The sequence below is a fragment of the Shewanella sp. c952 genome, from assembly GCF_019654975.1.
Taxonomy (GTDB): Bacteria; Pseudomonadota; Gammaproteobacteria; order Enterobacterales; family Shewanellaceae; genus Shewanella.
This window is the reverse complement of record NZ_BPEW01000023.1, coordinates 1-57,671: the sequence shown is the minus strand read 5'-3', so window position 1 is coordinate 57,671 and position 57,671 is coordinate 1. Positions and strand designations below refer to the sequence as shown.

Sequence of the window (57,671 nt, the reverse complement as noted above, 5' to 3'; positions counted from 1 at the left end):
CATCCATTTGATTATGTAGCTTGCGGCAGTATCCACAATCAACATCAGTAAACACTGTGACAACATGTTTTTCATTCTTGGCTTTGTAAACCAACATGTTCTTCTCAAGTGGCTTCATCATGTCAATACGCGGACCTGACATCGCAGCTTCGGTTAGGTTCTTCATGCCTTTATCTAAATCATAAAGAGTACCATGCAACAGCTTAGTGCCATCTTTACTGATATATAGCACACCACGGTTAGTTAAGGCCTCATACAAACCTGGGATTTGCGACTCTTTCAGCGACATAACATCTACGCTTAATGTATCAGACAACTTCTGTTTTATCGCCGCAGTGTCATCACTTTGGGTGTTTGACCCGGCAAGGGCTGCAGGGGCTATGACCATTGCAATGATCAAAGAAAATGCTCGGGTGAACTTCATTGGATATCCTATTCTACGTTACTGTCTATTAAAGGGTATAAGGATTAGACCTAGTCTGGAGCTGAAAAGTTACAGTCTCATGCTAACTAAAGCAAACTTTTTGCTGTAACGAAATCATACAGACGTGAAATCTATCAAGTTATTGCTAGAACTCTGAACTAAAGATTTTCATCATCTCAACTAAATCGTCAGTATTAAGGCTTAACCGCGTGGATGATGCTCTGAATGCAGGCTAGCTAAGCGAGCCGTGGCAACATGGGTGTAGATCTGCGTAGTTGATAGATCGCTGTGACCTAGAAGCAGCTGTACCACTCGTAGATCGGCACCATGATTAAGCAAATGTGTAGCAAAAGCATGCCTTAAGGTATGGGGTGAAAGCTCAGTACTAATATTCGCTCGCAATGCATAGAGTTTGATTCGATGCCAAAATGTCTGCCGCGTCATCTGTTGTGCGCGTTTTGAAGGAAATAACACGTCACTTTGCTTACCTTTAAGTAACTCCACTCTGGCAAACTTGAGATAGTTTTCAACTTCACTAACCGCAAGCTCACCAAGAGGCACTAAACGCTCTTTGCCGCCCTTACCCACGATACGCACTAATCCTTGGCGTAAACTAAGTTGCTCCATGGTTAAACCAACAAGCTCTGACACCCGAAGACCTGTAGCATACAGCAGCTCAAGCATGGCTTTGTCACGGCACTCAATAGGATCATCAGTTTGTGGCTCAGACAATAGCCTATCGATATCATCCTCGCTTAATGAGTCAGGTAACTTTCGTGCCAATTTGGGTGATTCGAGTAAAGCCATCGGGTCAGTGTTAATCTGCTTATTTACCACCAAATAGCCAAAGAAGCGTCGCAGACTGCTCATCATCCGTGCACTGCTGGTTTTAGCAAAGCCTTTGTCAAAACGCACAGCAAGATAGTCTCTGACATCCAATTGACTGCTTTCAACCAGCTTCAAACCTTTTAACTGTTGGTGGCGATCAAAATGGCGCAGATCTGTACGGTAGGCACTCAAGGTATTATCGCTTAAGCCCTTGGTTGACCATAAATGGTCGAGAAACAGATCAATTTCACTGTCGGGGATATATTCAGCAGGCACCTAAAGTGGCTTCCTTAAATCAGATATAAAAACGGCGATGAATCATAAATTCATCGCCGTTATCATATGTTATCAAGCTCACAGATGCTATCTCACCTGAGCATAGCAGCTATTTGGCTTAGCTAACTGCCACTGTCGCTTGCTGTTTCTTCATCATTAAACAAGCAGCAATTGCAATCGCAGTAGGAAGTAACCAAGCCATACCTTCAGCGTGCAAAGGCATAAAATTAAATATGCTCACATCTACACCGGCTGCTTTGATGCCATCAATAATGCCGAAGAACAACGCCACGCTAAGCACGATTCGATGAGCGGCTTCAGGTTTTGCAAAGCGTTCAGTTAAGAACGTTACCGCAACCAAAGCAATCGCTACAGGGTAAACCGTCATCAATACTGGAATACTGATACTAATAAGCTGAGAAAGACCAACGTTTGCAATCGTTGCGCAAATAACACTTAATAGCACCACAAAACGGCGGTATGAGATCTTAGGTAATAGCTCATTAAAGAACTCACTACAGGCACTAATAAGGCCGACCGCTGTGGTTAAACAAGCGAGTGTTACAACAGTTGCTAATAACACCAAACCCGTCGTACCAAACTCATGGGTGACATAGTTAGTTAAAATTACACCACCATTCTCAGCACCTGTGGCCAAATCACCCGCTGTAGCACCTAAGTAAAATAGCGCGATATAAACAAATGCTAGACCCGCTGCAGCAATAAGCGCAGCTTTCACTAAATAGCCTGTCTGTGCTTTAGGCTCAGTAATACCTTTCTTGCGTAAAATGTCGATAATTAAAATACCGAAGATGAGCGAGGCTAAGGTATCCATAGTGTTGTAGCCTTCCAAAATCCCTTTGGTTAACGGATTGGTTTGGTAGTCGCCAACTGCCGCTTCAACAGGGCTACCTGGAAGGATCATTACCGTTGCCGCTAGACCGACAAGCAATAAAATAAGAATAGGCGTTAATACCTTACCTACGTTATCTAGTAGCTTTCCTGGGTACAGTGCAAATACCATGGATATGCCAAAAAAGACCAGCGTATAGATAAGTTGAGCCGTGGTGAAGGTAATACCAGCAAGCACAAAGGTCGCATCAGCATTTTCTAAAAATGGCTTAAAGCCTACTTCAAATGCTACCAATCCTGTTCTTGGCGCAGCAAAAGCTGGGCCAATGATAATGAAAATAGCCACTGCTAGAGTGGTTGCAGCGATAGGAGGCAACAGATCCATAATCTTGCCATTTGCTTTCGCAACAGCAATCAAAGTTATCAGCGGTAAGCCTACTGCGGTGACAAGAAAGCCAAGCATAGCTAATGTCATATTCTCGCCAGCAAGAAAACCTGCAAGAGGAGGGAAAATAAGGTTACCCGCCCCTAAGAAAAACGCGAAGGTCATGAAACCTAACCCTAACGTATCTGCAATACTCATTTGATTATTTTGCACTTTATGCCCCATCAATAATTTTTATAATTAACAATTTCATGTCATCAGGCCTCAATGGCACCACTTTAGAATGACAAAATCTAGTGTGTAATATTTGGTTTACACAACCCAGTGGTAAATACGACCTAAGCTTGGCGAGTTTATGAACAGCAGCGAATTAATGAACACTGAAATTGCTATAAAACTGGTTTACCGTCCCTAAAAATAGGCTCTGAACCTACTAGGAGGGCCATACTATTATCAGAGTCACAGCTATTTAACAAGAATCGACACCTAATAATCGCCACACTCGATACAAATGATAACAATCAAGTAACAGCTTGATTCCATAACTTACATTCAACGCATTTGTCATGTAAGCAAGAAACATTCAATTGCTGCTCTAGCAAGCTCTCAATCGCGAGTAAACACTTACCTTCAGCGTTTAAAAATTGCAGAGATGCAAGCAAATATGCCTGTTACTGACCGCACTGAATTAGCGTACAATAATTTCACTGACCCAAAGCCTGTAAAATTCATGCCTTTTAGCTTTAAACAATTTCATATCGATGATCGCCGCTGCGGTATGCCTGTCAGCACCGATGGCGTGCTACTTGGCGCCTGGGCTCCTTTATCTGCTAGCAAAAATATTCTCGACATCGGCGCAGGTAGTGGCTTACTGAGTTTAATGGCCGCCCAGCGCAGCATGGCAAATATCACCGCTATAGAACTTGATGAGAGTGCGGCGCTTGATTGCCAGAATAACTTCAGCCTAAGCTCTTGGGCTGATCGCTTGACGTTGTTAACCTGTTCAATTCAGCAATATTGCACATTAGCCACAAGGCACAGCTTTGATCACATCATCTGTAACCCACCCTATTTTGATAATGGCCCCCAATCTAGCAGTGCTTTAAGAGCGACTGCCCGCCATACCGATAGCTTAAGTTTTGACGAGCTATTGGCGGCTATCAGTTCGTTATTAAGCCCTACAGGTCAGGCGAGCCTTATATTGCCGCTTGCTGGCGCAAATCAGCTATTGCAGCAACTTGAGCAACACCAGCTCACCTGCCAACATACGGTATTGGTTGCCAGTGTTGAGGGTAAAAGCCCCAATCGACAATTACTACTCATCACACCTTGTCGTTCAAACTTTGCCAATCAAGCTACAAGCCACTCAGTCTCAAACTTGGTGATCCGTAAAGCCGATGGCCACTACAGCGATGACTTTATACAGTTGAGCAAAAGTTTTTATTTAAAGCTGTAGCGATCTGGCGATCTAATCGTTTCAAGTCTGGGTTGAAACCTTTATAATGTTCGGCTGTTATTTATTGAGATGCCACGCATGCAATTTGAAGATCTCCAGCTTGACCCTTGTTTGTTAGAGTCACTGAAAGCAATGGGCCACAACAAGCCCACTACGATACAACAACAAACAATACCTGTAGCGATGGAGCAAAGAGATATTCTTGCTCGCGCACCAACAGGAACAGGGAAAACTGCGAGCTTCTTATTACCAGCACTGCAGCATATTATTGACTTCCCACGTCGCTTCGGCGGCCAAGCTCGAGTATTAGTGCTAACACCAACGCGTGAGCTTGCCAGTCAAATCCACCGCTATGCATCTCACTTGGCGACAGATTTAGATCTCGATATCAGCATCATCACCGGCGGCGTACCCTACGCACCTCAAGAAGAAGCGTTAAAGAAAAACGTCGATATCTTAGTTGCCACACCAGGCCGTTTGATGGAATACCTAGATAAAGGTCTATTCAATGCGGAAGAGGTTGAAGTACTCGTCATCGATGAAGCTGACCGCATGCTGGACATGGGTTTTTCTGCCGTAGTTGAAACTATCGCAATCGAGTCTGTTGGCCGTAAGCAAACCATGTTGTTCTCAGCAACGCTTGAAGGCAGCGACGTTGGTCGCTTTTCTCACCAGCTGTTAAACAACCCAGTGAAGCTCGAAGCTGAAGCGCCACGCAGCGAAAAGGCTAAGATCCACCAGTGGGTCCATATCGCTGATGATAGAGAACATAAATTTGCCCTGCTATGCGCTATTTTGCAGCAAGAAGAAGTAGAGCGTGCGATCGTGTTTGTCAAAACACGTGAGGCAGTAGCAAGCCTAGACGGCCTGTTGCAAAAGCAAGGGATCACTTGCAGCTTTATGCGCGGTGATATGGAGCAAAAAGCTCGTTTCCAAGCACTCGGCCGATTCACTAAAGGTGAAGTCAATGTGCTGCTAGCAACCGATGTTGCCGCCCGTGGTATTGATGTTGACGATATCACTCATGTGATCAACTTCGACATGCCACGCTCTGCAGATACCTATGTTCATCGTATCGGACGTACCGGTCGTGCCGGCGCTAAAGGAACCGCAATATCTTTGGTCGAAGCCCATGATATTCGTGTAGTTGGTAAGATTGAACGCTACATTGAGCAGCCGCTTAAGCGTCGCTTTGTTAAAGATCTTCGCCCGAAGAACAAAGAGGCTAAGCCGCCAGGGAAGAAAAAAGTTAAAGACACTGGCAAAACATTCAGTAAGAAAAACAAGAAGAAAAAGAAGTAACATTTCATACTACGCAGTATAAGAATGACTTCTCATCTCTATTAAAAGGATCACCTCAGGTGATCCTTTTTTGTTTCCTGCAGCATTTTCCAGCGCGAATTCTTTTATGCGCTTATCCCGCTTCACTAGACACACTTTTAAAATCCTATCGCTAACGCCATAAATTGAAACATTTTATTTACAAAAAATCGTATCACCTCAACGCTTAGTCTGGTAATTTAGCCGTTAGGAAACGCATTACATGGAAAAGCGAAACTATAATGATAAAAAAAATAATTCGAAGGGCTTCCCCATTATTTATTCTTATTCTCTTTATTGTTGCTGCACAAGTACTTATTAGCACTAAAGAAGCACCTGAGCAAAAAGCAGATGAAGCACCGATCCCAATTGTTGACATCATGAAAGTTCAACAGCAAACGGTCTCTCTCAATCTCCCCTCATACGGCGTTGTTAGCCCTAAATATAAAACTCAGCTAGTGACTGAAGTACAAGGTCGCATGCTAAACATTTCAAATAAGTTTGTTGCTGGCGGCGTTGTCAAAAAAGGCGAAGAGCTGGCAGTCATTGAACCTTCGGATTACGAAGCTGACTTAATGCAAGCGCAAGCTTCACTCGCTCAAGCCAAAGCTGCTCTCGAAGAGGAACAAGCTAAAGGCGAAGTGGCCAAGAATGACTGGAAAGGGTATGACGGCGGTATTCCACCAGAGTTAGGCTTACGTTTACCCCAACTTAAGCAAGAGCAAGCCAACGTTAAATTCCAGCAAGCAGCCTTGGCACGAGCTGAACGTAATCTTGAACGAACCATAATACGCGCTCCCTTTGATGGCATTATAAAAGCCCGCAATGTTGATTTAGGTCAGTATGTGACTTTAGGTACAAACCTCGGTGAGCTTTACGACACTCGTGTCGCCGAGATCCGCCTACCACTGTCGAATAACGATTTAGCCTACTTGGAATCGGTAGATAACCCAGACACTGAAGTGACCTTGAGCGCCGACCTCGCAGGTAAAGTAGTTACTTGGACGGGCAAAATCATTCGCAGCGAAGGTGTGATCGATGCAGAAAACCGCATGGTCTACTTGGTTGCAGAGGTAAAAGATCCTTACCTTCGCAGCGCTAAGGTTGAAGGACAACTACCACTTAAATACGGCAGCTTTGTCACTGCTATCATCAAAGGCCGTACTGTCGACGGTATTGTTAAACTACCACGCCACTTAGTGCGCCATGGCAAAGTCACTTTGATCACAGATGCAAGCAGTGTTGAAGTACGAGAAGTTAATATTGTCCGTACAGATCTAGAAAACGTCTATATCAAAGACAGCTTAGCTAGCGGCGAGCGCATCTCCGTGACTAATCTCAGTAACCCTGAAGATGGCCAACTCGTGAAAATTTTAGGTGATGACAGCAGCTCAACAATCGAAAGTGCTGATGAAGCGACAACCGAAGAGCAGCTCGCAAACGCAGGTGACCAATAATGGCCACTGAAAAAGGTATTATCGCTTGGTTTGCTAAGAATAACGTCGCAGCAAACCTATTAATGTGGATCCTATTAATAGGCGGGCTATTTAGCACGGTTATTATTAATAAAGAGATCTTCCCAACTTTTGAACTTAACTACCTCAATATCTCCGTCGCATACCCTGGCGCAGCGCCCCAAGAGATTGAAGAGGGAATTAATATTAAGATTGAGGAAGCGATCCAAGATATTAATGGCATAAAGAAGGTTACCTCAATCGCGAGTGAAGGCGTTGGCTCTGTTAGTATTGAAGTTGAAGATAGCCATGATCCGCAAGATATCCTCGATGAAGTCAAACTGGCTATAGATGCTATCTCGACCTTCCCGGTGAATATCGAAAAGCCCAATATCGTCCGTATTAAGCCTGAAAATAACGTTATTTGGATCTCCGTCTATGGTGATCAAACTCTTGAAGATATGAAGGAGTTAGCAAAAACTATTCGCGACGAAGTGACTGCTCTACCTGCAGTGACCCGGGCCCAAGTGACTGGCGTGCGCGATTATGAAATAAGCATTGAGCTGTCTGAAGATAAGCTGCGTGAATACGGCCTTACCTTCTCTCAGGTCGCGACTGCTGTACAAAACTCCTCTATTGATTTACCTGGTGGCTCTATTCGTGCAAAAGATGGCGATATCCTGCTGCGCACTAAAGGTCAGGCCTACACCGGTGAAGACTTTTCACAAATAGTCGTTAGTACCCGCCCCGATGGTAGCCGTGTCATGTTGCCTGAAGTGGCTAACATCAATGATGGTTTTGAAGAGCGTTTAGAGTACACCCGTTTTAATGGTCAGCCTGCAGCGATTATCGAAATACTCAGTGTTGACGATCAAAACGCACTGGATATTTCTGCCCAAGTCAAAAGCTATATTGAGACCAAGCGAGCAGATCTGCCTACAGGCGCCAAACTCGATACTTGGGGCGACTTAACCCATTATCTCAAAGGCCGATTAAACATGATGTTATCCAACATGTTTTATGGTGCTTTACTGGTGTTCTTCATTTTGGCACTGTTCCTAGAAATCAAACTCGCTTTCTGGGTCATGGTAGGCCTACCCGTTTGTTTCTTAGGCGCGATGTTAGTCATGCCGATCGAGCCTTTCTCGCTGTCGATTAACCTGCTTACGCTATTTGCATTTATTCTGGTGCTAGGGATCGTGGTGGATGACGCCATTGTCATTGGCGAGAGTGCCTATAGTGAAATAGAGCGGCATGGTCACTCACTGGATAATGTGGTTAGAGGCGCCAAGAAAGTCGCCATGCCAGCAACCTTTGGGGTATTAACCACCATAGCCGCCTTTATGCCGATGTTGATGGTTTCCGGTCCACAAGGGATTATCTGGAAATCTATCGGCATGGTTGTCGTGCTCTGTTTGGCATTTTCACTGGTTGAATCAAAGCTTATTCTGCCTGCGCATCTTGCTCATATGAAGCCACCTAAACCTCGCGCTAAGCTGGGCTACTTTGGCAAGCTTAAAGCAGGCCTGAATGACAAAGTGCAGTACTTCATTCATAACAACTACCGTGCATTTTTAGAGCGTTGCATCAAGCAGCGATATAACACGGTCGCCGTGTTTACTGGGGTACTGATTCTGTCTATCGCATTGGTCGTCAGTGGTCAGGTTCGTTGGGTATTCTTCCCAGATATTCCATCTGATTTCATTCAGGTAAATATTGAGATGGATGAGGGCAGCTCAGAGGAAAATACCCTTAAAGTTGTGCAAGAGGTTGAAGAAGCGCTGTATCGCATGAATGATGATATGGAAGCTGAGCTAGGTTACCCAGTGGTGAAACATAGTTTCATCAACATGAGTTCACGCACCTCTTCGTTTATTTTTGCTGAACTCACCAAAGGTGAAGAGCGCGATGTCGATGGTGAGACTATCGCAACCGCATGGCGAGCAAAGCTACCTGAACTGCTAGCAGTTAAAAAACTCAATATTAATGCCAGTACCAATGACGCCGGTGGCGACATCTCCTTCAGGCTAACCTCAAGTAACCTTGCACAACTGTCTTTAGCTTCAGCGGAGCTAAAACAGAAGCTGAGAAGTTACGAAGGCGTTTATGATATTGCCGACAACTTCTCCTCTGGCAGCCAAGAGATCAAACTAAAGATCAAACCTGAAGCCGAAGCGCTAGGATTGACCCTGTCTGATCTTGCCCGTCAGGTGCGATATGGTTTTTACGGCTATGAAGCTCAGCGGATCTTACGTAATAAAGAGGAAGTGAAAGTAATGGTGCGCTACCCTCTTGAGCAGCGTCGCACCGTTGGCCACTTAGAGAATATGCTGATCCGCACTCCTACGGGTGTTGCAGTTCCTTTTGCAAATGTTGCCCAGCTTGAACTTGGTGATTCTTACTCATCAATTACTCGAGTCGATGGTCGACGTGCAATCACAATTACCGCCAATGCTAACACCAACAAAGTTGAGCCATCAAAAGTTGTGTCAGAAATCCAAGCTGATTTCTTGCCGATGCTGTCGCAGAAATACCCAAGCATATCGACTGCATTAGATGGTGGCAGCGCTGATGAGCAAAGTGCATTAGTTAGCTTGCTACAAGGCTTCTTCTTTGCGCTATTTACAATCTATGCTCTGATGGCTATCCCGCTAAAATCATATAGCCAGCCATTGATTATCATGTCAGTGATCCCATTCGGTATGATTGGCGCACTATTTGGCCACTTCATCTTAGGCCTTAACATGAGTATTTTGAGCTTATGTGGCATTGTGGCGCTTGCGGGTGTGGTGGTGAATGACTCGTTGATCTTGGTTGATTTTGTTAACCGTGCTCGTGCTGAGGGACATTCAATCATTAAAGCGGCTGTGGATTCTGGTTGTTATCGCTTTAGAGCGATTATCTTAACCTCACTCACCACTTTTGTTGGCTTAGTCCCTATCTTGTTAGAGAAGAGCTTACAAGCTCAAATTGTCATCCCGATGGCAGCCTCTCTAGCATTTGGTATTTTGTTCTCCACCGTGGTTACATTGATCTTGGTGCCACTGCTTTATATTATTCTTGATGATATAAAACGGGTATCAAGCCGTTTCTACCAATGGTGGTGGCAACCTAAAGCAGAAACGGAAGCAATTGTTGAAGTAGAGCAACCCTCAAACTAATGAGTCGCTCATTCTTTATATAAAGGAGGCCATTGGCCTCCTTTTTTATGGCTAAACAAAAATACTAATACCAATTCCATTAAAGAGTTGGTCATTCAGCGGGAATTTAAATCACTTTAGACAAGCAAGTGGGTTTTAGTTAATAGTTATTCTATATCGAAAGCCACATGCGCCGTATTAAGGGATTTAAAACCCGCACACAGTGAGCTTTTCAGGACATTCACTGCTGCGTTGCATTATCTTAAAAGGGAATAACCATTTCTTCCACAATGCGCCTTGAATTGAAAGTCCTGAGAAAGCTCTGAATTGATCACATCTTTAATGGAATTGGTATAATACTCGATCTGGCGAACAGAATTAGTACGCGCCATTCGCTATGCTAAACACCTCTCTTGCTAGTGACCATCAATATGACCCAATCAGCTGCCACACTTGTTTACGATATTCGCAATAGTCGCTACTTAAATATCACCGGTAGATGCACTCTGCGATGTCAGTTTTGCCCTAAGCACAACGGCAGTAAACAAGTTCACCAATATCAACTTGCTCTTGAAAATCAACCAAGCGCTGAGGAGGTGATCGCACTGCTGGGAGACACGTCAACTTTCGATGAATATGTATTTTGCGGCTATGGTGAACCAACCCTCAACTTAGCCACGCTTTTAAGTGTTGCTAGCGAAATTAAAGCCCGTGGTGGCAAAGTGAGAGTCAATACTGATGGGCTCGGTAATCTATTTCACCGCCGCAATATTTTACCTGAACTAGCAAAGTGCGTAGACAGCCTGTCTATTTCACTCAATGCTGATACTGATGCCGCTTATCAAGTACATTGCCAACCCAAACTAAAAGGTGCTTATGCTGCCCTACTTGAGTTTATTAAGTTGGCGCCACACTACATTGCAGATGTTCAGGTATCGGCGATAAATGGGCTTGCTGAGGTTGATATTGAAGCTTGCCGCAAAATAGTTGAAGTAGCAGGTGCTAAGTTCAAACAAAGAGAGCTAGGGATTGTCGGCTAACTTGCCTCAAAGCAACCTATAGCCTTGTTGTAAACAACGCTTAGCCGCTACAAATGCTAATGATGTAACAACACTGAATTGATTACATATATAGCCAAATTGGTATAATATAGCGGCTATAACAACCATCGAAATAGCTATTCATGTTGACGCGAAAATTACCGCTACTTATCAATGCACAAGGGATCCAATGGTCCCAACAACGAATTTTTGCTGCTGCTAGTCAGATCTGCATTCTATTGATTTCGGTTGTTGTTCTTACCAATATTGTCATTACTCTTGGCGAAAGACGCCTGCAAGAAGACTGGGCCACCCAGCGCTACAGTGAGCTACAAGCGGTTGGTACACTGATTGCGGATAAAGTCTCGTTTCAACAATTTAGAACACAAATGTTTGCCACCTCTGAGTTACTTAGCAGTTATCTGGATTTACCGACTGAGGCTAATCAAGTAAAACTGCAAAACAACTGGGATATTGTCGTTGATAATATTCCAGAGCTATTAGGGATTGCACTTTATGACCCCCAAGGTCAGCTAAAATTTGCCACAGACGAAGAGTTTGGTCACAACGCTCTACCGCCGTCGCTGTTAGGCAGTTCACGCAATATGGGGGGCCATGAAATCTATACCTCTCCGCTTGAGTTTAGCCCGATCAATGGCAAGTTAGAGCCCTATCTCTATCAGCTTGCATGGCTTGAAAACCCAGATCAAACAGTAAGAGGTTATTTGGTCGCCTATAACTCAATGTCGCGTATGTTAAAAAACATCAAGCCCGCTTACTCAAGCAAACAAGCACCGCTAATGATGCTTGATACCCAAGGGCTGCTTTACTCTGGCGCACTTGAATCCCCGACTACCGGTCGATTACCAGAAACCATGGGCGGCAGCCTCAAGCAATCATATCCAGCCCTTTGGCGCAAAATGGCCACTAGTAATTTTGGCCAGTTCCACGGTGACGATGCCACCTTTGTGTATCTTAAAGTCGAGCTAACGACTCAGTATGAAACCCGCAGGGAGTACTTCTTACTCTCTTATGTAAAGAACGATGATATTGCCGCCAAGTTTGAACAGTGGCGTAATATTTTGATGGGCGGCGCGATATTTCTGACTCTTCTCGCCTGCGTTGTTATCTATTTGACCCATGCATACCGTCTCGTACACCGTTCTCGAGACTTTAGTATTGATCTCGCCAATCGCCTATTTAATACCGATTCTGGCTACATTATTGCCAATGAACTCGGCCGAGTACTCAGCGCCAACACCATGGCTGCAAAACTGTTATCACTCGAAATAGATGAACTGTCCGACCGTAGCTTGCAACGTATCCTGCATATGGATGACGAGCAGTATCAAGAACTTGAGAATCTACTTGCTGTAGATAAAGAGTGGCGTGGAGAGCTTGATACAGAGGCTTCTGAATATACACAACTGTCTGTTAGCCTGCGCCTTGAGTACGATATAGATAATAAGCAGAACTATACCTTGGTGACGTTTGAAGATATTGGCGAGCTAAAACATAGTCAGGAAGAAGCAAGATTAAATCAACTGCTTAATGATAATCCGATGGCAACGGTACTGTCTGACGCCAAAGGGGTCATCATCAAATCTAACGCTGCATTCAATTCTTTAATGCAAGTAAAGGACAGCCGTAGCTTACAGATTACCGACTTATTGACCAAAGACTTCAAAAACCAATGGCCACAGATCTCACAGCAACTTATCCTCAAAAGGACTTGGCAGGGACAAATATTATCTGCCAATAACCGTGCCAGTGATGACTGTATGCTTGCCACCTTAAAGGGACATTTGGATGCCTCAGACGATATAGAATACATTGTCTGCACTTTTGAGCACGCCAAGTTAAAAGCCCATGGCACAGAGCCTGGTAGCTCAGTACCACATCGCAGCACTATCTTTAACGATCGTCGCGATCTTGAGCGGTACTTTAATAATATGAGCCAAGAGAAAAAAGATTTCTCAAGCCTGATGCTACTCGATATTGCAGCCGAAGGTATGCTAAGTCACATGAGTGATATAGGTCAGTTAGAGAGCCGTCAAAAAGAGGTTGAAAGTCAGCTATTGCGTGAGTTACCCAACCGATATCAAATGTCACGTTGGCAACTAGGTAAACTGATCATCATGTTACCCGATACAGACTCAGACCAAGCGCACTATTTTGCTATCGATACTTTGTCTAAACTCAAGAGTAATGGCTTAGGTGACGGGATCTGTATAGGAATCGCAGCTTATCAAGGCGGTCAAATACTAGAGCAGTTCCTGAGTAATGCAGAGGTTGCTTTAAAGCGAGCGAAGCAAACTGATGAGCAAAATATCTGCCAAGCTTTTACCAGGCAGATTTTCTAACTATCAAGAGCCTTAGTTAATTAGTTTTGACCTCTACGCTTTCTGTGGCGCTAGGGGTTAATAACTCATCTTCAAAAGGCGTTTCATCCATATTTCTCATGCCTGATGGCAGGTCACTTTCAGTGATCTCAATAATGGTTGAGCGATTCATGGTTATCTTATAACGGGCGTACTGGGGCTCGTCCTTGCCCTCTTTGAGTACCAAAATAAGATTAACTTGATAACGTCGCTCTACAGACTCATTGCTAATCTTACCTTCATTCTCTTTATAAATTTTGGCCTTACCACGCTCTAAGTTTCTGGCAAAAGGGACAAAGCTAAAGTTAACCTGTTCTTGAATTTGTGAATAGCCGGCTAAAAAACCCTTGGCCGAAACCCGAGAGTGGATCCCATAATGCAAAATCTCAGCGTCCACTTTATTCTGGCTATGGCGTTTCTTTAAGATCTGATTAACCTGAGGCGGCAACTCCTTTTTCTTCATAAAGTCGAGCCATACAAGCTGCTTACCTATTGATAGTTTACTGGTTGTATCTGTTAATAATCGACTCCAACGAGGCCGTCCACGTTGAATAAGCCGCCATAGTGCATTACGGATATCATCTTTAAAGATCTCTCGAAAACCATAGATAACCGCCAGGGTTAGTACTAACGCAATGGTTAAGCCACTAAACACACCTTGTGCTTTAATAATTAAAGTAGACACCACCAGCATGACCATCGCTGTTGCAATGCCTGTGGTCATCTTCTTAAGCCCTATACCTAATGGCTTAAGCTCCTCTTTAAGTACCACCCCTTGCTGGATCAATCGTCTTAACAAGTGCATCTTGTTGGCGATGCGATTGGCATCTTCTAACGTCTTGGAAGAGTTATACTTGTGTTCTTTACGATAATCCGCCTCTGCACGACACAGTGCAACTACACTCTCTGTAACCTCGGTATAATCACTACTTCGAGGTGCATGGGCCAAAAGCTTGAGTAATCGCTGCTCGCACAACCAAGAGAGGTAATTATCCGCATTTTCGAAATAAGATTTCCATTTCTCATCGCTGGGTTCATTACGTCTAAAACGCTTGAGCAGGTGAATAACCTGCGCAGCTAACTCTTCAAGTGAGGTATAAAATTGAACGAGATCTTCGACCTGAGCTAGTTCTTTACTGTCAGTTTCTATTGCAACAGAGAATTGATAAGCAAATAGATTTAAATAAAGTCGAAACTCTTCAACTGTGCGTTTCTTTTGGCTAACAAAACGGCTTTGCACTAATGGCAAATGCAACCCAGAGGAGTAATAAGAACGACGCCCAGTGATTGAGGAGTGGTAATACTCCTCCTCATTTAAACTTTGTGGATTGATCCCCATCTCTTTCGGCAAGAAAAAATACAGATCTAATCGACGGTTATCACCCACTTCCATCTGGTGTAGAAATTTGATTGATAGTGATTCTTCTTGCTTAACTCTAATTTTAGCCACATATATCCTTTAAATGCATTTCAAAACAAACACATCGACCTAATCATTATAGTCTAACTTAACGAGGAAAATTAGCTTTAACCCTGATCACAGACAGCTTGCATACTACTTATTTAAACTAACATAAAACAGGAATCGCTAGGGGCTGTTGATCTTTCGAGCTTAGTTTTTGTTCGAATTCAATTATTTTAGTACAAGGCTTGAGCGATGATGCTTAGCTGGCTAAGCGAAAAGCTCGTAACGCACTCTAGTCATAAAAGAATAAAAGAATTGAAACGAACCCAACAAAAACAACCGTGAAAGATCAACAGCCCCTAACCATGAACGAGTTTAATATCTGCTGGGAGCCTGTTTGCTAGTGGTTTGCTACTGAAATCGTTGTGATATGAGTAAGTATTTATATCCAAGGGAAGGCAGCTGGAGCTTAAGAGTTAAAGTATAGCCGCAATCTTTACCCTAAAAAGCTAACCCCATCAGCGGCAGTGCTAGCAGTGCTTCGGTCGACTACTGGATCTTACACGCCCATAACGCGTTGCGTTCGTTCAACTGGATGGTAACAAAGCCTGTAGTCTTGTCCATTTCTAGCACTTTAATGTAAAAAGCTTCCCCCTGACCTGCAGCGCCACTAGTAATAGACTTTTTCACTAATCGTACCGTTTCCTGCATATGTGGCTCATCCACCTCTTGCAGTAAATCACTTTTTAACGCGGCAGAATCTAGCTGAACTTCGTAGGTCAGTACAGGCGCCGAAACCTCGACTAACGTACCAACACCCGATACCGCCACTATATCTTTCTGCTGATTAAGGTAGGTCATCTTCAGTTCCACAGCGCTACCGATCCTTTCTATCTCAAACCTTAAACCTGCATGCTGTGAGCCAGTATGATCATGATCATAACTGTTGGAAGAACAGACCAGTTTTACATCTTCATTTGGTTCTACAAAGTAGTCTAATGCCATACACAAACCGAGTATAAAAATCAGTGTGATAAGAATTGGCGTTGAACGGAAACCAATAAAAAGCTCTCGCTGCAATGGATTATTCACAGAGACCGTACTCCTGCAACCACGAGTCGTTGATGAAATTCCAACTATCACCAACATTGAGTACTTTTAGGTTTTCAAAATTCATAACTTTATCGTTTTCAGCTTGCATCACAAAATGTAGCATATCCCCTGAAGGAGAGGCTGAGGTGTAGATCTTGTCCCACATTTGTGCTTCACACTGCTCGAGCTTAATTGCGACTTCTCTAAACTTACTTTGATAGCTATCAAGCTCTGCATCAGAGTTATAGATAGGCACTAACACCGAAGACTTACCATCAAGTAAGATCTGCTCCGGAAGTGAAAAACGAATATTCTCAGTGGTTTTAAAATGAGTCGCCAAAAAAATAACCAGCATCACTCCAAGTAACAGCAACAATGAAAACTGTTTAATTGAAAACGCTGCATAGGGGCTACTGTGCATCTGCAGTCTTCTGGATTTAACGTGCAGCAAATAGCCTTGATTAGTCACGACTTCAATCATAGAGGCGGTATTGGCGCCTAAAAATGCTTTGATATTAGTAATTGCTATGGTGATGTCTTGAGCAGTAACAACTTTAGGCAATAGTAAGGTGCACATTGATTCAGTCGATACCACCTGGCCTCTAAATGAGATCAGTTCATTGATCACTAGAAACTCAATATTGGACAATTTGAGTGCTTGTGCAGATTCGGTATTCACCAACTGCCTAAGCTCAACATCAAACCGGACTGGACCTATAAACACATTTACAACTCATACTATTTTATGGCTTGCCAGTGTACTGATTATCGCTAGTCGAGTCCGTGATAAAAACATGCAATCCTCGACTCTATCGCACTTTCGTGAGCCTTAGCACATTAATGGAATGATAAAAAATTGTAGGGGAGATACAAAATGAAATACATGTAGCACTGAGATTGCCTAACCAGTGCAATCACTAAAAGATGAAACACACATGCTACCGCACCAAACAACTATTAACATAAAGGCACCTTTAAAAGGTGCCTTTATTGAAAAATATCAAATGTTACTGGCGGTTCAAAAACTAGAACGCGTACAACAAAGTCATATTAGTTTCTGTATCAGTGCTCTTCTTGTCATCTAACGGTTCGCTGTTATAACGCACAATAACCGCAAATTTCATTGCTAAGGCACCAACAATATTCGCGGTGATAGCCGTTTCAGAGCGCCCTTCTAAGCTATCGCCATAGTCAGCGATAAACAGCTGGGTAAACTTAGATGATTCGCTGATATCGTAGCTAAAATTCATCGCACCGTGAGCAACAACGCTGTCTTCGTTATCATAGCCCAATAACGCCGACTGCTCGTCATCAAGTTTCTTATAAATGTAACCAGGACCGACTTCAGCACTTAAGTACATATCATTACTGTCGATAAATTTATAACCATAACCGGCAGAGACTACAGACTTGAAGTCAAAACCAGTAAATGGGTCTGCTTCATAGTTCGCAGTGATATACATATAGCTCTTTTCATCGAACTTATAATCACCTTGGATACCCGCATAGTAACGCTTAGCAGTTACGTCGCCAGTATCTTCTTTATAAAGTCCTTCAAATAGGTATTGGTTTTCCCAATTACCCAGTTCTTGCATTAGGTTTAAACGCCCTTTGATAGACGATGTATCTGTATTACCCGTCGTTAAAGTAGCACCTAGTTCAGCTTCACCAGCGAAAGTCTTATCACCCTCGACAAAGTCAGCACCCGCGTGGGCAGCAAAAGGAGCCGCCAATAGAACTGCAATAGCAGTCAACATTGTTTTCATTTTTGTATTACTCCGTTTACTTAAATCCCTAAAAATCGGCGCGATCTTAACATTTAGTACTCGCAAATGAAAACCTGACTTATAACAATCTGCCTTATTTTATAACCCAAGCTAAAACCCATCGGCAATAGACAAAAAAATACCTGCTCTCGGCAGGTATTTTTATACATAGCAGCTTAACTGCTCAGTGAAATTTACTTGATTTGCGGATCAAGTTCGCCTGACTGGTATGCCTTGTACATAGCTTGTAGTGACTTAGGCTTAATTTTCGAGCCCATACCCGCACAACCAAATGCTTCGTAACGAGTAGTACAGATATCTGCCATTGCTTCCATTGACGCCTTCAAGAATTTACGTGGGTCAAATTCTGTTGGGTTTTCAGCAAGGAATTTACGTACCGCACCTGTTGACGCTAAACGTAAGTCAGTATCGATGTTTACTTTACGTACGCCGTGCTTAATACCTTCAACGATCTCTTCTAGCGGTACGCCATAAGTCTCAGGGATAGCACCACCGTATTGATTGATGATCTCTAACCACTCTTGTGGCACAGAAGATGAACCGTGCATCACTAAGTGGGTGTTAGGAATACGGGCGTGGATCTCTTTAATACGGTCAATACGCAACACATCACCGGTAGGTTTACGGCTAAACTTGTACGCACCATGGCTAGTACCAATTGCAATCGCTAGAGCATCTACATGAGTGTCAGCAACAAAACGAGCCGCTTCTTCAGGTGTGGTTAGCATTTGATCCATGCTTAGGATACCAGCAGCGCCAATACCATCTTCTTCGCCAGCTTCACCGGTTTCTAGGCTACCTAGACAACCAATTTCACCTTCAACAGATACGCCACATGCGTGAGCAAATGCCACTGTACGACGAGTTACATCGACGTTGTAGTCATAAGATGCAGGTGTTTTGCCATCCGCCATCAAAGAGCCATCCATCATTACTGATGACATGCCTAATTGAATAGAGCGCTGACAAATATCAGGATCGGTACCGTGGTCTTGGTGAATACAAACCGGAATATCAGGATACTGCTCTAGAGCAGCAGCCATTAGATACTTAAGAAACTGTGGACGAGCATACTTACGCGCACCAGCTGATGCTTGTACGATCACAGGGCTGTCAGTTGCTTCAGCAGCTTGCATAATTGCACGCATCTGCTCAAGGTTGTTTACGTTAAACGCAGGTACGCCATATCCATGCTCTGCTGCGTGATCTAACATTTGACGTAGGGAAATTAAGGCCATTTTTTACTCCAATAATAGGGTGATTTGACTCACCGAGGTCGCTATCGTTTGGATTGATTTTTATGTCATCAAGTCATCAGCATTCTTGCTTTAAACTCAATAACGGTTACTGGTTATTTTTTATAATTGTTATACTTTTAAGCTACAGCGCTAAGCACTGTATTGTTGGCGGCTAGTGTAACCCCGACAAATGTCGATTTAAAGCCCGCCAACATACAGTTTGGTAATTTTTTTGTATGCTATAGCGAAATCAGGGGCAATTACTGACCGCGACTCTCAAGCATTGCCACAGCAGGAAGCTCTTTGCCTTCCAAAAACTCAAGGAAAGCCCCACCACCCGTTGAGATGTATGACACCTTATCAGCGATATCGTACTTATCAACCGCTGCCAACGTGTCACCGCCGCCAGCAATAGAGAAGGCATTTGATTCAGCGATAGCTTGCGCGATACGCTTAGTGCCTTCACCAAACTGATCAAACTCAAATACGCCTACTGGTCCATTCCAAACAACAGTGCCAGCATTTTTGATGATTTCAGCTAATGCTTCAGCACTATCTGGGCCAATATCAAAAATCATATCGGTATCTGAAACAGCACTAACGTCCTTCAAGGTTGCAGTAGCTGTTGGGCTAAACTCGCTAGCAACAACGACATCAGTTGGTACCGGAATATCGCCGCCACCGCTTTGCGCTGCCGCAACAAGGCGCTTAGCTTCATCAATCAAGTCAGCTTCATATAGCGACTTACCGACGTTGTGTCCAGCTGCTGCCACGAATGTATTGGCAATACCGCCACCAACAACCAGTTGATCAACTTTGGTTGATAGGCTTTCTAGAACAGTCAGCTTAGTTGATACTTTAGAGCCGCCAACAATCGCCACCATTGGACGGGCTGGGTTATCAAGCGCTTTACCCAGTGCTGCAAGTTCACCAGCAAGTAAAGGACCCGCACAAGCGATTGGTGCGTGTAGACCAACACCATGAGTTGACGCTTGAGCACGGTGAGCCGTACCAAATGCATCCATCACGTATACATCACAAAGTGCAGCCATTTTCTTCGCTAGCGCTTCATCGTTTTTCTTCTCGCCGACATTGAAACGGACGTTTTCAAAAACAACCACTTCACCAACAGCGACTTCAACACCATCAAGGTATTCACCCGCTAGACGCACTGGGCAATCAAGTGCTTTAGCAAGATAGTTAACCACTGGCTGCATTGAGAACTCAGCGTTAAACTCACCTTCTGTAGGACGGCCTAGGTGAGACATCACCATAACCGCTGCGCCTTTTTCAAGTGCCAGTTTAATCGTTGGCAGTGATGCGCGTAGACGTGCGTCACTTGTTACAACGCCGTCGCTAACAGGTACGTTTAGATCTTCACGAATAAGCACACGCTTACCTTGAAGCTCTAGGTCTTGCATATTAAGAATCGACATTTTCATGCTTCCTTACGATTTAAGTTAAAGTTAAAAGTTAAAAGTTAAAACGAAACTGTGTTACCTGACCGCTGGGACAATTCACCAAGCCATCAGGTTTATTCTTTGTTGGTTCAATTCAATCAATCGAGCTGAACTTGAAGCTAGTCATCTTGTATGTTTCAAGCTTGTACACTTATTCTTAGCACAAACCGTTTTGCTGACTTTTTGGTCTTGCTATAAACCTTTGGCACCTTAAATGCCGACCGACAAAAGAGCCCGTTTCTAAGCCCTTCTAGCCTTTATCATCTCTAAGCTGGTATCGAGCATACGGTTAGCGAACCCCCACTCATTATCACACCAGAGTAATAGCTTAACTAAATGACCATCACTGACTCGAGTTTGAGTACCATCGACAATGCTTGAACGCGGATCGTGGTTAAAATCACACGATACTAATGGCTCATTAGTATAGCCAACGACACCGGAAAATGAGCCTTCGGTTGCCTGTTTAAGCACCTTATTAACTTGTTCGATATCGACGCGCTTATCTAGCGTAACGGAGAGGTCGATAGCAGTAACGTTAATCGTCGGCACACGCACCGAAATAGCTTCAAACTTATCTTTCATGTGCGGCAATATACGCTCAATACCACGGGCAAGCTTAGTATCAACCGGAATAATTGACTGCCCAGCAGCGCGGGTACGGCGTAAATCATCATGGTAAGCATCAATCACTTGTTGATCATTCATCGCCGAGTGAATCGTAGTAATGGCGCCACTCTTAACTTGAAAATGTTTATCTAATACGTCAATCACTGGCACGATGCAGTTGGTGGTACAGGAGGCATTTGAAACAATAGTATGTTCAGCCTTAAGCAGGTCTTGGTTAACGCCGTAAACAATCGTCGCATCCACATCATGTGATGATGGGTTACTAATAAGGACTTGTTTCGCCCCCGCTCTAATATGTGCTTCACACGCTTGTCTGTCGTTAATCACACCTGTCGCTTCAAACACAATATCAATATCCATCTCTTGCCAGGGCAAGTTAGCAGGATTGGATTCATGCAACAGCTTAATTGCGTCATCACCGATGATCATATGCTGTTCATCAAGCTTAACTTGAGTATGAAAACGGCCATGGGTGGTATCGTACTGGGTTAAATGTAGCATCGCTTCAGGCTTTGCCAACTCATTAATCGCCACGATTTGAATTCGATCGCGTTTTGCAGACTCATAAACTGCACGAAGAATTGAACGACCAATACGGCCGTAACCGTTAATAGCGACTCTTATCATTAACTCATTTACCTTATTACTTTGATACAACAACGGCCTACCTCGATTGGTAAGCCGTTAGATCATAGCGCAATCATTAGATGCAATGAACGCACTGGTCGACAGACAAGTGAGCCATTGCATCTACTGCTTTAAATGCTAAAACTGATTATAGACCGTTAGCGGTTGCTACAACATTTTCAACAGTAAAGCCGAAGTGCTTCATCAAGTCGCCGCCAGGTGCTGACTCACCAAAGGTAGTCATACCAACAACAGCGCCGCCGAAACCAACATACTTATGCCAGAAATCAACGTGAGCTGCTTCAATAGCAACACGCTTAATCACACTGCTTGGCAATACAGATTCTTTGTAGGCTGCATCTTGCTTGTCGAACTCGTTAGTTGACGGCATAGAAACAACACGTACTTTCTGACCTTGCTCTGTTAGTGCAGCAGCAGAATCCATGGCCAGTTGAACTTCACTGCCCGTAGCAATAAGAATTAGCTCAGGTGTGCCAGCGCAATCACTCAGTACATAACCACCTTTAGCAACATTCGCTAACTGCTCAGCGGTGCGCGCTTGAGCTTTTAGACCTTGGCGGCTAAAGATAAGTGATGTTGGTGCGTCACGACGTTCAATCGCGTTCTTCCAAGATACCGCTGTTTCAGCTGCATCACATGGACGCCATACGTTCATGTTTGGTGTCATACGCAAGTTAGCAAGTTGCTCAACAGGCTGGTGAGTTGGACCATCTTCACCTTGGCCAATTGAATCATGGGTGTAAACGAAGATGTTTTGAATGCCCATCAATGCTGACATACGGACTGCGTTACGTGCGTATTCCATGAACATCATGAAAGTTGCGCCGTAGTTGATGAAACCACCATGCAGTGATGCACCGTTCATGATACCGCTCATGCCGAATTCACGTACACCGTAGTAGATGTAGTTACCCGCTGGGTCTTCTTGAATACCCTTAGAACCTGACCACAATGTTAAGTTAGAACCCGCAAGGTCAGCAGAGCCACCTAGCATTTCAGGTAAGATGGCACCGAATGCACCGATAGCATTTTGTGATGCTTTACGGCTAGCAATGCCTTCAGCTTTATCTTGGCACTCTTGAATAAAGGCTTGAGCCTTTTCTTCAAATTCTGCAGGCAGTTCGCCAGTGATAACACGACGCTTATATTCAGCAGCAAGTTCAGGGAAAGCAGCAGTGTATGCAGCAAACTTTTCGTTCCAGCTAGCTTCATTTGAAGCGCCAGAATCTTTAGCATCCCAACCTTTATAAACGGTTTCAGGAATTTCAAATGCACCGTGTTCCCAACCTAGGAATTCACGTGCAGCTGCAATTTCAGCATCACCCAGTGGCGCGCCGTGACAATCATGGCTGCCAGACTTGTTTGGTGAACCAAAACCAATGGTCGTTTTACAACAGATCATTGTTGGCTTGTCAGTCACTGACTTCGCTTCTTCGATAGCAGCGCGGATAGCGTCGCTGTCGTGACCATCTACGTTAGCAATTACGTGCCAGCCGTAAGATTCGAAACGCTTAGGCGTATCATCAGTAAACCAGCCTTCAACGTGACCATCGATAGAGATACCGTTGTCATCCCAGAAAGCCACTAGCTTACCAAGACCCAGCGTACCCGCTAATGAACAAGCTTCATGAGAGATACCTTCCATCAAACAGCCATCGCCTAGGAAGCAGTATGTGAAGTGATCAACAATGTCATGGCCAGGTTGGTTGAACTGTGCAGCCAATGTCTTTTCAGCAATCGCCATACCGACAGCGTTACTGATACCAGCACCTAAAGGTCCTGTGGTAGTTTCAACACCTGGTGTGTAACCATATTCTGGGTGACCAGGCGTTTTAGAGTGAAGCTGGCGGAAGTTTTTCAACTCCTCGATTGGCAATGCATAACCCGTAAGGTGAAGCAGAGAGTATATAAGCATAGAACCATGGCCGTTTGACAAGATAAAACGGTCACGATCAACCCACTCAGGGTTGTTTGGGTTGTGCTTTAGGAAATCATTCCATAGCACTTCAGCGATGTCAGCCATCCCCATTGGTGCACCTGGGTGACCAGAATTGGCTTTTTGAACGGCATCCATGGTTAATGCACGGATTGCGTTAGCGAGTTCTTTACGAGATGACATGCTCTCTCCTGCGTCGTGTTGAGGTATTGAGGCTTAGATCTAGTGAAGGGCTGCAGCTTTAAATCTGCTTATCCCTTCTCTACAGCAAATTTTGGAGCCATATTTTCGCCTACTAGGCAGTAGGACGCAAATTTAATTCGCCTGATATGAAAAATTATCGAAACATATTATTCATTAGCTATGACACTCTAACCATATTTAACAACACCTTAACTTACTTGCGGACCAATTTAGCTAAGCCAAAATAAAATATTCGTCTGCTAACTCGGCAATAATGGCAATTGCTTGATCATTTTTTTATCAGAACAAGTGAGTGTACCAAAGCAGTTAAAAATATCCTTATCAGCAACTTAGTGAAAACCACAGTCATTATCCTTGCATATATTAAGGATTTAATAGCGTGGATTACTGCACAAAATTAAGTGAAAAGGGTGTCATCCAAGCTGTTTTCCACTAAGATAGCCGTCTAGATGTAGATACTTCTACACATTCAAATTGTTTAAAGACGAGATTTTCCATCATGGCAAAGCACTTGTTCACCTCTGAGTCGGTCTCAGAAGGTCACCCAGATAAAATCGCCGATCAGATTTCTGATGCGGTACTAGACGCAATTTTGGAGCAAGATCCAAAAGCACGCGTAGCATGCGAAACTTATGTCAAAACTGGCATGGTTATGGTTGGCGGCGAAGTCACCACCTCAGCTTGGGTTGATATCGAAGAGATCACCCGTAAGACCGTACGTGAAATCGGTTACACCCATTCAGATATGGGTTTTGATGCTGACTCTTGTGCAGTACTTAATGCCATTGGTAAACAGTCTCCAGATATCAACCAAGGTGTTGACCGTGCAGACCCTAAAGAACAGGGTGCTGGCGACCAAGGCCTAATGTTTGGTTATGCAAATAACGAAACTGACGTATTGATGCCTGCACCTATCACCTACTCGCACAAGCTGGTTAAGCGTCAATCTGAAGTTCGTAAAGACAAGACCCTTCCGTGGTTGCGTCCAGATGCGAAAAGTCAGGTGACTTTTGCTTACAACAACGATGGCAGCATTGCTGGTATCGACGCAGTAGTCCTTTCAACTCAGCATCGTGAAGACGTTAGTCAAGCGGATCTGATTGAAGGTGTTATGGAAACCATCATTAAGCCTGTATTGCCGGCTAAGTGGTTATCTAAAGACACTAAATACTTCATCAACCCAACAGGCCGTTTTGTTATCGGTGGCCCTGTAGGCGATTGTGGTCTAACTGGTCGTAAGATCATCGTTGATACTTACGGCGGCATGGCTCGTCACGGTGGCGGTGCTTTCTCTGGTAAAGATCCATCGAAAGTTGACCGTAGTGCGGCATACGCTGCACGTTACGTGGCTAAGAACATTGTTGCTGCAGGTCTTGCTGATCGTTGTGAGCTACAAGTGTCTTACGCTATTGGTGTTGCAGAGCCAACATCTATCAGTATCGAAACATTCGGCACAGCTAAAGTGGCTGAAGAGTTACTGATTGATCTAGTACGTCGTCACTTCGACCTACGCCCATACGGTCTAACAGAGATGTTAAACCTAGCTCGCCCAATCTACCAATCGACTGCTGCATATGGTCACTTTGGTCGTAACGAGTTCCCATGGGAAGCAACAGACAAAGCAGAAGCCCTACGCGCTGACGCAGGTCTTTAAGCTTTACCGATTAATTCAGTGTTGTTTGTCCAACGCTAATAAAAACCGCCTAAGGGCGGTTTTTTAATGCCATAATTTCAGCTTCCAGCAACAACAATGAGTATTAAAGTGCAATTAACTTGGTTAGCGCCTGATGATCGCAGCGAGGTGAAGAAGTTCTATCGCCAACATATGCCCTATGCTCGGGTGTTACAGAAAGAGTCAGTCTGTGTGCTAACCCAAACTGACACTAATGCTGACAACTTAGGTGAGATAGCTGCCTGTGTTCGCATCCGGCCAATCGGCCAATTATCGATTCTTACAGGTATGTTGGTACATCCTGATTTTCGCGGCCAAGGTGTAGGACATCAGTTGATGCGCGAACTGTCACCCGTTCTCTGTGATGGCAAAACTTACATTTTTGCCTTGGCGCATTTAGAAGGGTTTTATGCGCAACATGGGTTTAGCGCCGTATCATCAGCGCCCAATGATATTGCGCAGTTGTTTTTGAAGTATCAGGGTTCTGAGAGGGAACTTGTTTTAATGGGGTTAACTGGTGCTACTGGACGATAGCTTTCGTTTTATTTGAGGCCTTACGGCCTAGAAGGACTCAATCAAGCTCCGCTTGATTGAACCTAGGGTGTGGGAACCAATCCCACAACAACCATTACTGGTTGGCCAAAACTTCTTCCAACTTAAGCCCGGTTAAATCATGGATAGTTCGCCATAAATAATAAAATATCCCCATCATCATCAACATAGACGGCAAGGCTATCATCGGGTAACTGTATAAGGTCAATTGTCCCAACTGTTCATTAAACTCTGAGGTACCTGTTGGGCTAGTGACGATCCATTTAGCCAGTACATAATTCATAACGGCGGAGAAGGCGAACGAGCCCGCAACCAAGTACGTGGCCTTCATGAGTCGCTGCTCAAATGCGGCCACGCAATTATTCTGCTGCAGTCGCTTGATGATCTTGTCAACATCCATCACTGCAGGGTTAAATATGATGGCTTTAATTAATGGCTTAGAGGTAAAGGTCGAAATAAGTACCGCAATACCGATAGCGGCTGGAATGGCCGCTTCTTTGATTGCCAACCACTTAAGGTCAAGCTCCAGTAAACCAATACCACCGGTCAACAGCACATTAGCTAACCCAAGCAAAGCAATAAAATTAAACTTCTTATATTTTATCAGCTCAAATATGCCCCACCCCAGTGGAAAGCTTAACGCCAATATTAATCCACCACTGGCCCCTAGCTGTTCTTCACCACTTAGCTTCATAAGAATAAAAGCGGGTATCGCTATGCTCACTAACAGGTCAACCAATGGCCGAGGTTTATGTGTCGATGTACTACTCATATGTTGTTTTCCAGGCGAAGTATGCAAGCTTCGAAAAATTTAAAGATAAAAACCATTACAGCAACTTTCATGATGCCAGTATCGATACTCACTAAGGTATAGCGGCGTAAAAATACTCTGTTCTACATCAAGTGTCACTCTTCATCAAACATTGTTGAGACAGAGCTAACTGGTAACTGTAACGTACATAAATGAAGGTCAGCTTAAACGCTCTAGGAACCAAGTGGGTCAGAGTAAACTTTAATCTTCAGAACTAACAGAAAACACCAATTCCCCATCGAAATTGGCGAAATGCGTTGGAATAAATCGCGTAAGTCCAGACATGGTCTTTCTCGTGCACCCATGCACTTCAAGACATTCAGGCATCCTGCCTATCAGATGTCGGCATAGCTTTCGCGGTGCTGGCCGTTATTTGGCATCTACCTCATATGGATATCGAAAATGTCTATATGATGTCGACAATCATTGACCATGCCATCACGGCATTCGTGAATCCATTCACATCAGATGCCCCATCGGAAGCGTTAGCTATTTATCCTTCAGCATGAGGCCTGTACTTATATGTAACTTCATCGGGGCAGCACGGGACTTCTTTTGTAAGAAATTAGCCAAGAGGGGATTGCTGCTGTTTCCCTTTTGGCGAGCTGTGAGATGGAATTCCACGACGTTAATTGTTAGACCCAGCCTAACTTAAAGCCCAAGCCCAGTTTGGTACCTTAAAAAGCTAAAACGTTTGCAGCAGCAAGCATGCCTAACAATGGTCAAAATGTGCATTCTCCATGCACATAAACTCAACTTGTTGCATCGACAATATCGGTGGTTGCAGCACAGCTATCGACTCAGGGTTAATCGAGTCCAAGTCAGCCACTTCGTCAATCTTATTGCCATAAGAGTTCGTACGGCCACAATAGATAAAATGTTTATGCCAGCGCACCAAGAATGCCGTTTGAGTCTTACCCTCAACGGTCACCTCAGCTTCTAAGGCATGGCACTCTTCAGCTTTATCCGTTAAAACCGCCACGACTAGCTTAAGGTTATCAAAGGCCGACAAATTCAATTGCAGATAGGGGGAGAAAATTGATGCTACAGATTCAGACAACATAACAGTCCTTAGAAAAAAGAGTCACTAGTGGCTAATACTAGTAAGTAATAATCACGCTCATCAAAGCTAATAAAATCGACCACTTGCATGCCGCCCTTACGAGTATGTGCGGCAAAAGAGCCTGCATTTTCTTCAGCAATAAAAGTCAGCATGTAGGGTAATTCCTTGGCGACCGCTTTTCTGACAAACAGCACTAATGCTTCAAATATACCTTGGCCGCGATGTTCGCTAGCAATCCAAATAGGTCCGTATTGACAGCAGTTTTTTTCAGTAAGCTTGGCTTTTTCGTAGTCAATTCTTGGCAAACGATTAAGCAAGTTTCGGTATATTGGCCACTGTTTGAAGAAGCTCCAACGCCCCGCGATAACGTAACCAATAATATCACCATCAAGTTCAGCGACGACGACCCAATGCTGAGTGACTAAACACGTCAAATCTACTTTGCTGAATGATTGACCCGACAAGCTGTTATTGCGTTGTTCAACGACTAATTCATCTTGCAATTGTGTTGACTCAAGCCTTGCTAAAGTGGCAACGTCTTGCACAGTGGCTAAACGGATTTTAATGCTATTCATCATTATTTTCTGGAGTAAAAGCCCTAATCAATAGCGCTATTATAACAACTTCACCGACGAAAATATGGCTATAAATCGCAGCAAATATACAAAGAACATTTAGAGTGATCCGATGAGCACCATTTAAGCATGATTAACATCAAATCTTTAGTTGTTTACATTTCAACAACCTAAAAAAAACAGTATAGTCGTCCTATTAAAAATATTTTATATGCTGATTTATCAGCATAATTAATCACAAGTGAGTTTTACCCATGTTAGCTCAAAATATCGATCATAATGTTTGGCTGCGAGATCAGGAACAATCTGCAGTTAGCTTGCCAAGATGGCAACAACAGGTCGATCTACTCAACGACCTTTATCGTGCTAAAACTTGTCTTGTTATGCAGTTTTCGGCACAAGATGCTCAAATAGTTTGCAGTAAGAAGTATCACGATACGGCTCTAAAAGCTGGCACGGTGTTGAGTAATTCTCCACTTTTGAACGCGGTAAATTCAAGCAGTAGCTTTGGCTCAAGCGAACTGAATCCCAATGAACTGGGGGAAGTCTTTGCTAGCTTTGAGCAAGTACTGAGCATACAGTTAACTTGGCCAGATGGTCGAGTCTTCGGCTGTATCCTCATTTGCGATCCAAACACAACTCAAGCAACATCAGCATCACTGACTGTAATTGAGTCTGTACGCTCATTATTGCAAGGTGAGCTAAAGCAAGTTTACTTAATGCAACAAGTGCAAAGGCTATCATTTCAAGATGAAACAACTCAAATGCTCAATCCCTATGGGTTTGGCCTTATGGCACCAAGACAGTTAAGCCTAAGCAGGCGTTTTGGTTCTCACGCTGGCATAGTGCTCATCGAAATGGTCGATAATCCACTCATGCGCACAGTTCCACTATCCACATCACAAAAGGCTCGACTGCTTGCGCGGATTATTGCCGAGAGTTTACGTGAAGCAGATATGTCTGCGCGTGTTGATGAAAATAGATTTATGATCTTAGCGTTTGTAGACAGTGAATCAAATTTAGAGACTTTAGTGACACGCCTGCGTAAGCAAATAGCCAAAGAAGCAGGTAAATTAAGCATTGTTGTCGGCATGAGCTTTTTTACTCCCGATGCACAACAGTCACTGATACCGATGCAGCAAGCTGCAGAGGATGACCTCGAACGATGTCGTCAATCTTTGATGGCTAAAGCCTATTGACCCTGATTTTGAGCCTGAGCCCATTGCAGAAATAGTGCAATGGGAAATGGCGACATCATTACCATGCCTAATCCTGCCAAACTGGCGACAATCATCATTCCTGTGACCTGTTGTGTTAACTCGGTAAAGAAATATAAGCCAACAGCGCACAACAACATGCTTAAGCCTACCCAATGCAACATTTTTAGGTAATTAATTACATTTTTTTGCACTAACAAACGCCTTCTTTAGGTTGATTTTGAGCTAAAATACTCACAATATAACGATATTAATCACTTTGGATCCGTAACATGATAAAACAATCCTTTTTCGTAGCAAGTTTGCTATTGGGTTTATCCGCATGCCAATCATCTCCGCAAGCCCAAATCGAGGATTTAGCCATTGAAGGTACTTGGCATATTGAGGCCGCAAACGGTCAACCTGTTATCGACTATAGCCCAGCACAGCTCACTTTCGAAGCAGAAGGTAAGTTAACCGGTAATAATAGTTGCAATAACTTCTTTGGCAGTTACGTTTTATCCGGTCAATCTATTCAGTTACAGCCTGCTGGTAACACCATGAAAGCCTGTGTAGATGCATTGATGGCGCAAGAGCAACGCGTAATGAAGGCTATGCCTGAAGTTAGCCAAGCTAAAATGAGTAAAGGAAAATTGTTACTACAAGATGCTGATAATAACACCTTGATGGTGCTCAGCAAGCAGTAACCAATACTGCAAACTGGGTATAAGCAGTAACAGATGACACATAAAAAAAACCGCCAAACTTGGCGGTTTTTTTACTATCAAACGGCTGCCGTTATGATTTTAACTTTTCAGCTATTTCAGCGCTCTCTTCCGTACCAGCATTATAATGCTCAACATTAAGCTCGCCTTCAGATTTGGCTATCACTGTTGTCGCCACCAAATCGCCAGAAACATTAACTACGGTTCGTGCCATATCCAGCACTCGGTCGATACCAGCAATCAGTGCTACACCCTCTAGCGGTAAACCAACGGTAGTCAACACTAAGGTGAGCATCACCAGACCAGCCCCAGGTACACCCGCAGTGCCAATTGAGGCAAGCGTGGCAGTTAAGATAATAGTGATGTAATCAACCCAGCTTAAATCGATACCAAAAGCTTGTGCTACAAACAGTGCCGTCACACCTTGGTATAACGCAGTACCGTCCATATTGATGGTCGTACCAAGCGGTAATACAAAACTAGAGATCTTCTTATTGACCCCTAAATACTCATTAGCGCACTTCATACTCGCAGGTAACGTACCCGCCGAGCTTGAGGTAGTAAAAGCCACAGCAATAGCGTTGCTGATCCCTTTAAAGAATTGTATTGGGTTAAGTTTGGCAAATACTGTCAACACTATGCTATAGAAGCCTACAATATGCAGGAAGCAACCAATATATACTGCCACAATCACTTTAATGAGGGGCATCAGCATACCAATACCGTACTCACCAGCTACCCATGCCATTAGACCAAATACACCGTACGGTGCCAATTTCATCACCATGTCAGTCAGCTTATACATAGCTTCAGCAAGGCTTTCAAAGACTTTGATTGCGGGCTTACCATGGTCACCAATCAGTACCAGAGCAACACCTAGCGCCACTGCAAACACAATCACTTGCAAAATTTGGCCACTGGCCAATGCTGCGATAGGGTTTGTTGGCACAATATTAATTAAGGTTTCCATCACTGACGGTGCTGCTTTAACCACTTGCTCAGCGGGTTCTGCTACCATATCCAACCCTTTACCAGGCTGTAGAAAATGTCCAACGGCTAGGCCGACAGTAATGGCAATTGAGGTAGTGCCCAAATAGAAGGCAAAAGATTTAAAGCCGATACGCCCCATCTTGGCAGTATCTTGCATCGAGGTAACGCCCACTATCAGCGAGCAAAATACCAAAGGCACAATCAACATCTTAATGGTATTTACAAACAAGGTGCCGATCGGTTTTAGTACCGTTGCTTGTTCCCCAAAACCGATACCGGTTAAGATCCCTAGTAGCATACCAATCATGATCTGTAGCCACAGTGGCACAGACATCCAGCTTGACCACACTTTTTTAAAAAGTGAAGTTTGTTGTTTTGACATATTTAAACCTTGCTACTGTTGGAGAAAGAGGACACAAGCAGATACTTGCTTAAAAAATAACGCGGCAGTTTAGCATAGGCACTAAACAGGAGAGATGATCTGTATCACGCAGATCCCGTCAGCCAACTACTCACTACAAAAATAGCCACTACAATGAATAATTCGCAATATTAGGCCTCGAATTTTGAGGTTTCTTCATTTTTAGCAAAGCTCATCTTATGAAGTGCAGCTGGCGGTTGATCTCGTTCAATTAAGTAGCTCCAATAAGCATCATCAAAACCACTAAAGATCTGTTTTTGCTTACCTTCAGAACGCAAAATAAGCCACCACCAAACTAGCCCCCAAAGACCAAAGGTGAGAATTGTAACGACGAAATGGCGGCGATGATTGATAGAACATCTAGCATCAACTCTATGTTTATATTCGCTATTATCTTTGCATTCATCAGGTTTAGGAGGGTTTTTCATGATGTTCTTACCGTTCGTAAGCTATAGAAAAAGTGTAGCAGAGTTAGACTTTAGTCGAATGCAAATAGCCAAAATTGGTTAAAAAAATTCGGCGCTTTAACGAACACGCATGTTAGAGTTAGCCAAAAAGAGGAATAAACATGCTCATTCGCAAAGCCCAGTTAACTGATCTTCAGGCACTAATAGATTTCAACCAAGCAATGGCACTAGAAACCGAGGGGCTTTCACTCGATAGCGATGTGCTGCACCAAGGCGTAAACACGCTACTTAACTCGCCAGAGAAAGGTTTTTACTTAGTTGCTGAAGTGAATGGTGAGATCGCGGGTTCGTTAATGGTGACTTTTGAGTGGAGTGACTGGCGTGCCAAAGATTATTATTGGATCCAGAGCGTTTATATTCGTCCTGAAAATCGTCGCCAAGGGATCTACAAAAAACTCTATCAAGAGGTTAAAGATATCGCTGCGCAACATGGCGGTGCAGCCAGCTTCAGGCTCTATGTTGAGCAGGAAAATACCAAAGCGCAGCAAACATACAGCGCACTAGGTATGGATCAAAGTTACTATCTAATGTACGAAGAGAAGTAGCTAATTCAGGATCGACATCCATAAAAAAGGCCATCAACTGATGGCCTTTTAGCAATAAATACAGCTTTAGCCGCAAATACTGGTCACCTTAATAGCTAAACCACCTTGGCTCGTCTCGCGGTACTTAACATGCATATCTTTGCCTGTTTCATACATGGTCGCGATCACTTTATCTAAGCTCACTTTAGGTTGGCAATTACGACGCATCGCCATACGCGACGAGTTAATCGCTTTAACGGCTGCTATCGCATTACGTTCAATACAAGGTACTTGCACTTGACCAGCAACGGGATCGCACGTCAGGCCCAAGTTATGCTCCATTCCAATCTCTGCTGCCATACAAACTTGTGCAGCATTGCCGCCCATAATCTCAGCAAGACCTGCAGCAGCCATAGAACACGCCACACCAACCTCGCCCTGGCAACCCACTTCAGCACCAGATATAGAAGCGTTACGCTTATAGAGGGAGCCAATCGCAGCAGCGGCTAAGAAGAAGCGGGTATATTCTTGTGGTCCAACAGGTTTAATAAACTTGTCGTAGTATGCCAACACAGCAGGAATAATGCCTGCTGCGCCATTCGTTGGCGAAGTCACCACTCGGCCACCGGCAGCATTTTCTTCACTAACAGCCATGGCAAACACATTAATCCAATCAACAATTTCCATTGGATCTTGTGATAAGCGTTCGCCTGTTAATAGCTGGCGGTGCAGCGCAGGCGCTCGACGCGGAACCCGCAACGGTCCAGACAATACGCCTTCGGTCTGACATCCTTTTTCAATAGCTGCATGCATGGTGCGCCATACATCCGCAAAACCTTGGTAGATATCGGCTTCACTATTAAATGCCAACTCGTTTTTGAACATGATGGTGCTGATGCTCATCCCGGTTTCATTACTCGTTGCCAGCAATTCGTCAGCATAATTAAACGGGTAAGGCACGGTAACTGGATTTTCGACCGCTTTACCAAACTGCGCTTCTTCGACAATAAAGCCACCACCTATCGAGTAGTAGGTGTTGCTCATGATTTTCTCGTCACCTGCGTAAGCGTGTAACATCATGCCGTTTTCATGCATAGGTAATGCGTAATTATGGAAAATAACCGCATCACGTCCAAAGTCGACCAGTCGCAGCTCTTTGCCCATCGCTAACTTTTCAGTTTGCTCTACCTCGCTAATAAAATGCGGAATAGCTTCGATATCGACGCTTTCAGGTGTGTTGCCACCTAAGCCCATAATAATGGCGATATCAGTATGGTGCCCTTTGCCAGTGAGTGACAGAGAGCCAAAAATCTCAACGCTTAAGCGAGTGACTTTTTCAAACTGGTTTGCTTCATGTAGGTCGTCGATAAACTCTTTGGCGGCCTTCATCGGCCCGACAGTGTGAGAGCTCGACGGGCCCACTCCTATCTTAAAAATATCAAATGCGCTAAACATAGAATTACCTCGAAAACAGAGGAAGGGCTAAAAGATTTTTCAGCCCTGGGTCAAACATTTTATTTTAATCATCGGGGTTTAAAGCCATTAGAGATAGCAATAAACACCCGAGAGTAACGCTCAGTTAAGACAGCAGTCCAAACAGGATAGCGGTCATAGAAAGCAGACCGGCAATCACAACAAAGATGTTGCTCACTCGGCCACGATATGGCGCTAAAGCAGGTACTTTATGAATCGCGTACATAGGCATAAGATAAAGAATTGCCGCAATGATTGGGCCACCTAATGCTTCAATCATTCCCAAGATGCTTGGGTTGATTACCGCTACTGCCCAGATGGTGAAGAACATAAAGCCTAAGATAAATTTGTTTAACTTCTTGTCTGATATTTCTTTGTTGCTTGAACGAAGCTGCTTGCTAATAATGCCCTTCATGCCTTCAGTTGCGCCCATGTAATGGCCAAAGAAAGAAGAGATGATGGCAACAAACGCGATGATAGGACCAAAGTAACTGACAAAGCCGCTATCATGTACGTTAGCTAGGTAAGAAAGGATTGGTAAGTTATTCGCTTTTGCTTCAGCAAGTTGTGCTGGAGATAGTGACAATACACAAGAGAATACAAATAACATCACAAAGCCCACTAGCATCATAGTGGTGTTACGTAAAATAGAGTCAGCTTTACGCGCTGCATTTTGGCCATGTTCACGCTTAAGTGCCACAGAGAACTGTGAGATTGCAGGTGAATGGTTAAATGCAAAGATAAGTACAGGAATCGTCAACCAAACAGTGCCCAAGAAAGCACCCGTGCTTGGTACAACGTTTAACGCATCCATTTTCCAGTCAGGAATAAGGTAAAAAGACATAAATGCCAAGATAGCAACTAATGGGTATACCAAAAGCTGAGTCACTTTAAGCATGAATTTCTCGCCCGCTACCATCACTGACATCATCGCAATGATAAGTGCACCAGAAAGCAAGAAGCGTGGAGGCGACGCCATGCCAAGCTGGTTAACAATAAAGCTATCAACAGTGTTAGTAATGCCCACACCATAGATCAAAACAATTGGATAGATAGCGAAGAAATACAGCATGGTGATCGCTTTACCAGCGCCTACACCAAAGTGCTCTTCGACTACATCAGTAATATCACTACCTGGTTTTTGTGAAGAACATACAAAACGTGATAAGCCACGGTGAGCAAGGTAAGTCATTGGGCCAATAATTGCTGCCATGAGTACAAGAGGCCAAAAGCCGCCCATTCCAGCGTTAATCGGTAAAAATAGAATGCCAGCACCTACTGCGGTACCAAACAAACTCAACATCCAAGTCGTATCTTGTCGTGTCCACGGTAACGACTTAGTCGTCGCTACATCATCCTGGGTCACTTCTTGTGCACTTATCGCGTCTTTTTGCATTAGCTTTACCTTTAAGGTGTTTTTTAACACCTGTAGATTTGTATCTAAGGAGTAAATTTCGCGGTTAAGGTAATCCTAATGCAGCGGGGATAAATTGATCTGGACACATATTTTGTAATTGAATTTCATAATATACGCATATTGGGAGCTACATCGCTTATTTCATGTAATGAATTTTCATTTTTATTGCAGTTTGATAACTGAATTGAACCTAGATTTAACACCAATTTCACCCAATTCATTAAATGCTGATATAAACTCCGCCGGAGACAAAAATGAGTGGCGGACATAGCTCTAAAAATCGCACTTTTTGAGACTCGAGCCAGCACTCAGCAGTGTTAATTTGATATAGATCACGCCATTTTTAGCTTCGAAAAACCCAAGCATTAGTCAATCTAATGATTAATATAGAAAAATAGTTTTGGCCTATTTATTAACCTACTAATTAGAAATAGAAAACGCTGCTATTTACAGCAAAAATAAGCCTGGTAAAAACAGCTGAAATTAATCACCAATGACCCGCTTTATGTGAAATAATTTCAACTATACCTAAATAGAAAAGTACCTCCCTATGACACAAGCAGTTCGAATCATCGTTGGCTCAAAAAATCCGGTAAAAGTTGGTGCAGCAAAAGAGGCATTAAGCACGCTCTTCCCTGAAGTGACTATCGAGTGTGAAGGTGTACATGCGCCCTCGCTTGTGGCCGATCAGCCCATGACAGAAGCTGAAACCCAAGCAGGCGCTGTAAACCGAGTTAAGTACTGCATGGAAAACTACCAAGCCGATTACTTTCTTGCGATGGAAGGCGGTGTCGACCTATTTGACCATGGTCCTGCTACATTCGCGCATATCGCCATCGCCCATAACCAGCAGGTCAGTGTCGGCCGCAGTGCATTACTGCCGCTACCTATGCAGGTATACCAAGCTTTAACCCAAGGTGAAGAGTTAGGTAACGTCATGGACAGCATGTTTAATACCGTCAACATTAAGCAGCAAGGTGGTACAATAGCATTACTGACCCATGGCCATGCAACTCGCCAGAGTATTTATACCCAAGCTATTATTCTTGCAATGGCGCCTATGCTGAACCCTGAACTTTTTAGCCTTTAAAAATAAAGCTTGGTCTATCTGAAGTACCTATTGACCAAGCAAATTTTAGTAGTTAACTTAATACTTAAGTTCCAATAGTTAAGATCCACTTGATTTTATTTAGTAGGCCTCGTAAGTTAGATGTAAGTCGCAACTAAATGAGTCTAAATAATTTCACTATGCCTCAGCCTCTCTGCCAAGCTTCACAATTACGCCGCTTATCAAGACAACTTATTCGCCAATTAGGTTTGCTCGATGCTGCCTGTGGTAACCAACCCTTGTCACCCGTGCAAGCTCACACAATGATAGAGTTAGGCCAGAACAACTACTCGATTAAGCAATTAGCTGAATTACTCAACATTGATAAATCTAATGCCAGCCGCGCAGTGAGCCATTTAGTTGAGAAGGGGTTTGCTAAAACCACAGCCAATCCCAAAGATAACCGCAGTTTAGTGGCACAATTAACCGCCAGCGGCAAAAAGCAACTGGTTAAGCTTGATAACCAACAGAACCAGCAGTTCAATGAGATTATGGCGCAGCTACCAACGGCACAGATCTCACAAATTGAGCAATCACTGAGTCAATACAATAAAGCCGTTATGCAATCTAAAGCGCAAGTTGGTTATTGCATCAGAGAGATAGCCGCAACAGACAATGCAGCAATGGCGCAAATAATACGCGACGTTTCAGCAGAGTATGGGCTCACTGCCGACAAAGGTTACGGAGTATCAGATCCTACTCTCGATAGTCTCAGCAAAGTCTATCAACACAGCAATGCTTGTTATTGGGTGATTGAGCTGGACGGACAGATCCTTGGAGGGGGCGGCATCGCACCACTGAATAATCAACCTGGCGTATGTGAACTGCAAAAGATGTATTTTTCTCAGGCTCTGCGAGGTAAAGGCTTTGCTAGACGATTAGCGCTGCAAGCTATCGATTTTGCCACTGAGCAAGATTATGACGCTTGCTATCTAGAAACCACGGCTAATTTAACTGAAGCAATAAAGCTCTATGAGTCACTGTCTTTCAAACATTTAGATGCACCACTTGGCAGTACTGGGCACGATGCATGCGAAATCACAATGTTACTAAAACTGAGCAAAATTATATAAATTTAAGCCATTAAGCATATCGTTTTTATGCTGAAAACTTGTTAGCCTCAAGATTAGGTCGTTTTTTAAATTAAGTGAGTTGCATTATGGAATATAAACGTCTGCCACACTCAAGCTTAGACGTCAGTGAGATATGTTTAGGCACTATGACATGGGGCGAGCAAAATACTCAAGCCGAAGCGTTTGAGCAACTTGATTATGCCATTGCTGAAGGCGTTAACTTCATCGATACTGCAGAAATGTATCCAGTTCCTCCTAAAGCAGAAACTCAAGGGGCCACTGAAACGATCCTCGGCAACTACCTTAAGCAGCGCGGGAACCGCGATAACCTCATCATCGCCAGCAAGGTTTCTGGCCCCGGTGGTAAGAGCGATTATATTCGCCCCAATATGGCATTAGACTGGCGCAATATTCATCAAGCTGTCGATTCATCATTAGCGCGTTTGCAGCTAGACACCATCGATCTTTATCAGATCCACTGGCCCGATCGTAATACTAACTTCTTTGGCGAGTTGAGCTATACCCAACAAGATGACAACGAGCAGCAAACGCCGATTATTGAAACCCTTGAGGCATTAGCCGATTTGGTCACCGCAGGTAAGATCCGTTATATCGGCATCTCCAATGAAACCCCTTGGGGCTTTATGAAGTACTTACAGCTGGCTGAGAAACATGGCTTGCCGAAGATTGTCTCAGTGCAAAACCCCTATAACTTGCTCAACCGCAGCTATGAGGTCGGTATGGCTGAGATAAGCCATCGCGAAGAGGTGCCATTACTTGCCTACTCCCCTCTCGCATTTGGTGCACTTTCGGGGAAGTATCTCAATGACCAATGGCCTAAAGGTGCCAGAATGACCCTGTTTAAGCGCTTTGCTCGCTATACAGGATCTGAAATGGCGCTTGAGGCGACCAATGCTTACGTTGAGCTAGCTAAAGAATTCAACATCAGCCCAGCACAAATGGCACTGGCCTTCGTTAATCAGCAAAAATTTGTTGGCTCAAATATTATCGGCGCCACCAACCTTGAACAGCTAAAAGAGAATATCGATAGCATTCATTGCAGTATCTCACCAGAGTTGCACCTGCGTCTTAATGAGCTGGCACAGCTATATCGCTTGCCTTGCCCTTAGTAAATAACCGATATAAATAGGCTTGCATTAAAGGCGCAGATCTTACAAGATCTGCGCGCATTCTATTCCACAGGTCAAATTAATGGATCTCTCAACGTTACGGTCACAGTTCCCTGCGCTTGCTCAGTCTAATGACGGCTACCCGCTGTGTTATTTAGACACCGCCGCCACCAGCCAGAAACCGCAACAAGTGATTGATGCCATGAATCACTACTATCAATTCGATAATGCCAACGTGCACCGCGCAGCGCATCAACTATCAGCCCGAGCAACCACTCAATATGAAGCAGTGCGCGACAAGCTTCGCCAGTTGATTTGTGCTGAGCGCCGCGAAGAGATCATTTTTACCCACGGCACCACTGAGTCGATAAATATCGTCGCACACGGCCTTACCTCACAGTTAAAGCCAGGCGAGCTGATTTTAATTGATAGCGCAGCGCATCACGCTAATATCGTGCCGTGGCAAGAGTTGGCACAGCGCACTGGCGCAATTGTTAAACCGATTCCTTTGACCGACGATTGCCGCTTAGATATTACAGCCTTCGATGCACTATTAAATGAGCGCCCAGTGATTGTCGCTCTCAGTCATGTGTCGAACGTGCTAGGCACAGTCAATCCAGTAGCCGAGCTTGTGGCTAAAGCCAAGCAAGTGGGCGCTATAACATTAGTCGATGGTGCACAAGCCATCGCCCACATGGATGTTGATGTTCAAGCGATAGATTGTGACTTTTATGTATTCTCAGGGCATAAGATGTATGGTCCAACAGGGATCGGCGTGCTCTATGGCCGCTTTGAGCCACTGGATAATCTCACCCCATTAATGACTGGCGGAGAGATGATAAAAACCGTCAGTTTTAGCGGCACTGTATTTAATCAGCTGCCTAACAGGCTAGAAGCTGGCACACCGCCAATTGCTGAAGTTATCGGCTTAGGTGCTGCAATCGACTTCCTTAATACGTTGCCTAAAGCGCAACTGCGAGAAGCCGAACAAACTTTATTGATTTACTTACAAGACTCACTGCTAGACTTAGGTGATGTAGAGCTATACGGCGCTCATAGCGATAACCTTGGTGCCGTCGCCTTTAATCTAGCTGGAGAACATCATCAAGACGTGGGGATCTTGCTTGATCAACAGGGGATCGCGGTTCGCTGCGGCCACCACTGCGCCATGCCACTCATGCAGATATTACAACTAAATGGCTGTTGCCGTGCCTCCATTGGGGTTTATAGCAATAAAGCCGATATCGACAGCTTTATAACCGCAATGAAGTCAGTGAAAGAGCTGCTGTTATAGCGACCAGATGCTAGGCTGCTTTAAATCAAAAGCTGACGGTTACATAAGTCAGTTAATGCCCTGTACAACTATATTTATCAATCACCATTACATTAATCTTAGGTCGAGTATGAGTCAGTCAATCCAACCTTCAACAGCAGATTTTTTAGCATTAGAGTTCAGCCAATCGACTCAAGCAACGTTAACGCTGTTTCAACAAGCAAACAACTGGCAAGAACGTTATCGCCATATTATGTTGCTAGGTAAAACCTTAACTAAACTTGGCGATGAATACCGTGTTGAAAGCGCTCAGGTTAGAGGCTGCGAAAGTGATGCCTGGTTGTATCACAGTGAAATAGATGGCAAGCATTACTACCTCGCAGACAGCGATGCTCGCATAGTTAAAGGGTTGGTCACACTATTATTGATTGCCTGTAATGGCAAAACGAGTGCAGAAATTAACGCATTCGATGCAGATGATTATTTTACTCAGCTTGGCTTACAAGGTCAGCTAAGCCCATCTCGTACCAATGGTTTACTGGCGTTAGCACAAGCGATTAAAGCAGGTGCTGTTGATAGCAAGTAACGCCAAGCTTCATCGACTAAATCCAGTACCAGCCAAGTCTACACTTGGCTGGTGATAACATGCTAAACAGCTACTTTTGCCGTGGTTTTCCACTGTTTGACCAACAAGCCCAATATAATCAACATGCCCACAAAGCCCGCACCAAATGGATTGAACAGCACCAGTGGCACTGCTGCAAAAGCAGTAATACGCTCTACGCCTGATAAAGCACGTAGCAGATAACCTTCAATCGCAATTGCTAACGCCAATATAATCGTGGCTGTTTGCAGTATCGCAAAGGCGAAAGCCATCACACCAGCATCGGGGTTAAGTAAGTCGGTATAAGCCATCATTATCGGGATCATAAACAGGCCTCCAGCTAACTTAAACGCTTCAACAGAGGATTTCATAGGATTGGCATTTGCCACCCCAGCCCCTGCAAATGCCGCTAGTGCAATCGGTGGTGTCACGTTAGATGTCTGCGATAACCAAAATACGATTAGATGCGCAGTGAGCAGCGGCAAGCCAAAGTCGCCCAACATCGGTACAGCCATCACGGCCAATACGATGTAAGCAGCAGTTACTGGTAAACCCATGCCTAATACTAAGGCGACGATACTGATTAAGCCCAAGGCCACCAACATATAACCGCCAGAGAAGTCCATCACAAACTGGGTAAACTGCAGCCCAATGCCTGTCTGTCCAACCACCCCAACGATAATGCCTGCAGCGCCACACGCCACAGAAATAGGCAGCGCCATTAGCGCGCCATTTTTCATTCCCGAGATAAATTTTCTAAGGCCTATGCGGCTATGTTTACGTAAAGCGGCGGTAAGTAGTATCGCGGCGCAGCCGGCAACACCAACCAACAATGGTGAGTAAGCCATCATCAATAGCACAGTGATAATCACCAGTGGAATAAGATGATGCGCTCCTTGTTTCATTACCTCGATAACAGCCTCTGTGCGACTAGCTGCTTGCAGATTTAACTTACAAGCCATTAGATGCACATACAACAAGGTACAGAAAAAGTAGAGAATAGCGGGTGCGATTGATGCCAGCATAATATCGCTATAGGGCACCCCAGTGAATTGCGCCATAACAAAAGCGCCCGCCCCCATAATTGGCGGCATAATCTGCCCACCCGTTGATGCAGCAGCTTCAATGCCAGCCGACTGCTCTGGCGTATAGCCAAGCTTTTTCATCATCGGAATCGTTACCGAGCCAGTGGTCACTGTATTGGCAATAGCGGAGCCGGATATGGAGCCTAAACCCGCAGATGCTAAAACCGCAGCCTTGGCAGGCCCACCACGATATTTCCCTGCAATAGAGAAAGCCAAATCGATAAAGAACTTGCCTGCACCAGTGACCTCAAGAAAAGCACCAAATAGTACAAAAATGAACACCGTGGTCGCGGCAATCCCCAAGGCGGAACCAAATACCCCATTCGCAGAGAAGATCTGGAACTGAATAAGCTCCTGCAACGAGTAGGCTTTAGTTGCTAACGCGCCCGGCAACATATCACCAAATGCACTGTAAGCTAAAAATAGCCCGGCAATCATCACCATCACCCAACCTACAGTCCGGCGACACCCTTCCAATAATAACAGTAGCAAGGCGCAACCAGCCGCTAGGTCGATATTACCTAAGCCATACAACAGGTGGTCAATATCGTTGTAGTCGAAGATCAGCATCCGATATCCGGCAAAAACGGTCAGTCCACACAACAGTAGATCGGTCACGCGACCGAGCATATACCCCTTGTTATATCGATTACTTATCAATGGGTAATGTAAAAAGATCAATACCAATACCCAGCACAAGTGCACTGGACGAAAGTAGGTAGCCGAAATGGTTGAGGTGATCCCCTGCCATATTTGAAATGATGACAGTGCCACCGCGATGGCAAGAATCACGTAACCGAGATACTTAACGGTCGATTCATGGGGAAGTGGCATTACAACAGGCGCTTCAGTTGTCGCATCCGCGTCACTATTTTGTTGAAGAGGGCTCATAGCATGTCCTCAAATTATCTACTCTCAAATGCTCCGCCACTCATGTTCAATCGGTGATAGATTGCGGGCATTTGGGATATAAGCTAAATAAAATAAAGGCAACCCAAAGCTGCCTTTATTAATGGTTTTAACAGTCATTGATTAACTGTCGCAGATAGTCGACGTCAAAAAGTCGTTTACTGGAAAGTAAACTATTTAGCCAACGAGTCTAGGTACTTTTGCGCGCCAGGGTGCAATGGCACACCTTCTAAACGACCGGCATTATCAGGGGTTGTAGCTTCAGCCACTTTCACCACTTTTTGTACTTCGCTCATGTTTTCAAAGGCTGCTTTTGTAAGGTTGAATGCCATCTCATCACTCATCTTAGCGCTCACTACAATCACATTCCACACACTGAGTGTCGGCACTGCGCCGACGTTGTTATAAACATCACTCGGTATGGTGTAGTTGCTATATGCTGGATTCTTCTCAATAAATGCCGCGCTCTCAGCAGCTGAGACAGGAATAATATTAACTTTATGAGTCAGTGCTACTTGAGTGACAGCGCCAACTCCTTGGCCGCCAACAATGAAACCCGCATCTATCTGGCCGTTAGCTAACGCATTAGTGGTCTCTGAGTAGTTCAGATAAACCGCTTTAATATCTTTTTTTACATCAATACCAATAGATTCCAGTAACGCAGCAGAAGTTACCGCAGTGCCGCTCGCTGGCGCGCCCAAAGAGATACGCTTACCTTTAAGATCGGCCAAAGAGTTGATACCAGACTTTTTCAAACTGATGGCATGAACCAAGTTCGGATACAGCGCGAACAAGGTATTTACAGGCATGGCACTTCTAAATTTGCCTTCACCTTTATAAGCATCAAGTACCACGTTGCCCATTGCTATTCCGGCAATCATGTCACCACGGACCACTTTAATCGTGTTCTCTACTGATGCAGCTGTTACTTCTGCTTTTACGTTTACTTCAGGAACCTTATCAGACCAAACTTTGGCTAAGGCCCCACCGAATGGATAGTAGATCCCACTTTGGCCACCGGTGCCAATAGAATAGTTCTCAGCCTGAGCCGACGCTGGCAATACCAACAATAGAGCGAGCATTAATGCACGATGCAACATAGCCATTTCCTCAATTTACATTTATTTTTTATATTAGACTTTAGGGGCTGTTGATCTTTCACTGTTGTTTTTGCCGCAGTTTATTGGCTATTTTGACAAGGCGGAGGCTATGCCGTTTAGTTATTCTCCACAAATAGTCTACAACACAGTAAAAATAGCCAAGAAACGCGGCCCTTTGGGTTCGTTTCAATTCTTTTATTCTTTTATGACTAGAGTGCGTTACGAGCTTTTCGCTTAGCCAGCTAAGCTTCATCGCTCAAGCCTTGTACTAAAATAATTGAATTCGAACAAAAACTAAGCTCGAAAGATCAACAGCCCCTAATTTATAAGCCTTCGTATATTATTTAATTCACTTCAATTTGGCCTCGATACTCACTGAAGAACTAACCAATGTCAAGCTGTCGAATAGTCGCACACGCCCGCTAAACAAGCCCAAAATACGCTAACAGCGTTGAATTAATAGTGAGCAATATTGCTGAGGTTTAACTCGCTAAGGAAACGTTACTCATCATCAAAAACATCTTTTTTGAAGTGATACGGGTATAGTATGTTGATTATAAAAACTGTCGCTAATCTAATGAAGGCAAAGAATAAACATGCAAAAATTAATCAACAGACGCCAACTAATTAAAGGTATTACCGCTGGCACGATATTAAGCCAACTCGGCTCTTTTTCTGCGTTAGCGCAGAATGAACAGCGGCTATATGTTGATGGACTTTGCTTTCTTCCTGATGACTTAGCCGACCTTAACACTTCAAAAGTTGATGCTTATCTTTGTGACATATCTGCCATTGAGGCGATTAAACAGCCCGATGGCACCACTAACTACAAGCGCACCTATAAAGCCTGTATCAAGAGTATCGCAGAAGCTAAAACCCGAGTAGAAAGCAACAAAGACAAGCTAGTTTTAGGGCTCTCAGGCAGTGACATTAAACGCGCAAAGCAGACCGAACGCACCGCAGTATTCTTTCAGATCCAAGGAGCCGATTGCGTAGAAACCAGTATCAACAATAACTTAGATCAAGTTGATGAATTCCACGCTAAAGGCCTGCGAGCCCTGCAACTCACTCACCATTACGGTAATCGGTTTAGTGGTGGAGCACTTGATAATGATGCTAACGGAGGTTTAAACCTACCGTTAACCAAAGCGGGTGAGACGCTCATTGAAAAACTCAACCAGAAAAACATTCTGGTGGATGTCAGCCACTCAAGTCCGCAAGCTGCGCTCGACACTGCAAAAATAAGCAACTCGCCAATCGTACAAAGCCATGGTGCAGTGCGTGCCATAGTGAATCATGCACGTTGCAGCCCAGATGAAGTGATTAAAGCCATTAGTGATACCGGCGGACTATTTGGGGTATTTATGATGAGCTTTTGGCTTACCAACGATAAAGTGCCTACGGTTGAGCATTATATTAACCACCTTAAACATGTCGCTAATGTTGGTGGAATAGATGCCGTCGCCATTGCCAATGATTACCCACTGCGTGGCCAAAAGAACTTACTTGAACTGAACAACAATAACGCCGAAGGGGTAAAACAATACCTTAGTTGGTGGCACAGTCTGCGTGAGAAAAATGTCCTCGGTTACGATGTTGAACCGGAACATGTAGTGATCCCTGAACTGAACCATATCGATCGTATGGAGCGTATTGACTTGGCGTTGGGTAAGGCAGGCTTTACGAGTAACCAACGCGATAAGATCATGGGACAAAACTGGCAAAGAGTGCTTAATGAAGTCTTAGTATAAATACAGCCTCTTAGCTGATAACAGCAATAAAATCGTAGCCACTATAATTGGAAATATAGTCATGGATAGACCTATCGATATTGATACGCCTTTCATAGAAACAACAAGAACTAACTTGGTTGTTTTGCCCCCTGAAAATGCTCAGCTGATGCTCGATTATTACAACCTAAATAGAGAGCATTTAAGCGCTTGGGAGCCTACAAGAAACGATAGTTTTTATAGCCTAGAACACTGGCAACGGCAGCTTGCAGAAAACGTAAACCAATTTGAAAACGGCTCAGCATTAAAATTGGTTGCGCTAGACAAGGCATCTCAAGAGGTTATCGCTGTCTGTAACTTTACCAATATTGTAAGAGGTATTTTTCAGGCCTGTAATTTGGGTTACTCTGTCTCGGCGAAGTATCAAGGTCAGGGCTATATGCACGAAGTACTGCAAGCAGCATTAACTTATGTGTTTAATGAGCTAGATTTACATCGAGTGATGGCAAATCATATGACAAGCAATCAGCGCAGTGCTGCATTGCTAGAACAATTAGGATTTGAGCAGGAAGGGTTGGCGAAATCCTATTTAAAAATAGCCGGACGCTGGCAAGATCACGTGCTAACAGCCAAAATCAATCCAGCCCATTAACTCCGCTGATAACCCTCAAAGAATAACTCAGAACATAAGGACTATTCACAACAAAATGCTAACCGCACTTGCCATTAAAAACTATCGCTCTTTACGTGATGTCACCATACCACTGGCACAGCTAAACCTGGTGACAGGGGCCAATGGCAGTGGTAAATCCAACCTTTACAAAGCGCTAAGGCTATTGGCTCAAACAGCTCAAGGTGGAGTCGTCAACGCACTTGCACTAGAAGGTGGATTAGACTCTAGCTTTTGGGCCGGGCCTGAAACACTTTCGCGTGCGATGCTTGCAGGGGAAACACCGGTTGAGCCGACCGTTAGACAAGAGGTAAAACGGTTAAAGCTTGGCTTTGCCAGCGACGAATTCAGTTATTTAATTGAGCTTGGCTTACCTAAGCCCGACTCCACCACTTTATTTGGCTTAGATCCGCAAATTAAGCGCGAGGCTATTTGGGTTGGTAATGTTTATCGCCCATCGACAGTGTTAGTTGAGCGCCGCTCTGCCTTAGTCAAAAGCCGCGCCGAAAAGGCAAGTTCAGCAGGCTGGCAAACCTTGAATGTACATATGCAGCATAGCGATAGTATCTTTACTGAGCTTGCCGATCCTGAGCGAACACCAGAGGTGATCCGCCTAAGAGATAACATTCGAGCCTGGCGCTTTTACGATCACTTCCGCAGTGACAGTGAGGCTCCCGCACGTAAGCCACAGCTAGGCACTCGAACGCCGGTTCTGCACCATGATGGCAGAGACCTAGCCTCGGCGATTCAAACCATTTTTGAAGTGGGCGATAGAGAAGCGTTCGATACCGCTTTAAGCGACGCGTTTCCGGGCGCTCATGTGGTCATTGAATATGAGTCAAATGGCATGTTGAGCCTTAAGTTTCATCAACAAGGTTTGTTAAGGCCACTTAATGCTGCTGAACTATCAGACGGAACCTTACGCTACCTCTTACTGGTCGCAGCATTGCTGACTCCACGTCCGCCAGAATTGATGGTACTTAATGAGCCTGAAACGAGTTTGCACCCCGATCTACTGCCAGCGCTTTCTCGCTTAATCGTTAAAGCCTCCGAGCGCTGTCAGTTATGGGTCGTCTCCCATGCCAATCGATTAATTAACTCACTGAATCAGTTTGAAGATTGCAATTTAATAGAGCTGGATAAGCAGTTAGGGCAAACGGAGATTATTGGTCAAGACATACTCAGCAAGCCAAGCTGGCGTTGGAACAACCGCAGCTAACAAACTACGGCTATCTGCTGTTCGCAAGCGTGACTTACTTAAGCAGTACCGAACTTAAAGTGAAAAGTTTGCGATGGTCTTTTGAATGCCGACCACATCAGTGCCGCGCTTTAACTCTTTAACCAGTGGATCTTTTTGCCCCGAAATCCATAACTTTAGCTCAGCATCCATATCAAACCGACCCGCGGTTTCCACTTCAAAATGGGTTATCGCTTTATAAGGCACCGAATGATAGCTGACCTTCTTGCCAGTCACTCCCTGTTTATCAATTAAGATAAGGCGCTTGTTGGTAAATACAAACATATCCCTAACCACTTTATAGGCCAAAGCCAACGACTCATTGTCAGCCATTATCGGGCTAAGCTCCTGCGTTAACTCTTCAAGGTTAACCTCAGAGGCATTACCCATCAGCGAATCTAATAATCCCATGCTATTTTCCTTAATATTGATGTTGCTGCCCTCTTTAGCGCTTAGGCCAAAGAGGTCTAAATCCAATGCCAACCGTTAACTTACCTTAGGCATAAAAAAATCGCCATATGGCGATTCTTTTAACTGATTAAATTTTCACAGAGTTAGGGACTTGCCTATTCTCGCCAACCACCATCATTTCGCACTTCTGGCAATCGAATACCAGCTTCAACACATCTTTGCCTATCTCTAGCACCATAGGATCGGCCTTAATATTGGGCACTTCCTTTGGACAAAGGTTGAAGTTAAAGCGTAAGCAGTGCTTAGTGACCATTAATGGCACATCTTCAGTAACGCCATTTTTCTCATAGGTATCTTGAATTTCGATAACACCATGGCGCTGATAAAAGGCTTTGGCTTTATCATTAGCCACATTGCCCAAGTAACTTAGGTGCTTAACGGGATAGACGGCATCCTGATTGTATTTCCACGCTTTAGGGCGCTGGTAATCATTGACTCGGGCAAGTTCTAATGCCGCTACGGTATCGCGGCGTAACCCGTTTAATACTGAAGTAGGAATAAACCATGCCTGAGCAGTCTCTATATTAATTTTCTGGGCATTAAAGTCCGTGCTGCCGAGCTTACCGAGTTGCTTACGTAGCCCTTTCAATGCCTTTTCAACATCCGTAGCAGCTGTTTTTTGGCAAACTAATGTCTGCGTTGCGCTGTGGCCGTAGATATCGGTCATCGTCAATGCCACACCATCATCACTATCGGCAAGAGTAATATCGACGCCAATAATTCGCTTGGCAGATTCCTTAGCTAATACCGATTCAAAAGCTTGGTTATGGTTACGGTATATGATCATGCCCTCTTTAAGCTCTTTTGGCATACGCAATACAAACAGCTTAAGCCCCTCAGCACGATTAACCCGCAAGCCTTTTAGCTTGTCATCAGACTGCTTAGCTTCGGCATAGTTGCTTGGAAAAAAGCACAAACCATCACCGTTATTGAAGCTGTTCTCTGAGGTAACTTCAATAAAGTCCTTACCAATACGCTTAACCACTGCCACCTCTTCACCTATGTATTTAGGCGAGCGGAAGTCGTTCATTCCTTGGTTACGTTCATGGACAAAATAGTCGGTTTTACCGCGGTTAAAGGTTTTCTCAGGATCTGGCGTAAAAGTATGTTCACAACGACCATGAGATGAAGCGCTAAACTCTGGGCGCTTAGCAATGATCTTATCCAATGCTTGGCGGTAGTGAGCTGTAACGTTTTTAACGTAACTAAGATCTTTAAGACGACCTTCGATCTTAAACGAGCGTACACCAGCATCGATCAGATCTTCTAAATTATCAGTTTGATTATTGTCTTTAAGTGACAGTAAGTGTTCATTTTGCGCTAATACTTCACCTTGGCGAGTTTTCAGATCTGCAGGCAAGCGGCACAATTGAGAACATTCACCGCGATTGGCACTGCGGTTACTAAAAGAGTGGCTTAAGTTACACAGACCACTGTAGGCGACACATAGCGCACCATGAATAAAGAACTCAATCTGCATATTGGTTTTGGCGGCAACCTCGCGAATTTGGCTTAAACCAAGTTCACGGGCAAGCACAACCTGCGAGAAACCAACCTGCTCTAAAAATGCGACTTTTTCGGGACTACGATTATCCATCTGAGTACTGGCATGCAGCGCAATAGGAGGAAGATCTAGCTGTAAAACCCCCATGTCTTGCACAATCAATGCATCCGCACCAGCTTCATAAAGTTGCCAAATAAGCGTCTGCGCTGCTTCAAGTTCATCATCCATTAAGATGGTGTTAACCGCGACGAACACTTGCGCGCGATATTGATGAGCAAAAGTACATAAGCGGGCAATGTCTTCAACACTATTGCCAGCTGTTGCTCGAGCACCAAAAGAGGGGCCACCGATATATACAGCATCGGCACCATGGCGAATAGCTTCAATACCAAAGTCAGCATTTTTAGCCGGCGCTAGCAACTCAAGACGATTAGAGTTGGTTTCTAGCGGTGCCAAAGGCTCACCAGCAGGCTTTTCATTAGGTCTGAAGATGCCAACATTGCTCATAAAAAAATCACTCAAAAAGGAAAACACTATTATTTTGGGCAAATATTATAGCAAAATCTCACATTTGGCGTTAGCTAATATACTCAGGAATACTAGCCATTGCAGAAGAACTTCAATGGCCGATCAATATCAATGATGTTGACTCATTTGCTTGGAGGGAGTTAAGCGACTGATTAGCTGCTCATTAATTCAACAATATGAGTACGGAGCTACTTAAGTAAACAGATCGAAGGCATTACCTAAGGCAGATGATTTTCCTTTATAAAATTCGGTATAGCTGCAGTTGCTACAAGTCACCGCGTAGTAACGCTTGTTCTGCATATCAAAAATACGTGACCAAAAGCCACCTGACACACGAATTTCACCGGTTTCGAACTCTCTATTGTTACACTTAATACACGTCCATTTATCATGTTGCATAGTGACTATTTTCCCTGTTGATTAACTATCTATAGCGGCTGGTAACGACTTATAATTAGTAATGAACCGCCAACCAAATTGTTTCTGTTTGCTCGCAAGTCCAAGCGACTCGATGCTTTACATGGGCGCCAATATTGACATGATCGCCTTGCTTTAAGCTCAACAGCTCGCCAGTTTCAAACTCTAGTTTGGCCGCGCCTTTCATCACCATCACCCACTCGCTACGCTCCTGATCATACCATTGTCCGGCTGGAGTCACGTGGGCTTTAGAGATGATGCGCTCGACTAAAACATTGTCTGTGTTTACTAGTGGCTCGAACTGCTCCTCAGTAAGGTCTTTAGCCAAGTTTTCAAAAATATTAGCTTTATCCATGACTTTATCCTTACCTTTTCCTTCGCTTTCTGCATTACCGACTTAATGAACTTGCTCGTATCGATTTTCCTAGCAAGAATCACGAGAGAGCTGGAGATGATACGTTCGAGCAAGACACTATCTGTACTATCCTTAACGGCTCGAACTGCTCCTCAGTAAGGTCTTTAGCCAAGTTTTCAAAAATATTAGCTTTATCCATGACTTTACCCTTACCTTTTCCTTCGCTTTCTGCATTGCCGACTTAATGAACTTGATCGTATCGATTTTCCTAGCAAGAATCACGACAGAGCTGGAGATGATACGTTCGAGCAAAACACTATCTGTACTATCCTTAACGGCTCGAACTGCTCCTCTGTAAGGTCTGAGGCCAAGTTTTCAAAAATATTAGCTTTATCCATTGTCCGCCCCAGCCTCACCAACTTCAATCACAATACTCTTGCTCACTCGAATCCCCAAACGTTTCGCTAAACGATTTAAATTAGCACGATCCATCTGCAACTCTTTGGCGGTTACCGACCAATTGCCATGATGCTGTGTCAAGATTTGCAAAATACGTTGTCGCTGAAACTCATCTGTCTGCTGTTTAAGGTTTCCATTCGCTAATACCTCGATTTGCAGTGCAGAGTCTGCAGCTTGTCCTTTGCGACTATCCTCTTGAGGAGTACTCGGTAACAATAAGGCCAAATGGGTGAGCCCTATACGCACTATAGCTGCAGTGCTCTCACTTCGAGCTCGTAACGCAGCTCGACTAATAACGTGCTCTAGCTCGCGTACATTGCCGGGCCAGTCATATTGGTTTAGCATTTTTATCGCGCTGGGATTTAAGGTCAATTGGCTCATGCCAAGCTTTCGCCGCGTCAATTCAATAAAGTAGCCACTAAGTAAACTGATGTCGCCTTCACGCTGCCTTAATGGCGGTACAATAACGGGATACACACTCAGACGGTGATACAGATCGGCGCGAAAACGCCCCTGCTCCACTTCTACTTTCAATTGTCTATTGGTTGCAGCAAGAATCCGTACATCAACATATTCAACATCGTCTTTACCGACAACTTGGATCTCTTGATTCTGCAGCGCTCTAAGTAACTTACTTTGCACCGCCAGTGGTAACTCGCCAATTTCATCTAAAAATATGGTGCCGCCGCTCGCTAGGCTGAACTTACCTGTTCGATTTCGATCAGCGCCTGTAAATGCTCCCTTAACGTGACCAAACAGCTCACTCTCAATTAGGCTTTCAGGTAGAGCAGCGCAGTTAACATAAACCAAAGGCCCTTCACTTCGGCTAGATTGCCGATGTAGAGTTCTTGCCACCAGCTCCTTACCTACGCCAGTTTCACCTTCTATTAAAATGGAAAAATTTGAGGCTGCGACCATCTCAATTTCACGCTTGAGTTTCACCATGATCTCGCTGTTACCGATAAGCTCGCCACCGTCTTTAACTAATGCTTCGTGGGTCAGCTCAGCAACAACCTGCTGATTATGTTTAGAAAGCTGTTCAAGCTGTTGCAACAATATCGCAGTGTTTAAGGTGGCTGCTGACATTGCAGCAATGATGTCTAGCGTACGCTTAGGGATCTCATCGAATACATTGGGAACCATACTGTCTAAAGTCAAAATACCGATCAGTTTGTCATCAGATAGCAGTGGTAGCCCCATACATGCATGCACTGGGAGGTCACCTTCATGAGAAAGCAGGAGGCCATCATAGGGATCCGCTAACTTACTGTCTGCAGCAAAGCGAACTGGTGCTTGCGATGCAGATATCAGCTCGAACCTTGGATGAGCGGCGATCTCAAATCGACGCCCTAAAGTCTCTTTAGTCAGGCCTTGTAGTGCTAGCGGCTTCAAATACTCACCTTGCACATGTAACAGCACCACAGCGTCACAATTAACAGCATGGCGCACAGTATTAAGTAAGCGCTCAAACCTGTCATGATTTGTCAGGCTATTGGTGAGATCTAGGGCGAGTTGAACCAAGGCAGCAGAAGATATTTCACTCACAAGAATGGTAAACCTAATCAATTAAAACTGTCTCTAGCTTATCACGCTGACCGCCTAGCTTCAAAAGAACACCATAGAGTCATAATGACTTCACGGCAGTGTAGTCATTATGACTACAAGGGTTCAGCTAAACGGCTGAATACTAGTAATTATCACTACCGTGAATGTTGGCACGGTTATCGCAATACTCTAGTTCAAACACACTGTAGCAGAGCAAATGGAGCAAACTAATGATAACAACACAATCAATGCCCTACTCTCACGAAGATTTAGTCGACGAGTTAACTCAACAACAAAACATTCAGCTTTCTGCTACATCAACAGTCAAGCAACGTAAGTTAGTGCAACTTGGTGTGGCATCGAATCGATTTTATTCCCATGCACTGATTGGCGGTAATAGCACCATGTTGATTGCGATTATTGGCTTACTGTTGTGCATTTTAGTCGGTTATTCCTATGCAGACAGTTTTTCATTGTGGGCACAAGTTGCCAGCCACATCGGTTTGATACTGTTTGCGACCGCAGTAAAAATTGGCTATGTGATGCGCTGCGTAGGGCTCGATGGCATGGGGCACTTGCAGTTGTAGCGCAACTGCCCCACAAAATAATTTTTTGATAGCAATTACCGTTTATGACCACCATTTGGACAACAATACTGATGCAAACGATTAGCTCTCCCAAGACCAAACAAGTACTCTCAGCCAGCGGTGAAGTCGAGGCAGTACTAGTAAAACCTGATTCATTGTTGAGTAAGCTCAGCGATATGCCTTTATGGGAGCTAGCTTTTAGACCTTGGTTTTTAGCAGCCACATTATCATCAGTGCTAAGCATTGCAGCTTGGCTACTCTTTTTACATGGTCAGCTGCCTAGCCTAGCAACAACAGGTCTGAGCCCCGTTGTTTGGCATATCCATGAAATGTTATTTGGTTTTGCGGCGACCATTGCGGTTGGCTTTTTGCTCACAGCAGCCCAGACCTGGACTAACCGCCGTAGCATAAATGGTTTACCACTAATCGCGCTAACACTAATCTGGCTAGCGGTACGTGGCTTACTTTGGTCGAACGACCCAAAATTGCAGCTAGCAGCGGTCGCACTGCAAGCATCTTGGTGGCTTATCTCAATTGGCTATCTAGCCAATATGGTGATTAAAGCTAAAAGTAACCGCAACTATCAATTCATTCCATTACTAACAGCAATGATGTCATTTAATATCGGCTTTTTGCTGGCAGATATAAATGGCTATACAGAGTTGGCGATGCACCTTTCTCGCTGCGCTATTTTACTGTTTTGCCTGTTAGTCGGCATTATTGGTGGCCGTGTGATCCCCTTCTTTACCGGCAGGGGCGCTGAAAATGCCAAGGTAAAATCAACACCTCAACTCGACAAATGGTTACCTTGGGTTTCTCTACTCGGTTTAGCGGTCTTTTTCAGCGGTTACTTCATCGAGCTTCCTTTCACCCCTGCAACGTTATTGATATTAGCCGGTGTTATGCACCTACTGCGTTTACTCAACTGGAATAGCCTAGCAACCTTGAAAGTGCCACTACTATGGTCACTGCACGGTTCATACTTAGCATTAGCATTAGGGTTAATCGCCTTAGGTACGAGCTACCACATTGATGCGCTGCGTTTTGCCGATGCACTGCACTTAATCACGGTAGGCACCTTAGGCGCGATGATCCTCGCGATGATTGCCCGTGTCTCATTAGGTCATACCGGTCGACCATTAAAGCCTCATTTTTCAATCAATATCGCCTTCATGCTTATTCTTGCAGGTGCTTTAGCACGAGTTATTTTACCGTTAGCCCAGCAGCCTATTTTGGCTTGGGATATCAGTGCAACTTGTTGGGTAGTCGCCTTCAGTTTATTCATCTGGCACTACAGCTTAATACTTATGCGCCCAAGGCCGAACTAAAGCCAATTTTTAGCGTCGAATCAGAATAGATTCGACAAATTACAACCAGAAATTACACCCTAACAGTGCCGCTTTCGAGCACAAAAATTGATTAAGGATATTTAGATGTTATCTGAAAAACATATCAGCATAGTTAAGAGCACCATTCCACTATTAGAGTCTGCTGGTACTGCCATCACTGAGCACTTTTATAAACGTATGTTTAGCCACAATCCAGAGCTAAAACATATCTTCAACTTAAGCCACCAGCATTCTGGCGGTCAGCCCGCTGCACTTTTCAATGCCGTTGCAGCCTATGCTAAAAATATTGATAACTTGGGTGCATTAACTGGTGCCGTTGAGCGCATCGCCCATAAACACACCAGCTTTAATATTCAGCCAGAGCATTATCCAATCGTTGGTCATCACCTGCTTGAGACCCTAAGAGAATTAGCACCAGATGCTTTTACTCCTGAAGTCGAAGAAGCTTGGGGCGCTGCTTACGGTGTACTCGCTGGGATCTTTATCGAGCGTGAAGGTATGCTTTACCATAGAAGTGCCAATGAAACTGGCGGCTGGCAAGGTGCGCGACAGTTTACTATTACCGACAAAAACAAAGAGTCAGAACTGGTAACAAGCTTTGTTTTAACTCCTGTTGATGGCCAAGCCATTATTGATTTTGAACCTGGCCAATACCTTGGGATTTGTGTAGAGCCTGCTGAACATGAATATCGTGAAATGCGTCAGTACTCGCTATCGGATAAACCTAATGGCAAGCAGTACCGCATCTCAGTTAAGCGTGAAGCACAAGCAACGCCTGGAGTAGTATCGAATTATCTACATGACCACATGAATGTTGGCGACAGTCTTGATGTCTATCCACCTGCTGGTGATTTTCACTACGAGGAGCGTGAAGCCCCAGTAGTACTTATTTCTGCCGGTGTAGGGGTGACGCCGATGCAATCAATGTTGGAGATGTTGGCGGCGAAATCTTTTGCTAAACCAGTATTCTACCTGCATGCCTGTGAAGGCGTAGAGCAGCACTCATTTAACCAACGAGTGGAAACGCTAGGGTTAAGTTTAGATTTGCAGCATCACACTTGGTATCGCGACATTGCTCAATCAAATGAGGTTGCTAATGTTAGCTACATCCACCAAGGCTTTATGAACTTTGCCACACTGAGAGATGCACTGCCGATTGAACATGGCGATTATTACCTGTGTGGACCCGTTGCTTTTATGCAGTTTGCTAAGCAACAGTTAATCGAGCTAGGCGTCGAAGCTGAGCGCATTCACTACGAGGTATTTGGGCCACACGCTTCGCTTTAAGCGCTAACTTAACAAGCCATAAAAAAAGAGCATACTGTCGATTGACGCTATGCTCTTTCTTTTAGCTTTTTACCTTTAGAGAAAGTCGCAGATCTCTGCCAGTGCCTTCTTTTGTAGTGCATGTTCTGGCACCGTGGCATCCTCACTTGGATAACCCGCTATAATCAGCATATAGGGCCTCTCATTAGCACTGTCTCTGCCACATACTTTACTGAGAAAAGACATTGGTTTGGGAGTATGAGTAAGCGTTCCTAGTCCCGCATTGTGCAATGCTTGGATCAAAAAACCTGTCGCGATCCCTACCGACTCATGCACATAATAGTTAGTCTTCTGCTCCCCCTCTTCTTCGCTGCGCTTCTTACTAAAAATCGCAATCAGCCAAGGTGCATGTTCAAGATAGGGCTTGCTGGCATTAGTGCCTAAAGGCTTTAGCGCATCTAACCACTCTTCACCGGCTCGGCCGGCATAAAACGCCTGCTCAAGCGCTTCAGCCTCATGGCGGATCTGCGCTTTAATTTCTGAGCTGTTAATGGCGACAAAGTGCCAAGGTTGGTGGTTAGCACCGTTAGGGGCTGTTCCCGCCGCTAAAATACATTTTTCAATGATCTCTCGAGGAACAGCTCGATCAGAGAACTTACGAATCGAGTGACGACGTTTAACGTCTTGATAATTTTGCTCTGCGCGCACAAGCATTTCATGCTCAGGATATTCGATAAAGTCCGTTAACGGATGATGGGCTTCTGTCATATTATTTCCTAGCTTATCGTTATTATTATCGATTTTTAACCGTTTCAGTTTACCTATGCAAGCTAAGCTTACTGTGATTCAAGCTGTTGCTTTAACTGCTCAAGCCCTTGATTAAGATCATTGCCAATCATGGTTTCGAAATCTAGAAACAGGAACATCAGGTTCATTGGGTAATCTAAATGGCCATCAAAACCCCACTGCACCAATGTTTGGTTAGCACCTATGGCTTCGGTGCTCATGAAAGCAGGATCGGTTGACTCAAAAGGCGAAAAGAATCGCAACTCAAAATCAATCCGCTTGCCTTCATCAATGCGCATTATCTCCTGCTCACCAACACCTACATCTTCTAATTGGCTTTCCCAACGAGATACGAAACCTACGGTTCCATCAGTGCCGCGGTAGCTTTTAACCATATCAGGGTCCATCTGTGCCCAGACACTAAAGTTGTCTTGATTCTTTAGATGCTTCACATAATCAAACACTTCTGCCACAGGTTTATCTATGCTGATATTAGTGATTACCGAATACTCTTTCTGTACAAAGAGCGCGATAATAAAGGGCAGCGCGATGAGTATTAGCACCGCTATAGAGAATTTTTTTAGCATAACTTGTACTCTTTATAAGTGGTTAAGGTCTTTGAGTTTTTATAGCCTCGTTTTTA

50 protein-coding genes (1 of these 50 running past the window's edge) are annotated in these 57,671 nt (G+C 44.2%); 22 read left to right on the top strand and 28 right to left on the bottom strand.

The features are described from left to right. The 3 genes from dsbC to brnQ form a co-directional block, all read right to left on the bottom strand. On the bottom strand, positions 1 to 424 hold the 5' portion of the coding sequence (gene dsbC, locus K5R16_RS15175) for a bifunctional protein-disulfide isomerase/oxidoreductase DsbC (protein ID WP_220738401.1). The gene continues 311 nt to the left of window position 1, outside the view; the window shows 424 of its 735 coding nt (coding positions 1-424); the start codon lies at positions 422 to 424; its stop codon lies beyond the left edge, outside the window. 201 nt (positions 425 to 625) lie between these two features. Further along, entirely contained in the window at positions 626 to 1,528 is a 903-nt protein-coding gene (xerD, locus tag K5R16_RS15170) for a site-specific tyrosine recombinase XerD (protein ID WP_220738400.1), read from the bottom strand. Positions 1,529 to 1,646: 118 nt separating this feature from the next. After that, positions 1,647 to 2,990 carry a branched-chain amino acid transport system II carrier protein gene (gene brnQ, locus K5R16_RS15165; protein ID WP_220738399.1) on the bottom strand — a complete coding sequence of 448 codons (1,344 nt, stop codon included), beginning with the start codon at positions 2,988 to 2,990 and terminating at the stop codon, positions 1,647 to 1,649. A 505-nt stretch (positions 2,991 to 3,495) separates the two neighbouring features. Here brnQ and K5R16_RS15160 point away from each other — a divergent pair. The 6 genes from K5R16_RS15160 (at position 3,496) to K5R16_RS15135 (ending at position 13,538) form a co-directional block, all read left to right on the top strand. Continuing rightward, positions 3,496 to 4,221 (top strand): tRNA1(Val) (adenine(37)-N6)-methyltransferase, encoded by a 726-nt coding sequence (locus K5R16_RS15160; protein WP_220738418.1) that lies wholly within the window; start codon positions 3,496 to 3,498, stop codon positions 4,219 to 4,221. 78 nt (positions 4,222 to 4,299) lie between these two features. Then, positions 4,300 to 5,523 carry an ATP-dependent RNA helicase SrmB gene (gene srmB, locus K5R16_RS15155; RefSeq protein WP_220738398.1) on the top strand — a complete coding sequence of 408 codons (1,224 nt, stop codon included), beginning with the start codon at positions 4,300 to 4,302 and terminating at the stop codon, positions 5,521 to 5,523. A gap of 260 nt (positions 5,524 to 5,783) precedes the next feature. Continuing rightward, positions 5,784 to 6,998, top strand: coding sequence for an efflux RND transporter periplasmic adaptor subunit (locus tag K5R16_RS15150; RefSeq protein ID WP_220738397.1), 1,215 nt, complete (start codon positions 5,784 to 5,786; stop codon positions 6,996 to 6,998). Further along, positions 6,998 to 10,156, top strand: coding sequence for an efflux RND transporter permease subunit (locus tag K5R16_RS15145; protein ID WP_220738396.1), 3,159 nt, complete (start codon positions 6,998 to 7,000; stop codon positions 10,154 to 10,156). The genes K5R16_RS15150 and K5R16_RS15145 overlap by 1 nt, the downstream gene beginning before the upstream one ends. A 410-nt stretch (positions 10,157 to 10,566) precedes the next feature. Beyond that, positions 10,567 to 11,175, top strand: a complete 609-nt coding sequence (locus K5R16_RS15140; RefSeq protein ID WP_220738395.1) for a TatD family nuclease-associated radical SAM protein — start codon at positions 10,567 to 10,569, stop codon at positions 11,173 to 11,175. Between the two features lie 143 nt (positions 11,176 to 11,318). Next, positions 11,319 to 13,538 (top strand): PAS domain-containing protein, encoded by a 2,220-nt coding sequence (locus K5R16_RS15135; RefSeq protein ID WP_220738394.1) that lies wholly within the window; start codon positions 11,319 to 11,321, stop codon positions 13,536 to 13,538. 16 nt (positions 13,539 to 13,554) lie between these two features. Here K5R16_RS15135 and K5R16_RS15130 read toward each other — a convergent pair whose 3' ends face one another. The 8 genes from K5R16_RS15130 to tkt all read right to left on the bottom strand — a co-directional run bounded on the left by K5R16_RS15130 (position 13,555) and on the right by tkt (position 23,935). Next, complete coding sequence (locus K5R16_RS15130) at positions 13,555 to 15,006, bottom strand: hypothetical protein (protein ID WP_220738393.1); 1,452 nt, start codon at positions 15,004 to 15,006, stop codon at positions 13,555 to 13,557. Between the two features lie 504 nt (positions 15,007 to 15,510). Further along, positions 15,511 to 16,053, bottom strand: coding sequence for a hypothetical protein (locus tag K5R16_RS15125; RefSeq protein WP_220738392.1), 543 nt, complete (start codon positions 16,051 to 16,053; stop codon positions 15,511 to 15,513). Further along, the gene (locus K5R16_RS15120) at positions 16,046 to 16,777 is read right to left on the bottom strand and encodes a helix-turn-helix domain-containing protein (protein ID WP_220738391.1); all 732 of its coding nucleotides are present in this window, start codon (positions 16,775 to 16,777) and stop codon (positions 16,046 to 16,048) included. Before K5R16_RS15120 ends, K5R16_RS15125 begins: the two co-directional genes overlap by 8 nt. Positions 16,778 to 17,078: 301 nt before the next feature. Continuing rightward, positions 17,079 to 17,819, bottom strand: a complete 741-nt coding sequence (locus tag K5R16_RS15115) for a YdiY family protein (RefSeq protein ID WP_220738390.1) — start codon at positions 17,817 to 17,819, stop codon at positions 17,079 to 17,081. A gap of 194 nt (positions 17,820 to 18,013) precedes the next feature. Beyond that, on the bottom strand, positions 18,014 to 19,078 hold the full coding sequence (gene fba / locus K5R16_RS15110; protein ID WP_220738389.1) for a class II fructose-bisphosphate aldolase: 1,065 nt from the start codon (positions 19,076 to 19,078) through the stop codon (positions 18,014 to 18,016). A 260-nt stretch (positions 19,079 to 19,338) separates the two neighbouring features. Beyond that, complete coding sequence (locus tag K5R16_RS15105; RefSeq protein WP_220738388.1) at positions 19,339 to 20,514, bottom strand: phosphoglycerate kinase; 1,176 nt, start codon at positions 20,512 to 20,514, stop codon at positions 19,339 to 19,341. Positions 20,515 to 20,778: 264 nt separating this feature from the next. Continuing rightward, positions 20,779 to 21,795 carry an erythrose-4-phosphate dehydrogenase gene (gene epd, locus K5R16_RS15100; RefSeq protein WP_220738387.1) on the bottom strand — a complete coding sequence of 339 codons (1,017 nt, stop codon included), beginning with the start codon at positions 21,793 to 21,795 and terminating at the stop codon, positions 20,779 to 20,781. Positions 21,796 to 21,943: 148 nt separating this feature from the next. After that, positions 21,944 to 23,935, bottom strand: a complete 1,992-nt coding sequence (tkt, locus tag K5R16_RS15095) for a transketolase (RefSeq protein ID WP_220738386.1) — start codon at positions 23,933 to 23,935, stop codon at positions 21,944 to 21,946. 520 nt (positions 23,936 to 24,455) lie between these two features. Between tkt and metK the strand changes: the two genes are divergently transcribed. Together metK and K5R16_RS15085 are read left to right on the top strand one after the other, a co-directional pair. Continuing rightward, positions 24,456 to 25,610 carry a methionine adenosyltransferase gene (gene metK, locus K5R16_RS15090; protein ID WP_220738385.1) on the top strand — a complete coding sequence of 385 codons (1,155 nt, stop codon included), beginning with the start codon at positions 24,456 to 24,458 and terminating at the stop codon, positions 25,608 to 25,610. Between the two features lie 96 nt (positions 25,611 to 25,706). After that, positions 25,707 to 26,162: a GNAT family N-acetyltransferase gene (locus K5R16_RS15085; protein WP_259649896.1), complete on the top strand. Its 456-nt coding sequence runs from the start codon at positions 25,707 to 25,709 to the stop codon at positions 26,160 to 26,162. A gap of 94 nt (positions 26,163 to 26,256) precedes the next feature. Here the strand turns inward: K5R16_RS15085 and K5R16_RS15080 are convergent, their stop codons facing one another. From K5R16_RS15080 to K5R16_RS15070, 3 genes are all read right to left on the bottom strand, one after another. Next, entirely contained in the window at positions 26,257 to 26,952 is a 696-nt protein-coding gene (locus tag K5R16_RS15080) for a VC0807 family protein (RefSeq protein ID WP_220738384.1), read from the bottom strand. A 751-nt stretch (positions 26,953 to 27,703) separates the two neighbouring features. After that, positions 27,704 to 28,054, bottom strand: coding sequence for a hypothetical protein (locus tag K5R16_RS15075; protein WP_220738383.1), 351 nt, complete (start codon positions 28,052 to 28,054; stop codon positions 27,704 to 27,706). Positions 28,055 to 28,062: 8 nt separating this feature from the next. Next, positions 28,063 to 28,620, bottom strand: a complete 558-nt coding sequence (locus K5R16_RS15070; RefSeq protein ID WP_220738416.1) for a GNAT family N-acetyltransferase — start codon at positions 28,618 to 28,620, stop codon at positions 28,063 to 28,065. 263 nt (positions 28,621 to 28,883) lie between these two features. Here K5R16_RS15070 and K5R16_RS15065 point away from each other — a divergent pair, with 263 nt between their 5' ends. Beyond that, complete coding sequence (locus K5R16_RS15065; RefSeq protein WP_220738382.1) at positions 28,884 to 29,828, top strand: GGDEF domain-containing protein; 945 nt, start codon at positions 28,884 to 28,886, stop codon at positions 29,826 to 29,828. On the opposite strand, the gene K5R16_RS15060 is transcribed toward K5R16_RS15065, so the two are convergent. Then, positions 29,822 to 30,040, bottom strand: coding sequence for a hypothetical protein (locus K5R16_RS15060; RefSeq protein ID WP_220738381.1), 219 nt, complete (start codon positions 30,038 to 30,040; stop codon positions 29,822 to 29,824). The two genes, K5R16_RS15065 and K5R16_RS15060, sit on opposite strands and share 7 nt — an antisense overlap. Before the next feature lie 78 nt (positions 30,041 to 30,118). Between K5R16_RS15060 and K5R16_RS15055 the strand changes: the two genes are divergently transcribed. Beyond that, entirely contained in the window at positions 30,119 to 30,532 is a 414-nt protein-coding gene (locus K5R16_RS15055) for an META domain-containing protein (RefSeq protein ID WP_220738380.1), read from the top strand. A 91-nt stretch (positions 30,533 to 30,623) separates the two neighbouring features. Here K5R16_RS15055 and K5R16_RS15050 read toward each other — a convergent pair whose 3' ends face one another. Together K5R16_RS15050 and K5R16_RS15045 are read right to left on the bottom strand one after the other, a co-directional pair. Then, the gene (locus K5R16_RS15050) at positions 30,624 to 31,922 is read right to left on the bottom strand and encodes a dicarboxylate/amino acid:cation symporter (RefSeq protein ID WP_220738379.1); all 1,299 of its coding nucleotides are present in this window, start codon (positions 31,920 to 31,922) and stop codon (positions 30,624 to 30,626) included. A 170-nt stretch (positions 31,923 to 32,092) separates the two neighbouring features. Further along, entirely contained in the window at positions 32,093 to 32,389 is a 297-nt protein-coding gene (locus tag K5R16_RS15045) for a hypothetical protein (protein WP_220738378.1), read from the bottom strand. 140 nt (positions 32,390 to 32,529) lie between these two features. On the opposite strand from K5R16_RS15045, the gene K5R16_RS15040 reads away from it, so the two are divergent. Further along, on the top strand, positions 32,530 to 32,973 hold the full coding sequence (locus tag K5R16_RS15040; protein WP_220738377.1) for a GNAT family N-acetyltransferase: 444 nt from the start codon (positions 32,530 to 32,532) through the stop codon (positions 32,971 to 32,973). A 66-nt stretch (positions 32,974 to 33,039) separates the two neighbouring features. On the opposite strand, the gene K5R16_RS15035 is transcribed toward K5R16_RS15040, so the two are convergent. Both K5R16_RS15035 and K5R16_RS15030 read right to left on the bottom strand, forming a co-directional pair. Next, positions 33,040 to 34,407 carry an L-serine ammonia-lyase gene (locus tag K5R16_RS15035; RefSeq protein ID WP_220738376.1) on the bottom strand — a complete coding sequence of 456 codons (1,368 nt, stop codon included), beginning with the start codon at positions 34,405 to 34,407 and terminating at the stop codon, positions 33,040 to 33,042. A gap of 124 nt (positions 34,408 to 34,531) precedes the next feature. Beyond that, positions 34,532 to 35,821, bottom strand: coding sequence for a serine/threonine transporter (locus K5R16_RS15030; protein WP_220738375.1), 1,290 nt, complete (start codon positions 35,819 to 35,821; stop codon positions 34,532 to 34,534). 571 nt (positions 35,822 to 36,392) lie between these two features. Here K5R16_RS15030 and yjjX point away from each other — a divergent pair. From yjjX to K5R16_RS15005, 5 genes are all read left to right on the top strand, one after another. Beyond that, positions 36,393 to 36,932, top strand: coding sequence for an inosine/xanthosine triphosphatase (yjjX, locus tag K5R16_RS15025; RefSeq protein WP_220738374.1), 540 nt, complete (start codon positions 36,393 to 36,395; stop codon positions 36,930 to 36,932). A 137-nt stretch (positions 36,933 to 37,069) separates the two neighbouring features. Further along, the gene (locus K5R16_RS15020; RefSeq protein WP_220738373.1) at positions 37,070 to 38,023 is read left to right on the top strand and encodes a bifunctional helix-turn-helix transcriptional regulator/GNAT family N-acetyltransferase; all 954 of its coding nucleotides are present in this window, start codon (positions 37,070 to 37,072) and stop codon (positions 38,021 to 38,023) included. An 86-nt stretch (positions 38,024 to 38,109) separates the two neighbouring features. Next, positions 38,110 to 39,153, top strand: a complete 1,044-nt coding sequence (locus tag K5R16_RS15015; RefSeq protein WP_220738372.1) for an NADP(H)-dependent aldo-keto reductase — start codon at positions 38,110 to 38,112, stop codon at positions 39,151 to 39,153. An 82-nt stretch (positions 39,154 to 39,235) separates the two neighbouring features. Beyond that, positions 39,236 to 40,447, top strand: a complete 1,212-nt coding sequence (locus K5R16_RS15010; protein ID WP_220738371.1) for an aminotransferase class V-fold PLP-dependent enzyme — start codon at positions 39,236 to 39,238, stop codon at positions 40,445 to 40,447. 109 nt (positions 40,448 to 40,556) lie between these two features. Beyond that, positions 40,557 to 41,012: a SufE family protein gene (locus K5R16_RS15005; protein WP_220738370.1), complete on the top strand. Its 456-nt coding sequence runs from the start codon at positions 40,557 to 40,559 to the stop codon at positions 41,010 to 41,012. A gap of 62 nt (positions 41,013 to 41,074) precedes the next feature. On the opposite strand, the gene K5R16_RS15000 is transcribed toward K5R16_RS15005, so the two are convergent. Next, positions 41,075 to 43,006, bottom strand: a complete 1,932-nt coding sequence (locus K5R16_RS15000) for a TRAP transporter fused permease subunit (protein ID WP_259649895.1) — start codon at positions 43,004 to 43,006, stop codon at positions 41,075 to 41,077. Between the two features lie 191 nt (positions 43,007 to 43,197). Beyond that, the gene (locus K5R16_RS14995; RefSeq protein ID WP_220738369.1) at positions 43,198 to 44,124 is read right to left on the bottom strand and encodes a TAXI family TRAP transporter solute-binding subunit; all 927 of its coding nucleotides are present in this window, start codon (positions 44,122 to 44,124) and stop codon (positions 43,198 to 43,200) included. A gap of 596 nt (positions 44,125 to 44,720) precedes the next feature. Between K5R16_RS14995 and K5R16_RS14990 the strand changes: the two genes are divergently transcribed. From K5R16_RS14990 to K5R16_RS14980, 3 genes are all read left to right on the top strand, one after another. Continuing rightward, a complete protein-coding gene (locus K5R16_RS14990) occupies positions 44,721 to 45,875 on the top strand; it encodes a membrane dipeptidase (RefSeq protein ID WP_220738368.1) in 1,155 nt (384 codons plus the stop codon). 61 nt (positions 45,876 to 45,936) lie between these two features. After that, positions 45,937 to 46,506, top strand: coding sequence for a GNAT family N-acetyltransferase (locus tag K5R16_RS14985; RefSeq protein ID WP_220738367.1), 570 nt, complete (start codon positions 45,937 to 45,939; stop codon positions 46,504 to 46,506). Between the two features lie 55 nt (positions 46,507 to 46,561). Continuing rightward, the gene (locus tag K5R16_RS14980; RefSeq protein WP_220738366.1) at positions 46,562 to 47,743 is read left to right on the top strand and encodes an AAA family ATPase; all 1,182 of its coding nucleotides are present in this window, start codon (positions 46,562 to 46,564) and stop codon (positions 47,741 to 47,743) included. Positions 47,744 to 47,797: 54 nt separating this feature from the next. On the opposite strand, the gene K5R16_RS14975 is transcribed toward K5R16_RS14980, so the two are convergent. From K5R16_RS14975 to norR, 5 genes are all read right to left on the bottom strand, one after another. Further along, entirely contained in the window at positions 47,798 to 48,172 is a 375-nt protein-coding gene (locus K5R16_RS14975; RefSeq protein ID WP_220738365.1) for a PH domain-containing protein, read from the bottom strand. 127 nt (positions 48,173 to 48,299) lie between these two features. Next, positions 48,300 to 50,243, bottom strand: a complete 1,944-nt coding sequence (locus K5R16_RS14970; RefSeq protein ID WP_220738364.1) for a U32 family peptidase — start codon at positions 50,241 to 50,243, stop codon at positions 48,300 to 48,302. A gap of 213 nt (positions 50,244 to 50,456) precedes the next feature. Next, positions 50,457 to 50,663, bottom strand: a complete 207-nt coding sequence (locus tag K5R16_RS14965) for a zinc ribbon domain-containing protein (protein WP_020914266.1) — start codon at positions 50,661 to 50,663, stop codon at positions 50,457 to 50,459. Between the two features lie 55 nt (positions 50,664 to 50,718). Further along, positions 50,719 to 51,036 (bottom strand): cupin, encoded by a 318-nt coding sequence (locus K5R16_RS14960; protein ID WP_220738363.1) that lies wholly within the window; start codon positions 51,034 to 51,036, stop codon positions 50,719 to 50,721. A gap of 390 nt (positions 51,037 to 51,426) precedes the next feature. Beyond that, on the bottom strand, positions 51,427 to 53,040 hold the full coding sequence (gene norR, locus K5R16_RS14955) for a nitric oxide reductase transcriptional regulator NorR (RefSeq protein WP_220738362.1): 1,614 nt from the start codon (positions 53,038 to 53,040) through the stop codon (positions 51,427 to 51,429). Between the two features lie 230 nt (positions 53,041 to 53,270). On the opposite strand from norR, the gene K5R16_RS14950 reads away from it, so the two are divergent. The 3 genes from K5R16_RS14950 to hmpA all read left to right on the top strand — a co-directional run bounded on the left by K5R16_RS14950 (position 53,271) and on the right by hmpA (position 56,263). Further along, positions 53,271 to 53,627 carry a hypothetical protein gene (locus K5R16_RS14950; protein ID WP_220738361.1) on the top strand — a complete coding sequence of 119 codons (357 nt, stop codon included), beginning with the start codon at positions 53,271 to 53,273 and terminating at the stop codon, positions 53,625 to 53,627. Positions 53,628 to 53,698: 71 nt separating this feature from the next. Beyond that, on the top strand, positions 53,699 to 54,955 hold the full coding sequence (locus tag K5R16_RS14945; RefSeq protein ID WP_220738360.1) for an NnrS family protein: 1,257 nt from the start codon (positions 53,699 to 53,701) through the stop codon (positions 54,953 to 54,955). Positions 54,956 to 55,060: 105 nt separating this feature from the next. After that, on the top strand, positions 55,061 to 56,263 hold the full coding sequence (gene hmpA / locus K5R16_RS14940) for an NO-inducible flavohemoprotein (RefSeq protein ID WP_220738359.1): 1,203 nt from the start codon (positions 55,061 to 55,063) through the stop codon (positions 56,261 to 56,263). A gap of 75 nt (positions 56,264 to 56,338) precedes the next feature. On the opposite strand, the gene K5R16_RS14935 is transcribed toward hmpA, so the two are convergent. Together K5R16_RS14935 and K5R16_RS14930 are read right to left on the bottom strand one after the other, a co-directional pair. Then, the gene (locus tag K5R16_RS14935) at positions 56,339 to 57,010 is read right to left on the bottom strand and encodes a nitroreductase family protein (protein WP_220738358.1); all 672 of its coding nucleotides are present in this window, start codon (positions 57,008 to 57,010) and stop codon (positions 56,339 to 56,341) included. A gap of 68 nt (positions 57,011 to 57,078) precedes the next feature. Next, entirely contained in the window at positions 57,079 to 57,615 is a 537-nt protein-coding gene (locus K5R16_RS14930) for an SRPBCC family protein (protein ID WP_220738357.1), read from the bottom strand. Positions 57,616 to 57,671 lie beyond the last annotated feature (56 nt).

What these genes read in the sequence shown, in the direction of transcription:
- brnQ (WP_220738399.1), bottom strand. Translation starts at nt 2,990, where the DNA reads ATGGGGCATAAAGTGCAAAATAATCAAATGAGTATTGCAGATACGTTA.
- K5R16_RS15160 (WP_220738418.1), top strand. Translation starts at nt 3,496, where the DNA reads ATGCCTTTTAGCTTTAAACAATTTCATATCGATGATCGCCGCTGCGGT.
- srmB (WP_220738398.1), top strand. Translation starts at nt 4,300, where the DNA reads ATGCAATTTGAAGATCTCCAGCTTGACCCTTGTTTGTTAGAGTCACTG.
- K5R16_RS15150 (WP_220738397.1), top strand. Translation starts at nt 5,784, where the DNA reads ATGATAAAAAAAATAATTCGAAGGGCTTCCCCATTATTTATTCTTATT.
- K5R16_RS15145 (WP_220738396.1), top strand. Translation starts at nt 6,998, where the DNA reads ATGGCCACTGAAAAAGGTATTATCGCTTGGTTTGCTAAGAATAACGTC.
- K5R16_RS15140 (WP_220738395.1), top strand. Translation starts at nt 10,567, where the DNA reads ATGACCCAATCAGCTGCCACACTTGTTTACGATATTCGCAATAGTCGC.
- K5R16_RS15135 (WP_220738394.1), top strand. Translation starts at nt 11,319, where the DNA reads ATGTTGACGCGAAAATTACCGCTACTTATCAATGCACAAGGGATCCAA.
- K5R16_RS15115 (WP_220738390.1), bottom strand. Translation starts at nt 17,819, where the DNA reads ATGAAAACAATGTTGACTGCTATTGCAGTTCTATTGGCGGCTCCTTTT.
- fba (WP_220738389.1), bottom strand. Translation starts at nt 19,078, where the DNA reads ATGGCCTTAATTTCCCTACGTCAAATGTTAGATCACGCAGCAGAGCAT.
- K5R16_RS15105 (WP_220738388.1), bottom strand. Translation starts at nt 20,514, where the DNA reads ATGTCGATTCTTAATATGCAAGACCTAGAGCTTCAAGGTAAGCGTGTG.
- epd (WP_220738387.1), bottom strand. Translation starts at nt 21,795, where the DNA reads ATGATAAGAGTCGCTATTAACGGTTACGGCCGTATTGGTCGTTCAATT.
- tkt (WP_220738386.1), bottom strand. Translation starts at nt 23,935, where the DNA reads ATGTCATCTCGTAAAGAACTCGCTAACGCAATCCGTGCATTAACCATG.
- metK (WP_220738385.1), top strand. Translation starts at nt 24,456, where the DNA reads ATGGCAAAGCACTTGTTCACCTCTGAGTCGGTCTCAGAAGGTCACCCA.
- K5R16_RS15085 (WP_259649896.1), top strand. Translation starts at nt 25,707, where the DNA reads ATGAGTATTAAAGTGCAATTAACTTGGTTAGCGCCTGATGATCGCAGC.
- K5R16_RS15080 (WP_220738384.1), bottom strand. Translation starts at nt 26,952, where the DNA reads ATGAGTAGTACATCGACACATAAACCTCGGCCATTGGTTGACCTGTTA.
- K5R16_RS15075 (WP_220738383.1), bottom strand. Translation starts at nt 28,054, where the DNA reads ATGTTGTCTGAATCTGTAGCATCAATTTTCTCCCCCTATCTGCAATTG.
- K5R16_RS15065 (WP_220738382.1), top strand. Translation starts at nt 28,884, where the DNA reads ATGTTAGCTCAAAATATCGATCATAATGTTTGGCTGCGAGATCAGGAA.
- K5R16_RS15055 (WP_220738380.1), top strand. Translation starts at nt 30,119, where the DNA reads ATGATAAAACAATCCTTTTTCGTAGCAAGTTTGCTATTGGGTTTATCC.
- K5R16_RS15050 (WP_220738379.1), bottom strand. Translation starts at nt 31,922, where the DNA reads ATGTCAAAACAACAAACTTCACTTTTTAAAAAAGTGTGGTCAAGCTGG.
- K5R16_RS15045 (WP_220738378.1), bottom strand. Translation starts at nt 32,389, where the DNA reads ATGAAAAACCCTCCTAAACCTGATGAATGCAAAGATAATAGCGAATAT.
- K5R16_RS15040 (WP_220738377.1), top strand. Translation starts at nt 32,530, where the DNA reads ATGCTCATTCGCAAAGCCCAGTTAACTGATCTTCAGGCACTAATAGAT.
- K5R16_RS15035 (WP_220738376.1), bottom strand. Translation starts at nt 34,407, where the DNA reads ATGTTTAGCGCATTTGATATTTTTAAGATAGGAGTGGGCCCGTCGAGC.
- K5R16_RS15030 (WP_220738375.1), bottom strand. Translation starts at nt 35,821, where the DNA reads ATGCAAAAAGACGCGATAAGTGCACAAGAAGTGACCCAGGATGATGTA.
- yjjX (WP_220738374.1), top strand. Translation starts at nt 36,393, where the DNA reads ATGACACAAGCAGTTCGAATCATCGTTGGCTCAAAAAATCCGGTAAAA.
- K5R16_RS15020 (WP_220738373.1), top strand. Translation starts at nt 37,070, where the DNA reads ATGAGTCTAAATAATTTCACTATGCCTCAGCCTCTCTGCCAAGCTTCA.
- K5R16_RS15015 (WP_220738372.1), top strand. Translation starts at nt 38,110, where the DNA reads ATGGAATATAAACGTCTGCCACACTCAAGCTTAGACGTCAGTGAGATA.
- K5R16_RS15010 (WP_220738371.1), top strand. Translation starts at nt 39,236, where the DNA reads ATGGATCTCTCAACGTTACGGTCACAGTTCCCTGCGCTTGCTCAGTCT.
- K5R16_RS15005 (WP_220738370.1), top strand. Translation starts at nt 40,557, where the DNA reads ATGAGTCAGTCAATCCAACCTTCAACAGCAGATTTTTTAGCATTAGAG.
- K5R16_RS15000 (WP_259649895.1), bottom strand. Translation starts at nt 43,006, where the DNA reads ATGAGCCCTCTTCAACAAAATAGTGACGCGGATGCGACAACTGAAGCG.
- K5R16_RS14995 (WP_220738369.1), bottom strand. Translation starts at nt 44,124, where the DNA reads ATGTTGCATCGTGCATTAATGCTCGCTCTATTGTTGGTATTGCCAGCG.
- K5R16_RS14990 (WP_220738368.1), top strand. Translation starts at nt 44,721, where the DNA reads ATGCAAAAATTAATCAACAGACGCCAACTAATTAAAGGTATTACCGCT.
- K5R16_RS14985 (WP_220738367.1), top strand. Translation starts at nt 45,937, where the DNA reads ATGGATAGACCTATCGATATTGATACGCCTTTCATAGAAACAACAAGA.
- K5R16_RS14980 (WP_220738366.1), top strand. Translation starts at nt 46,562, where the DNA reads ATGCTAACCGCACTTGCCATTAAAAACTATCGCTCTTTACGTGATGTC.
- K5R16_RS14975 (WP_220738365.1), bottom strand. Translation starts at nt 48,172, where the DNA reads ATGGGATTATTAGATTCGCTGATGGGTAATGCCTCTGAGGTTAACCTT.
- K5R16_RS14970 (WP_220738364.1), bottom strand. Translation starts at nt 50,243, where the DNA reads ATGAGCAATGTTGGCATCTTCAGACCTAATGAAAAGCCTGCTGGTGAG.
- K5R16_RS14965 (WP_020914266.1), bottom strand. Translation starts at nt 50,663, where the DNA reads ATGCAACATGATAAATGGACGTGTATTAAGTGTAACAATAGAGAGTTC.
- K5R16_RS14960 (WP_220738363.1), bottom strand. Translation starts at nt 51,036, where the DNA reads ATGGATAAAGCTAATATTTTTGAAAACTTGGCTAAAGACCTTACTGAG.
- K5R16_RS14950 (WP_220738361.1), top strand. Translation starts at nt 53,271, where the DNA reads ATGATAACAACACAATCAATGCCCTACTCTCACGAAGATTTAGTCGAC.
- K5R16_RS14945 (WP_220738360.1), top strand. Translation starts at nt 53,699, where the DNA reads ATGCAAACGATTAGCTCTCCCAAGACCAAACAAGTACTCTCAGCCAGC.
- hmpA (WP_220738359.1), top strand. Translation starts at nt 55,061, where the DNA reads ATGTTATCTGAAAAACATATCAGCATAGTTAAGAGCACCATTCCACTA.
- K5R16_RS14935 (WP_220738358.1), bottom strand. Translation starts at nt 57,010, where the DNA reads ATGACAGAAGCCCATCATCCGTTAACGGACTTTATCGAATATCCTGAG.
- K5R16_RS14930 (WP_220738357.1), bottom strand. Translation starts at nt 57,615, where the DNA reads ATGCTAAAAAAATTCTCTATAGCGGTGCTAATACTCATCGCGCTGCCC.